The organism is Acinetobacter sp. Marseille-Q1623 (genome assembly GCF_902809895.1).
GTDB lineage: Bacteria > Pseudomonadota > Gammaproteobacteria > Pseudomonadales > Moraxellaceae > Acinetobacter > Acinetobacter piscicola_A.
In genome coordinates, this window is the sequence record NZ_CADDWG010000001.1 from 634,387 (window position 1) to 692,057 (window position 57,671).

The window sequence follows — 57,671 nt, forward strand, 5'->3', positions numbered from 1 at the left end:
TGATTGAGGCTTTACTGGCTTGTTCTACACTAATACCTGTTTCAGTACTTTGTGACAGGAAATCCAGTTCATCAAGATATTCAGCGGCTTCATCGAGTAGTAAAATGGCAGCATCCAATAACACATTTAACTTGCCAACTTCTTGTAAGGTATAGGCTTCAAAACTGGCTTTTTCGACATTAGCATCAACAATTGGGCGTGCTTTATGAATAGTAGAAATAGTTTCAGCAAATGCGGCTTCTGCGATCCCGACATCAATTGCGACTTGGATGAGCTGTGAATAGGCCCCACGGTATTTTGTTGCATCTGCTAATACGTGTTCATTCATGATCAATTCAGGATTGACCACAACATTTTTAAGGCGAACTGTGCCACTCGCTGTAGTGCGCTGACCAAAACCATCCCAGTCATCGACAATTTCAACTCCTTGAGATTTGGCATCAATAATAATTAATACAATATGCCCTTCAGGATGGAGGGCGCGAATGGCTAAATAATCAGCAAAATATGAACCCGTGGAATAGAACTTTTCACCATTTAAAAAGTACTGACCATTTTCAAAACTTAAACGCGTTTCGATGGTTTTTGTGTCTTTGCTATAACGTTCAGGCCCACCGTTAGCAATGCGTTTACCTTTTAAAATTTCGCTGTATATAAACTGTTTTTGCGTTTCACTTGCAATACTTTCAATGGCATTGAGTAAACCAAATTGATTCTGAGGAATCTGTCCAACATTTGCATCAGCTTTGCTTAAAATACGAAAAACATGCGCCAAAGTTTTATTAGACACTTCAGCACCGCCATATTTTTTTGCAATGCGAATTCCACCTAGCCCTTTTCGACTAAATTGCTCAATAACATCAACGGGTAAAATACGTTGTTGATCACGAATATTTCTTTCAACCAATGCAAAATCAGCCACTTGAAAAGCAGAGTTAATCGCTTGTTGATCATTTTCAATGTGATGTGCAAGTTGTGCTGAATTAATATGAGTCATATCGATACCTTTCAATAGATATCAAAACGCTAAGCACAAAAGCATGAAAAATTAAACGAACTATTATGCTATTCTTATATGAATAAAGTTTTAAAATTAAAATTGCATAAAAAATATTTTTTAATTATAAGTTAAGTATTTGTTTAGTATGGTGAAAATTAATTTCAAGCGATTAAAGTGGGTCGCGTTGAGAAACTCATATTCAATTTAAGAATAAAGATTGATTAAACTCATATAAATTGATGATGACAATTTGAATAATTGCCCATTTTTTTGAACAAAAAGTACATTGTAATTTTTTAAGTGAAAAGTTAAAGTAGATGTAATCGCTTGGTATTATTCTAAAGCTTTGATTAAAAAAATAATTTGGAGATTATATGCGCACCCTTTACCAATTTCCTTTGTCGCATTACTGTGAAAAAGCACGTTGGTTACTTGATCATAAAGAAATCGATTTTGTAGCACAAAATATGATGCCTGGGGTGCATCGAGCATTTGCTCAATTGAAAACAGGGCAAAATAAACTACCGATTTTAAAAGATGGTGAGCGCTGGATTGCCGACTCTACCCAAATTGCATTGTATTTAGATGATCAGTATCCAGAACATACTTTGCTTCGTTTAGATACGCAACTTCGTCAACACGCATTAGAAATCAATGCGATTGCCAATGAATTGGGATTACATGTACGCCGTTGGGGTTTAGCACAGGCTTTATCGACCAGTGATGAACCTTTAGAGATTATGTTGGGTGAAAAAGGTTATTTACGCCAATTCGAAAAATTTTCCAAACCTATTTTAAAAACGTTGGTTTCAAAAAGCTATCAATTGGATGTGGAAAAAGTTGCTGAATCTAAACGTAAAATCGATGAAATTACGCAACAACTCAATAGCAAACTTGTTGAAAATCAATGTCGCTATTTGGTGGGCGATCGCTTAGGTTTGGCAGACATTGCCGTCTGTTCTATGCTTGCACCCTTGTTATTTTTAAATGGAACACCGTGGGAAGTTGAGTCTGAGCAAAGTGTATCGGAAGAGGTTAAAAATTATAAAAATGAGTTGCTGAATTTGCCAATAGGGCAATATGTACAGCGTATTTATATGACTGAGCGGAACGCACGAGTCGATTGGCGCGGGATCTAATCGTTACATCATCATGTCAGTCAGTGAATAATATGAGGGTGAATTTCGTAGAATCGAGTTATGCGTTTTTGCTTACAGGACTAGATTATTTGAAAAAATGATCATGCATTAAATTTAGAAAATGATCATTTTATTTTGAGTATGATGTGATTGAATTAAGATGTGATTGAATTAAGATGATTTTGATCTACCACAAATATTCATGATTGATTTTTTCATATACATATTGTGTTCTATAACGATGGTATTTGAGATATAAATATTAAAATTTGGAAAAAATTATCTTAAAAAGACCATAATAAGAAAAAATTTTTCAGAAACATTGCGATATACTGAAGATCAGAATGAATTTTAAATCAATCCAAAAAGACGATTAGATTCAAAAATACAGATGATTAAATACGGGCTAAGCTGGAGTCAATAATGGAACTGGATCGTTACGATAAGCAAATTTTAGAAATTTTGACGCATGAAGATATTAATCTAAATGAGCTATCTGAGCGGATCAATTTATCGGTCAGTTCTGTACATCGTCGTATTAAGCATTTAATCGAAACAGATATTATGACCAATTTAAAACGTGATATTAATTACGAGAAATTAGGTTTTAAATTACATGTGATTTTACAAGTTTCACTCAGTAAACATGACACCGATACTTTTGCAAAATTTTTAGAAGAATTAGAAAATATTCCCGAAGTCATTAATGCATTTTTAGTAACAGGTCAGTCGGCGGACTTTTTAGTCGAAGTCGTTGCAAAAGATATGGAAAACTATAGTGAAATTTTACTGAAAAGGATTGGTAAAATTGAGTTTGTCGTGGCACTGCACTCGAGTTTTGTGATTAAAGAATATAATGTTTTTAACTGTAGCGGCTTATTAAGTCGTGTTTAACACCTTAACATGATAAGAAAAATAAGATGAAAATGACGTTGAGATTTTTTGGGGTTGCAAGCCTGATTTTGCTGATTTGGTTTGCGGTTGATTTTATGACTGTATATGAAATCATTCCTCATTTTTCAGGTATTTTTAATCTCATTTTTAACGTCATTTTCTTTGTGGTGATGTATTTAATATGGCTATGTGCGACATTAGACTTGTTTCAAAAATACGATAAAATTGAGCGTATTTTTTATAGAATATTACTCGCATTATGTTTATGGATTTGCTCAACTGTTGTGGGCGGTATTTTAGTTGTATGGTTGCATGTAAAAATGGGATGGCAACTATAATGAAGCAGAACATGCGCTTGAATTTTGCGTGATTAGCCAATGTTGTAGCGATTGAATATGCTCATTTTTTATTGATTTTTTTAGGTAGCATAAAGAAAATAATAAACCACATTCGACAAAGCCAAATGGAGCAATCAACCGTCCGCTTAAAAGTTCTTTTTCCACTAAACTCTGCGGTGCGATGGCAATGCCAAGATCGGATGCCGCCGCTTCAATCATCAAATTGAGATGTTCAAAATAGCGTTGTTGTTTGGCTTGCGAAATATCGAGTTTATGTTGTGTCGCCCACAGTTGCCAAGCCTGTTGGTTGGATTGGGTGTGTAATAGCGTATGCTGAAAAATATCGGAAATGTGATGTAATTTTCGTGCACGTTGTGGTGTACATACAGGTCCGATCCGGTCTTGAAATAAAGTAATATTTTGAATATGTTCTGGGAGTTTATCCAGTTGGCTATGGCTAAGAATTAACGCATCAATTTGATTTTTTTCGAATAATTTTAGATTATTACTACTCATCAGTTTGATGCAAATTTCAGGATATTGCGCTTCAAAATTTTCTAATTTAGGAATTAGCCAATGTGCCATAAAGCTTGTGGGCGCAGCTAAAACTAATTCATGTGGTGTGGGTTGTTGACGGATTTGTTCAAGGCACTGATCTAATCCGCTAAAAAGTTGTACACAGCTACTAAATAATGCCTGCCCATCTACAGTTAAGGTTGCACCATGTGCATGACGAATCAGTAATTTTTTTCCAACCCAAGCCTCAAGTTGTTTGATTTGATGACTCACTGCGCTATGTGTGACACATAATTCATCTGCTGCCATGCTAAAACTACTATGACGTGCTACAGCTTCAAACATGCGTAGTGCGTTGAGTGGTGGAAGTTGATATTTAGGCATGATGTTAGTTTTTTTCACATAATGATCTGAGTTTATATCAATTTTAATATTCTACAAAATCCATAAAATAACCATCATAAAGTTATAGGATCGTGGTAATGACAGATTTATATACAGGCGATGGACCAGATGAACTTGGGCGTTTTGGGCAGTTTGGTGGTAAATATATGCCTGAAAGCTTGATGTTAGCAATTAATCAACTTGAAACTGCATTTAATGAAATCAAACATGATCCTCAATTTTGGGCTGAATATCAGCAATTATTAAATGATTTTGTCGGGCGTCCAAGTCCATTATTTTATGCAAAAAATCTAACAGCTTTGTGTGGTGGTGCAAAAATTTATTTAAAGCGTGAAGATTTAAATCATACAGGTGCACATAAAATCAATAATTGTATTGGACAGATTTTATTGGCACGCAAAATGGGGAAAAGCCGCATCATTGCTGAAACAGGTGCAGGGCAGCATGGCGTAGCAACGGCGACAGTATGTGCCTTATTTAACATGAAATGTGTCATTTTTATGGGGGAGACAGATGTACAGCGTCAACAGATGAATGTTGAGCGGATGAAATTGTTAGGTGCAGAAGTCCACAGTGTGAAAAAAGGCAATGCAACCTTAAAAGATGCCATGAATGAAGCCTTACAGGATTGGATTCGTCATGTAGACAGTACGTATTATCTGCTCGGGACAGGCGCGGGGCCACATCCCTATCCGATGATGGTACGTGAATTTCAAAAAATTATTGGAAAAGAAGCCCGTGAGCAAATTTTACTAAAAGAACAAAAACTTCCGGATGCTTTAGTGGCATGTATTGGTGGGGGGTCAAATGCAATTGGTTTAATGCATGCCTTTTTAAAAGATAAACAGGTGCAATGTTTTGGTGTTGAAGCTGGCGGTAAAGGTTTAGATACTGCTTATCATGCAGCTTCATTGTCAGGGGGCAAGCCCGGTGTTTTACATGGAAATTTGACCTATTTATTACAAGATGAGGATGGTCAAATTATTGAGGCACACTCTATTTCAGCTGGTTTAGATTATCCCGGTGTAGGTCCTGAACATGCTTTATTAAAGGAAACAGGACGAGTTAATTATGTCAGTGCAACCGATGACGAAGCCATTGCTGCCTTTAAATTACTCACGCAAAAAGAAGGTATTATTCCTGCATTAGAAAGTTCACATGCCATTGCTTTTGCATGTAAATTGGCGAAAAGCATGCATTCCGAACAGGTCATTATTGTCAATTTGAGTGGTCGTGGTGATAAAGACATGCATAGCGTGAAAAATTACGACAATAACAATAAGGAAGTATAAGATGAATCGTTTAGATGTTCGTTTAGCGCAATTAAAGCAGCAACAACGTAGTGGTTTGGTGTGTTATTTCACGGCAGGGGCGCCTGACTATTCAAGTGATGTCGCATTACTAACCCAAATTGGGCAAGCAGGCGCAGATATTATTGAATTAGGTATGCCATTTTCAGATCCTGTTGCTGATGGTGAAGTGATTGAAGCGGCACATCATCAGGCGATTGCACAAGGACATACATTGGCAAAAACCTTACAATTGGTCAAAGAAATTCGTCTGAAAGATGAGCAAACACCGATTGTGCTCATGGGCTATGTCAACTCAATTTTGCAATATGGCTTTCAACAATTTTTACAAGATGCCAAAGGCTTGATTGATGGGCTGTTGATTGTAGATTTACCTTATGAATATCAAAGTGAATATTTACATGATGTAGAACAGAATCAAATCCACTTTATTTGTTTAACTGCACCTTCAACCCCCAAAGAACGTTTGGCACTGATTGCTCAAAATGCACAAGGATTTTTGTATCACGTGGCAGAAAATGGGGTCACAGGTATGCAGCGGCAGCAGCAAAACTTGGATGAAAAAATTGCTCAGTTAAAGCAATATTTTACGATTCCAATTGGTATTGGTTTTGGTATTAAAACCGAACAGGATATTACAGCATTAAAAAATAAGGCAGATTTGGTGATTGTAGGAACAACGCTTGTAGAGTGTTTGGCACAATCAGGTGTAGCTGCAACTTTGCAAAAAGTCCAGAATTTTGCAAAAGTTTTAAGGGATTAGACCGAGCCCCCTACCATTGCCAAAAGATCTAAAGCATATAAACAATAAACGCCTTCTTAAAAAATGAAGAAGGCGTTTATACGATATAGATCAAAAATGATCTGTCTCAGGCTTTGGACTTTTTAAAGCCTTTGATAATGCGGTAAAGATCATCAATAAAGGTATAAATCACAGGGATGACCAAGAGAGACAAGAATGTACTAGTAATGAGTCCACCAATGACAGAAATTGCCATGGGTGCACGAAAACTTGGATCTGTGCCGATACCAAGCGCAATCGGTAACATACCTGCACCCATTGCCAAGGTTGTCATGATGATAGGACGTGCACGTTTATGACACGCATCCAATAAGGCATTAAAACGAGAGTAATTTTTTTCACTTCTCGCAATAATAGCGTAATCGACCAATAAAATTGAGTTTTTACTGGCAATGCCCATCAGCATAATCAGACCAATAAGACTCGGCATGGATAAACTACTTTTAGTTAAAATCAACAACACAAATGCACCACCTAAAGAGAGTGGTAATGCCACCAAAATGGTGATGGGCTGTAAAAAGTCTTTAAATAAAAGAACCAAGACAACATAGATACATAAAATACCTGTGAGCATGGCTAAGCCAAAACTAGAGAATAACTCCTGCATGACTTCAGCATCACCAATGTCTGTACGTTTCACTGTCGGTGGTAAATTTTGCATGGTCGGGAGTTGATCAACTTTAGTCGTGATGTCGCCCAAAGGTTGATTATTCAATTCAATATTAAAATTAATATTGCGCATACGGTTAAATCGATCAATTTGTGATGGACCACTTTCAATATTAATGTCAGCAATCGTGCCGAGCATGACAGGGCCATGACTGCCTTTAACCATAAGCCGTTTAATTAGGTCTTGGTCTTGGCGTGCTTCGAGGCTGAGTTTGATGACCACAGGAATTTGTCGTTGTGATAAATTCATTTTGGCAAGGTTTTGATCAAAATCTCCTGCTGTTGCAATACGCAAAGTTTCTGCAATATCTTGTGTGGTTACACCTAAATCTGCTGCTTTGGCAAAATCAGGGCGAATCACCAGTTCGGGGCGCACTAAGGCTGCACTCGAAGTAATACTGCCGATATTGGGAATAGTGCGTAATTCACGTTCTAGTTTTAATGCCGTTGCCATGAGGCTTTCTGAATCATCACCTGAAAGCGCCAACTGATATTGACTATTATTTCCTGCTAAGCCGACTTGAATACGTGCACCGGGAATGGGTGCAAGACGTTGCCGAATTTGATCTTCAATGCTTTGTAAACTTGTAGAACGATCACTACGTGGTGTGATTTGAATCGTTAAGGTTGCTTTGCGTGGCTCAGAGGATGCACCACCTGAAAAGGGATCTGTACCCGCAGCACCGCCACCAATAGTGGTATAAATACTTTTGATTTCGGGATGATCCTGAATTAACTGTCGTGCATATTCTGCTGTTTTTAAAGTTTCATTAAACTGAGAACCCGGTGTTAACTCCAAACGGACTTGGGTTTGTCCTGTATCTGGCGGTGGCATAAAACCCGTCGGTAATAGACCAATTAAGGAAAGAGAACCAATAAAAAATAAAATAGCAGCCGATAACGTTAACCACCGATGATGTAGACACCATGTCACCATCTGCATATAGCCTTGCATGACACGACCATCTTTTTTTCGGTCTTTTGCAAGCGCAGCTTGACCTTGATCGATTGAAGAATCTTTAGTGGCTATTTGTGCATCTTCGACTTTATGTACCCACGGTTTTAAAATATAAGCTGACATCATGGGGGTGAGTAAACGGGCAACCAATAATGAGGCAAAGATGGCTAGAGCGGCTGTCCAACCAAACTGAACAAAGAAACGACCTGCGATTCCACTCATAAAGGCTGTTGGCAAAAAGACAGCAATCAGGGTAAATGTTGTCGCAATCACAGCTAAGCCAATTTCATCCGCCGCTTCCATGGCTGCTTCATAGGGCGTTTTGCCCATTCGTAGATGCCGTATGATATTTTCAATTTCAACAATCGCATCGTCGACCAAGATTCCGACGACCAAAGACATTGCCAATAATGTGACAACATTTAAAGTAAAACCCAAATAATACATGCCAATCAAAGCAGGTAAAATCGACAAGGGGAGTGCAGTTGCGGCAATAATGGTTGCTCGCCAATCGCGTAAAAATAACCACACCACCAAAATCGCTAAAATTGCACCTTCATACAGTAAGGACATTGAGCCTTTATAATTGTCAGCAACAGGTGTGACAAAGTTAAATGCTTCAGTGATTTTAATGTCCGGATGCGCAGCTTTTAACTTGTCTAAGGCTGCTATAACGCCTTTTTCAACATCAACTTCACTTGCGCCTTTGCTTCGGGTAATTTCAAAACCAATCACAGGTTGACCATTGAGCAAAGCGGCTGAACGCCGTTCGGCAAAGCTGTCTTTTACTGTGGCAACTTGGTCTAAACGAATATGTCGTCCATCATTGAGTGCAATGTCCATCGCTGCAATTTCATCTGCAGTCTTGACGGTGGCAATGGTGCGAATCGATTGTTCACTACCGCCAATTTTCGTTTGACCACCAGAGGCATCCTGTTGGGTTAGGCGTAGCTGTCGAGTAATTTCGGTGGCTGTAGCATTGAGTGCCAATAATTTTTCAGGTTGAATTTCGACGTCAACTTGACGTGTTACACCACCGACACGTGCCACAGCACCGACACCTTTGACTTGCAGCATCGCACGTGTAACGTCGTAATCGACAAACCATGACAGTGCCTCTTCATCCATACGGGGTGACTGAATGGTGTAGGTTAAGATTGGTGACCCTGATAGATTGATTTTACTGACAATTGGATCACGTACATCTGTCGGTAAGTCAGAACGTATTTGTGAAACGGCATTACGTACGTCATCGACAGCTTCTTGTAAGGGTTTTTCAAGCTGAAACTCTGCGGTGATGACCACGACACCATCTTGAATATTGGCATATTGGTTCTTTAAACCTTGAATGGTGGCAATCGAGTTTTCAATTTTACGCGCCACTTCTGTTTCAAGTTGTGGTGGAGCTGCACCTGGTAAACTCGCAGTCACTGTGACCATGGGGAGTTCAATGTCGGGGAATTGTTGTATTTTCATCCAATGAAAACACATCAATCCCGCTAGTCCCAACATGATAAACAGTAAAATCGCAGGAATTGGATTTCGGATTGACCATGCAGAAAAATTCATGTTAATTCTCCTGCTGAGTCATCAGTTGTTTGCTGAGAGGTGTTTCAGGAATATTGGCAGCCACTTTGACTAAGTCACCATCGCTAAGAAAGCCTGTACCTGAAGACACCAATTTGACATTTTCAGGCAAATCTAGAATTTCAACCAAATCATTTTGACGACGTCCAACGGTCACTTTTTGCTGTTTCACACGGTTGTTTTGCTGCACGACGAATACATAAGAAAAACCATCACGCAGTAACAAAGCCGACTGTGGAATGGTCAGTGCAGATTGTTCACCGAGTTCAAATTCGCCTTTAACAAACATACCCATACGTACCGCTTGCGTGAGGGGTAAATCCACATAAACTAAACCATAACGTGTTTGTGGGTCGATCACAGGAGCGATCATTCGGACTGTTCCTGTAACCGCATTTTGGTTGGGATCAGGAGAAATGATTTTCGCCTTCATGCCTTGTTTAAGTTTATACAAATCTGTTGTGGTAATTTCTGCACGCCATTCGAGACGATGATCACGGATAAGACGAAAAAGTTCTTGTCCAGTTTGTGCCAATGAACCTACCGTTGCTGAGCGTGCTGAAATCACACCATTGTCAGGCGCGATGACACGAGTTTGAGCTAAGCGCAGTTCATTACTTTTAATTTGTGCATCTGAAGCTTCTAAGCGTGCTTGCGCGGTGGCTTGAGAAGTTTGGTATTGGGTTGACTCTTGGGCTGAAATCGCACCTGTATTACGCAGTTGTTGAATACGTTTATTGTTAATCACTGCATCATTCAGTACAGCTTGTGCTTCTTTATAATTGGCTTTGGCTGTGGCTAATTCTGCACGAATCGTATCACTATTGATTTCAGCAAGCACTTGACCACGTTTTACTTGATCACCTACATTGACATACACTTTGGTAATACGTTGTCCAGACAGCTCACTGCCGATGACAACTTCTTGCCAAGCGGCAATATTGCCATTGGCTGTGAGTGTTTGTTGCCAATTTTGACGTTCAGGTTGAATGACGGTAACGGTTAAAGCTGCTTTAGGTTGACTTTTTTCAGCAGGTTGCGTGACAAGCGTTTGTTCTGATTTTTTAGCTTGAGATTGCCACCACCAAATTGTCACTAAAATGACAAGAATAAGAACAGCTAAAATAAGCCAATGTTTACGACTAAAACCTTGATGAGAAGAAGGTTCTGAATGATTCATTGTGTTTTTTCAGAGTTATTTACATTTAAGCAGTATAGACAAATTTATGAAAAATGTTGATGTATCGTGTAATCGTTTTGGAAATAAAAAAATCCCCGACAGGTCGAAGATTTTTTAACGCTTGATCTACTGAAATTTAAAGATGTAAGGTGTTTCTAAAATGACACGCTTACAAAATGGCTTTTAAGCGCTGAATGACTTGTTCACACTGTGCAATGTCAGCAACTAATGCCATACGGACATGATTTTCACCTGGATTCCCCTGTGCTGTATCACGAGATAAATAACGTCCCGGCAGCACTTTGATATGCGCTTTTTCCATCAACATTTGGGCAAAATGTTCATCATTGTCGACTTTTAGCCAATAATAAAAGCCTGCATCAGGTTTTTGTAAAGGTAAAAGGTGACCTAATTCATTTTGAAATAATTCAAATTTGGCACGGTACAATTGACGGTTTTCTTCGACGTGTTGCTCGTCATCCCAAGCAGCGATGGATGCTAACTGATGTTGTACAGGCAATGCCGCACCGTGATAAGTACGGAATTTTAAATAAGGTTGCAGTAATGTGGCATCACCTGCCACAAAGCCTGAGCGCATCCCAGGTAAATTTGAGCGTTTAGACAAAGAGTGGAACACGATACAATTTTTGTAATTATCACGTCCTATTTCAGCACAGACTTCAAGTAACCCTACAGGAGGTTCATCGAACCATAATTCTGAATAACATTCATCCGATGCAATCACAAAATTATATTGATCAGACAATGCAATGAGTTTTTTAAATTGTTCTTTTGACAGTACTGCACCTGTTGGATTGCCCGGCGTACAGACAAATAACAGCGCTGTTTTTTGCCAAACTTCGGCAGGTACAGCATCAAAGTCACCTAAATAACCATTTTCTTCAGTACAATTAATGAAATAAGGGGTTGCACCTGCAAGTAGTGTTGCGCCTTCATAAATTTGATAAAACGGATTGGGCATCACCACATATGGGTTTTCATCTCGGTTAATCAAGGCTTGTACAAAAGAGAAAATCCCTTCACGTGTGCCTGAAACAGGCAAAATTTGAGATTCTGCACTGATTGTATTGAGTTTAAAACGGCACGTTAACCAATGCGCAATGCTTTGGCGTAATTCAGGCAAACCTTTACTATTTGGATAAGTGGAAAGATGCTTAAAATTATCAATAATCGCTTGTTTCACAAACTCAGGTGCAGGATGCTTTGGTTCACCGATGGAAAGAGGAATCAAAGGCATTGCTGCGGGTTGTACATCCTGAAATAACTGATTAAGTTTTTCAAATGGATAAGGATGTAATAAAGACAAACTTGAGTTCATGAAACAATTACCATGATGTGAAAATAAAATTAAATGATCACACTAAACATTAGTGTGGGTGTGAAACTTGATGAGAAGCTTCATCTAAAGCTGCCTTTAACTGTGAGGCAAACAATTCAGCTTCCTCCTCATTTAAAGGTGAGCCATCTTTTTTGGTGACAAAGAAAATATCTTCTGCACGTTCACCTAAGGTTGCAATTCTAGCAGAGTGAATGTCCAAACCTTGCATCATAAATAGACCACCTACTTTGGCAAGTAAACCTGGGTGGTCTAAGGTTGCAATTTCAACCATATTTTGCTGTAAGGCTTCATTCAAGCTGACATCCACAGTATTTTCAATGTCAAAGTGACGCAGTTGGCGTGGAATACGGCGTTGCATTACCCCAGGATATTTATCTGACTGACTTAAGGCTTTCACCAGCGCTTCTTTGACTGTTTCTTCACGATCAGGATCTGTTAATAAAGTTCCGAAACGGTCTAGAACCACATAAGTATCTAAACTAAATGCTTTGGTCGCAGTGATAATCCGCGCATCTTGTACATCTAAATTCATACGATCAAGTACAGCCACTGTGGTTGCAAATAAATTTGGTTGATCACGTGTATAAATAAACAACTGCACAGCATCTTGTGCTGCTTTTCGGTGCGCACGTAAGAGCACTAATGGTGCAGGATTATCACCATGCTGCAAAATGGCGCGTGTGTGCCATGCAATTTCATCGGCTGATTCTTTAAGAAAATACTCATCGCCCAGTTCTTGCCATACTTTTTCAACTTCATCTAAGGCAAATTCATCGACTAAAATTTCACTGGCTGCGAATTTACTGTCTTCGATTAGCATTTGATAATCTACAGGACGCCCTAAACCTGAGCGAATCACATCGCGCGCATGTGTGTAGAGTTGACGCATTAATGATGAACGCCAAGTATTCCAAAGCTTTGGATTGGTTGCGTTAATATCGGCAACAGTTAAGGTATATAAATAATCCAGATGTTCCATGTCGCCAATTTTTTCAGCGAATTCTTTTACCACATCAGGGTCTGAAATATCTTTTTTCTGTGCTGTGATGGACATCAATAAATGATTTTGAATCAGGTAAGCCACAAGGTTACATTCACGTTCAGTAAAACCATGTGCACGACAGAACTCAATTGCATCGACTGCACCCAATTCACTATGATCACCACCACGACCTTTGGCAATGTCATGGAATAAGGCTGCAAGAAACACAATATCTCGGCGGTTTAAACGTTGGAACACCGAGCTGACCACAGGATAATCTTTAGCGAATTCAGGTTCTTTAAAACGATTTAAATTACGGAGCAACAATAATGTATGCGCATCAACGGTATAAATATGGAATAAATCATATTGCATCAAGCCCATGATTTGTCCAAATGCTGGAATATAATTTCCTAAAACACCATAGCGTTTCATCGCGACCATCGTGTCATACAAACGATAAGGTGAACGAATAATTGCCATAAATAAGGCTTGATGAGTAGGATTACTACGATAATTTTGGTCGATACGTTTAGCCGCCAAAGTCAATAAACGTAAGGTTCTTGCACGAATCCCTTGAATCTCAGGGCGATTTGCCAACAGATAGAAAATTTCTAAAATGGCACTCGGATTTTCAGAAAATATCTTGTGATGTTGTACGGCAAGTTTGCCATCGACCAATTTAAAATGTTCATTGATGATTTCAATATTACGTTCATAATTGGGCAAACGTGGTGTAATGACTGACTCATTAAAATAGGCAAGTAGCATTTCATTTAAGGTAGACACTTGCTGTGCAGTCCGATAATAACGTTTCATAAACTGTTCAATCGGATAATTGATATGTTTACCTTCTTCTTTTTTATAGCCGAAAATACCTGCAATTTCACGTTGATAATCAAACAATAAACGATTTTCATCACGTTTGGTTAAACGATGTAAATGGTGGCGAATTTCCCAAAGGAAATTTTCAGATTCTTCTAAAACACCAAGTTCAAACTCTGAAATAAACCCTAAATGGACGAGGTCATAAATGCGATTGACACGGAAATGACGTTTTGCAATCCAACCAATTTGGTTGATGTCGCGAATGCCGCCTGGTGCATTTTTAATATCGGGTTCTAAATTACTTTCAGTATTATTATGTTGCGCATAACGGCGAGCTTGTTCATCCATCTTTGCATCAAAGAAGGTTTTATCTGTCCATGTCTGTGAAACCACACGGCGTGGCCATTTGATCAAGTGCTGATTGCCTGTAATCAAACGCGCTTCGATTAATGCTGTCGCGACTGTGAGATCATTGGCAGCTTGTTCAAAACAAGTTTGAATGCTACGAACGCTAACTCCTGGTTTAAAGTTACCAACGTCCCATAAAGAGGAAATAAAACTCGAAACAATGTGTTCTTGTTCAGCGGTTAAATCATTTTCTGACAAGATCATAATGTCTACGTCAGAGTAGGGTAACATCTCACGGCGACCATAGCCACCGACCGCAAAAAGACTCAGATCTGTTTGATCGAGTCCTGCATGTTGCCATAAAAAAATCAGCGCTTCATCAATAAAATTAGAACGGGTATGGATCACCTCACGAATGGGCTGTCCTTGTTCAAACGCCTCCTGCAGTTGTTGTTCTACATCGGTACGCCATTGGTTAATGGCTTGAATATCATGATTACTACTGACGTAATTCAACAGAGGAGACGTGTTGATCATAAAATTATTGTCCGTAAATTTTTCTAAAACATTAGTTCTGTTGCACTGTGACTTTTGAAGCCGTTTCAAATGCTAACTCACGTGCTTGTTCTGTTGTTTCAGCACGTGCTGTTGCCACACCCATGCGGCGACGTTTAAAACCTTCAGGTTTACCAAACAGTCTTAAATCTGTATTTGGATTTTCTAAAGCAAGATTTAAGCCAGAAAATTCTAAATTTTTCGCATCGACACCTGCATAAATCACAGCACTTGCTGCAACGCTATGACGTGCTGTATTGACAGGTAAGCCCAAAATTGCGCGTGCATGAAGTTCAAACTCACTTTGGAATTGTGAAGCAAGCGTGACTAAACCAGTATCATGCGGGCGTGGTGATACTTCACTAAACCATACTTTGTCACCTTTGACAAATAGTTCTACCCCAAAAATACCACAACCACCGAGTGCAACAGTCACTTTATCGGCAATACGCTTGGCTTCAGTTAAGGCAGCATCCGTCATGGGTTGCGGTTGCCAACTTTCTACATAGTCACCTGCATCTTGGCGGTGTCCAATTGCATCGCAAAAATGGGTTTCAACTTCGCCTGTTTCTGGATTTTTAGCACGTACAGTCAGTAGGGTGATTTCAAAGTCAAAATCAATCTGTGATTCAACAATGACGGTACCTTGGTTAACACGACCACCAGTTTGTGCATATTCCCAAGCAGCATCAACTTCAGCAAATGCTTTAACGCGTGATTGACCTTTACCTGATGAAGACATGACAGGTTTAACGAAGTTTGGATAGCCAATATCATCACATGCTGCACGGAAACTTTCTAAACTATTTGCAAAACGATAAGCAGACGTCGGTAAACCGAGTTCTTCAGCAGCCAAACGACGGATTCCTTCACGGTTCATAGTGAGATTGACCGCTTTGGCAGAAGGAATGACGGTTGCAATATTTTGTTCTTCGATTTCAATGAGGACTTGTGTCGCAATGGCTTCAATTTCTGGCACGATCAAGTTTGGTTTTACTTTTTCGATGAGTTTTTTTAATTGTTCAGGGTCTGCCATATTTAAGGCATAAGCAAAATGTGCAACTTGCATTGCGGGCGCATTTTCATAACGATCTGCTGCATGTACTTCGACACCTAGGCGTTGTAATGAAATCACGACTTCTTTGCCCAATTCTCCTGAACCCAAAAGGAGTACTTTAAAAGCAGAAGATTGGAGTGGAGTACCAATAGTTACGCTCATGCGATTCATCCATGCTTAAGAATAAGTTGTGTTTAGCATAGCAGAACTGAGCGCAGTGTTAAGACTTGATTATAAGAAATCGAGAAGATTGTTGGACAATGGTGTCAGAGTGCAACATGAAGGAAGGGGTGATTAGACAGGGACTATTTGTTAAAGCTGTTGTGTGAAGATCATAAAATTAGGCTATCATTTTTAGAAAATGAAAAGCTAACTTGAACAATGACAATGGCAAAAATCCTTTTAAAATACCGTTTAGCAATAAACACTGATATTGCTCAATTGGTGAAGCTCATCAATGCAGCCTATCGTCAAAAAAGTGAAAATACATGGACGACTGAAGCCGAAATCGTGATGGGGGAAAGAATTTCACGTGATCAGCTTGAGCAGTTATTCAAAAATCATAATTTTCATTTGCTTGTTGCTGAACAAAACAACCAAGTTGTAGCGTGTATTGGGTTAACTTTTGAAGAGTTATCAGTGGAAATAGGCACTTTTGCCATTTCACCTGATTGGCAAAATCAGGGGCTGGGAAAATTGGTTTTAGACAATGCTGAAAAATATGCTAAAGATATTCAGTTTGATTTAAAAACATATGTGATGTGGGTACTTAGTGTGCGTACAGAATTAATCGCATTTTATGAAAGACGAGGGTATATAAAAACGGGAGTCGTGGAGGATTACCCATTGGATGCGGATGTAGGCATTCCACAAGTGGATTTACATTTGGTTGAGATGATGAAGGTCATTTAGATTTCTAATGTTTTATCATTGAGAAAAATGAGAAGAAGGTAAAATGGGAACAGATATTCATGGTTTTTTTCAAAAATATGAACCGAACTTAAATTTATGGGTTGATATCGCATCAGAATACGATGAGAAAAGAGATTATTACTTATTTTCAATACTGGCTAATATACGAAATTCCAATGATTTTAGTTATATTGATTTACCTAGAGGATTACCCAAAGAAATTAATTTAAATGAAGAAAATCTGTATAAAACTCACTCTCTAAGCTTATGGAATAGTCGCATTCAAAATGAAACTTCCTATCCAGAAGATAACTATGAAATATGGCTAGGGGATCATTCTTATTCTTGGTTAAGTGATCATGAAATGATTGAATGGAATTCATCAGCAAAAATAAGCAGGTTGGATGGATTGATCTTTTATAGTGAATATTCAAAATGGAATAAAAAGTCCGATCCAAATTTTGATTATTCTCAGTATAAACCTAGCACCACTATTGTGACCGAGGAAGAATATTTAAAAGGAAAAATCGGTGATTGTGTAGAGGTTAATTGGCAACAGGATATTCGTGAATACCTAGCATATTTTTTTGATGAAGTCATTCGATTAAAAAAATTGCATGGCAAAATACGTTTTATATTTGGATTTGATAACTAGATATAAAAAACCCTGAATAAATCAGGGTTTTCTTTTAAAGGATCAGGTCAAGAACCACGTGTAATAGCCCCAAAGCATGAGTGGCCATGCAACATAAGGGCTAAATAACCATTTCCATAACCAAAACCGTGGCAGAAATCCTACGCCATGAATAAATCCACCTGAGATCCCGATCATCACCAATATTAAAACCGTATGGTTATAGTGACCATTGGCATCGAGCATCATTGCAGGATGGAGTAATAAAACCGCAGCTAAAGGCAATGCCATTAAAAATGAAACTGCCATAGCAAATTTGTTAGGCTTACTTTCTTCTGTTGTCATTGCGATTTCTGTCATGTTGTTATTCCTCATCTAAATCTTGATGATGTTCAATGTAGAGCGCACTGAGCACACCTGCAAAACATGCCATCAAAATCCCAAGAATCCAAGCAAAATACCACATATTTGTTCTCCTTCGACTTTAACTTAGTAAAGACTGTGTGAATTTTCTTGTACATGTTTGTTGGTGATCACACCCCACATTTTGTAATAACACCAAGTGGTATAACACAAAATGATCGGTACAAAGATACATGCAGCAACAGTCATGACAGTTAAAGTATTTTTACTTGAAACAGCATCCCACATGGTCAAGCTTGCAACTGGGTTGATGCTTGATGGCATAAGGAATGGGAACAATGCAAAACCAGCAGTGAGGATTGCACCCACAATCATGAGTGAAGTACCTGTGAAACTCAAGCCTGCTTTGCCTTTAGCCGCTGAAGCAATCACGATTAAGCTACCCAAAATTGCCATAATCGGTGCGATCATGGTAATTGGATAAGTTGAATAGTTATTCATCCAACCGTGGTTGTTGTTGGTAATGACTTCTTTAGCCAAAGGATTAGCAACGCCATTGGTATCAAAAGGTTGAGCAAGTGTATAACCTTCGATATTACCAAAGTATAACCATGCCCCCGCACCTAAGAAACATACGAGGAATACGATACCCATTAATTGTGTTGCTTTCGCAGAACGTTGACGTAATGCACCATCTGTACGGAGCATGAGCCACGCACCGCCGTGGGCATTCAGCATAGAAAGGCTGACTAAACCACAAATTAATGCAAATGGGTTTAACAAGGCAAAGAAGCTGCCTGTATAAGTCGAACGTACAGTTTCATCTAGTGTGAAAGGTACGCCTAAGAACATATTACCAAATGCAACACCAAAGACCAGCGCAGGTACAGCACCACCGATGGCTAAGCCCCAGTCCCATGATGTACGCCATTGGGTATTTTCAAGTTTAGAACGATAGTCAAAGCCCACAGGTCGTAAGAATAGGGCAAAGAGAACCAGTAACAGTGCCCAATACATACCTGAAAAGGCAGTTGCATAAACCATCGGCCATGCAGCGAATAAGGCACCACCTGCGGTAATGAACCAGACTTGGTTGCCGTCCCAGTGTGGGGCAATCGTATTGATTGCCGCACGACGTTCGTCATCTGTTTTGCCTACAAATGGCATGATGGCCATAGAACCCATGTCGAAGCCATCGGTGAGGGCAAAGCCAATCAGTAGAACACCAACAAGCACCCACCAAATGATTTTCAGTAATTCATATTCGATCATGATTGAGCCTCCCCAACAGCTTGGTTTTGAGCTTCTAATTTTTCAAAATGATATTTACCTGTATGCAAAGAACTTGGTCCTAAGCGCGCAAATTTGATCATTAAGTACATTTCGATGATGAGAAGAACAGTATAGAACGCTGCAAGTGCAATGATTGAACCCCACACATCACCTGTACTTAAGCTAGATGCTGATAAATGTGTTGGTAATACTTCACCAATGGTCCATGGTTGACGACCACCTTCAGCCACATACCAACCTGTTTGAGTTGCGATCCATGGTAAAGGTAATGCATACAATGCAAATTTCAGTAACCATGGTTTGTTTTCTGCATTACGTTTTGCCACTGCATATGTTGCAAGAATGAACAGTAATAACATTAAGAAACCAGAAGCGACCATCGCACGGAATGAGAAGAACAATGCAGTGACGTTTGGAATCGTATCTTTTGTTGCTGCTTTAATATGATCTTCAGACGCATCTACAACAGTGGGTGTGTATTTTTTAAGAAGTAAGCCGTAACCTAAGTCTTTTTGATTTTGTTCAAATGATGCCAACAACTCAGGAGAGCGATCACCCGCACGTAATTTTTCAAGTTCACTATATGCCACCATACCATTACGGATACGTGCTTCATGTTGAACCATCAAATCTTTAATACCAGTGACTTCTTTGTCTAAAGAGCGTGTCGCAATGATCCCCATCACGTATGGAATACGGATAGCATAGTCGGTACGTTGTTCTTCTTGGTTTGGAATACCAAACAAAGTAAATGGTGCAGGTGCAGGATGGGTATCCCATTCCGCTTCAATGGCTGCAAGTTTAGTTTTTTGAACATCACCCAACTCATAACCAGACTCGTCACCCAGTAAGATCACAGACAATGTCGATGCTAAACCGAAGATGGCAGCAATGGCAAAAGAACGGCGTGCAAAAGGCATGTCACGTTTTTTCAGCAAGTAAAAACTTGAAATAGCTAAAACGAAAATCGCACCAGTCACATAACCCGAAGAAACCGTGTGAACAAATTTGACTTGGGCAACAGGGTTGAAAATCAACGCACCGAAGTCTACAAGTTCCATACGCATAGTTTCATAGTTAAATGCAGCCCCGACAGGGTTTTGCATCCATCCATTAGCGACTAAAATCCACAATGCCGACATGTTGGAGCCTAGGGCGACGAGCCATGTTACGGCTAAATGTTGAACTTTAGAGAGGCGATCCCAGCCAAAAAAGAACAAACCAATAAAAGTTGATTCCAAAAAGAATGCCATTAATCCTTCAATAGCAAGCGGTGCACCGAAAATATCGCCCACATAATGTGAGTAATACGCCCAGTTGGTACCGAATTGAAACTCCATGGTTAAACCTGTAGTTACACCTAAGGCAAAGTTAATACCAAAGAGTTTTCCCCAGAATTTAGTCATGTCTTTATAAATTTCTTTACCAGAAATCACGTATGTGGTTTCCATAATGGCAAGAATAAAAGCTAAACCTAGAGTTAAAGGCACAAAAATAAAGTGATACAACGCGGTCATTGCAAATTGGAACCGCGAAAGATCGACCACGCTTTCAGAAATCATCAACGTGTCTCCTTAGTTTGGGAAGGACTGCCAGCAATACGCTCAGCAACTTGGTTATCAAAATCTTTAGGAATCGTCGGAGCATCAAACCAAATATGTTTGATGATAAGTAAAAGAATGACCTTAATTATTAAAATGATCGTAATTTCTCTGACTAGACGACGATTTATATCAGTGCGTTTAAAGCTCATAACAAAGCCTATTTTTAAACTCTTTTTATATTATTAAACAAAACACAACAGAAAATAAATAGATAAAATAATTAAAATAAAAATATATTATTATTTGTAATATAAACAATGGTTTGTATTTTGATTAATTAAAAAATAAACTAAAATTAAAGTTGATTAAAATACTTTGAATTAATAATTTAAACCTGACTAAAACACTTGTAATTAATATTTATTAAAGCTAATTAAAATGGTTGGATTAAAAATTAAAACCAACTAATTTACTCTGAATAATCGTAATTAGAATGAATAATGATAATTAATCTTAGAAAAGATATGTTGTTGAGAATTATTTTAAGAAAAGATGAAAATCAGTTATGTTATGCATACGCTATTTAAATTTTTATCAATCGTAAATTAAAATGCAGAAAAAAACTGGAATTGTGATTGTTGTATTGACGATCGTGACATTGCTCGTTTGGCGTTGTAAATACTATATTGATTGTGAATTTCAGCTTTCGAGTGGTACTGGAACATCACAACCTAAATATTGTTCATCTTCAGAAAACTTAGTACAACAACAACTTGAAGTTGAAAGAATACAACAGAAAAAGAATGATCTAATTGAGTTTAATCAAAATTTTAAGCGAAATGAGAAATTTATTTGTCCGCTTGAACCTGCACAAAAACTTCTTTCGGATCATCCTGCACAAGCATTATATGACTATGCAATTTGGCTACAATGGCATACCTCAAAAGAAGAAAAAAATGGATATTGGTCTTTACAAATAGAACGTTATCAACGGATTGCAGCTGCATACGGAATATTTAAACCTCATGGGGTAGTACTGCGTGATACAGATTTGTATTTTCAACAAGAGGGACTTCAGTTTGTAAAAGCTTCGGCATGGATGGGCAGTGGTAAAGCACAGTTTAAGTTAGCTGAAAAGATCGCCATGATACAAGACGCGGACTCTAAACAATATCATGATGAATTATATAAGGATTTAATTGATTGTGCTGCAAAAAATCATGTGGCAGAGGCTAATTTTATACAAGGAGAATATTGGGAGGCACAGCAACAGCCTGAACAGGCTATAAAAAGTTATCGTGAAGCGGTTAAATTGGGTCATATAAACGCAGCTCGAAAATTATATTTATTAGTTAATGCTCAGCTTGAGCAGGGCAAGTACACAAGTATGCATCAAGAGCGCGCGAAGCGTTATGAATATATTTTTGATTATCTTGAGTCAAATCGAGAGCTTCCTGTGACCGTGAAAGAACTAGATGAAATCATTCCATTAACATCTGCACAATTACCAACATGGGATGGTAAAATAGCATTTCAGCGTTGGTATGAAAGTCCATCTCCTGCACAGCCTAATCCAGAGTTAGTGGAAGAATTAGCTAAATCAAAAGGATTGAACCCTCGAACAGGTTTGCCAGAGACAGGATTTAAATTTTTTTGGGAAAATTAAAATTTAATTTAAGATTTTTTAGATAAATAGGCACTGATGCGCTGTGTTGATTGAAAATTATTCTAAGCTAAATAAATCATTAGAGACTGAGATTTTTTTGGCAATGTAATGTGATTTACGAAAACGAATTAAAATAATTTGCGACTGAAACTCTAATTCACCAAACTCAGGTTCAACTTGTACATAGTGTAGTTGACCAAATTCGTCACGGACACGGGCTTGTGCTGAAAAACCGGGGCGGGCATTACCACTCGATACCGTTGCCAAACGTCCTAATAAATTTACTGTTGTTGGACTAAATTTGGGCTTGATCACCTGATCTAAACAGTGAATCATAAATACCGTAAAGAAAATAGCGATGACTGAAGCGGGTAAAATGACATAGTACCAAGGGAAAAACTGTTGCTGACTGGCAAAAATACACAGTTGTAAAAAATAGCCTGCAAAGCTGAAATTAATCAATAAAAATACAAAAATCAGAACTTTAGCAAACTTTACCTGTAGTAGTGGGGCACGGGACAGCCAATGTGGCAAAATACGTTTCAGAAAAGTGCTGGGTCTTAAGCCCACATAATAACCAATCGTTTCCGCCATGCTTAGCAAAATTAAAGCGAGTACACTTAAATGAAAAGGCATTAAGTCATATTCTAAAAAAAATGCAAACATGGCGGTCCCTGCGAATCAATTATTCTTCTACAATGTAAATGCCACCATCAGAATGTACTTTGATATTCACTTTTTCAAGCGTATCGCCCAAACAAGGGCCAGAAATACATTCGCCTGTTTCAACATTAAATAAAGCACCGTGAGTTGAACATTGGATATATTCACCATCTTGGTCTAAAAACTGATTTTCTAAAAATTCAAGTTCAGTTTGTAGGTGAGGGCAAACATTTTGATAGGCATAGAATGCACCATCACGCTGAGTAATGAAAATCGTATCACCTGTCATGGTGTCAAATGCACGTGCTTCACGTTCTGGAATTTCTTCCATCATGGCAATTTTTTCAGACATTTTATGCACATTCCTTTTTAAAGCTTGCAAGCAAGTTTGCATAATCTGCAACTGCTAAACGAGGACCAAACTGAGAAACCACTTCACTTGAGATTAAAATTGCCAATTGTGCAGCTGTTTGTAAAGATTCACCCGCATTCAGTGCATATAAGAATGCACCTGCGAAAGCATCACCTGCACCGTTCGCATCTATTGCCACCACTTTACGTCCTTGAATATGGAAATGTTGTTCTTGATTAGCAACAAGCGCACCTTTTTCACTGAGTGTAATGACAACGTCATGGCTAAGTAATTTCAATTTTGCCAAGGCTGCTTCAACTGAATCAGTTTCGGTATACATCATGGCTTCTTGTTCATTACAGAAAATGAGGTCGACACCATCATCAATTAATTCGTCTAAGCCTGTACGTGCATATTGCACCATTGCAGGGTCAGATAATGTGAGTGCGATTTTAACACCATTTTCACGCGCAATTTGTCGAGCAATTTTGACTGCTGCACGTGCAGAGTCACTTGTTGATAAATAACCTTCAATATACAGCCATTTTGCTGTTTTTAAGGGTTCAAAATCCATTTGTACATCTGACAATTCAGCTGTAATACCCAAATACGTATGCATGGTGCGTTCAGAGTCTTCGCTCACTAAAACCATACAGGTTCCTGTTATGCCTTCGCTGATAGACTTTTCTGAGGTTTGAATACCTGCTTCATTTAAACCATTTAAATAAATTGCACCGAGTTCATCATTTCCTACACGGCATGCATAAAATGCAGAAGCACCTAAGGCACTAAATGCCACAGTCGTATTGGCAGCAGAACCACCTGAAGCTTGGCCTTTATAAACTTGACTGGCTTTTAAATTATTATAAAGTTGAGTTTGGGTTTCACCATCGGTGAGTTGCATGGTGCCTTTTTGCAAATTTTGTTCAGCTAAAAATGTATCAGATACTGTAAATTCTTGGTCAATGAGTGCATTACCAATTGCAAAAAGATCAACTGTAGCCATGTTATTCATCACATCTAGGGTTTTAAAAAGCTAAAGTTTACACGAATGCTCAGTTTTACCATAGTTTGTTGAAGAAAATTCAGCTCAATCAGCATTGTTCAGATGGTTTATTCATTTGTGAAGTAAGCAGTTAAATCTAAAAACTTAAATTTTGCATTTAAACTACAACTCAAAAAATAAATCAAAGTTCACAATTAAAGCCAATGCGTATTTTACCAACACAATGGTTTGAGCATGAAATCATGCAATTAGATGTTGCTGTAAATCGTGATCAAGTGCAAATGATCGATATTTTATGTGTAGAAAATTGACAACAAGCATGATACGGCTCAGGGAGAGGGGGGGGATTGAGGGCGATTTTTAATGGATAAAGTCTTGATGAGTGTATTAGGTTAAAAATAAAAAAATATTTGTACTTTGAAAATCTTAAGCTCAGATTAAGTTGTTCAGCGAATGATTAGACTTTCTTCGATATTTAGCATACTGTCATGGAAAATCTCAAATCCGAACTTATTTCAAAAGTTCCTCAAGTTACTTTGCTGTTTTGGATCACTAAAATATTTGCCACAACATTTGGTGAAACAGCAGGTGATGCTGTGTCGATGTCCATGAATTTGGGCTACTTGGTCAGTACTTTTATTTTTGCATTTATTTTCATTGCTTTTGTATTTTTTCAAGTCAAGGCTAAAACTTATCAGCCATATTTGTATTGGTTTACCATTATTGCCAGTACGACAGTGGGGACGACTTTAGCGGACTTTGTTGACCGTTCATTGGACATTGGTTATTTGGGAGGAAGTACATTATTACTAAGTTTGGTGCTAATTTCATTATATAGTTGGTACAAAGTTGAAGGGACAATTTCTCCGCATTTGATTGATCATCCTCGTACAGAATTGTTTTATTGGTTGACCATTACCTTTTCACAGACTTTAGGTACAGCCTTGGGTGATTGGTCATCAGATACAGCAGGATTAGGATATACAGGTGGTATTTTCCTATACGTGGCTTTATTGGCCGTGATCGTGGCTTTATATTTTTGCACGAAAGTCTCTCGAACTTTATTGTTTTGGGCAGCCTTTGTACTTACACGTCCTTTAGGTGCAGTTGTTGGCGATTTCTTAGATAAACCTTTAGATCATGGTGGTTTGGACTTAAGTCGTTTCGCTGCATCTGCGGTGTTGTTAGTTGCGATTTTAGTTTGTATTTTCTTATCAAAAAAATTCAATCAGGCTCAAATACAGCAATCCTAATCTGATTTTTAAAAGTACATAATGACGTTTATTTAGCCTAAGTAATTAGGCTTTACGTTTGTGGTTTAAAACATTTATATGAGGTATTTGTATATTCGGTTCAATTTAAAGCCATAAGACTTTGTAAATGTGCTGATCTGACCTGTTAGTTTGCTAAAAGCAGTCATTTTAAAAGTGTGATCAATAACCTGAAAAATAATTACATTTACAATTCCGAGCATAGAACTAGGGATTTTTGTAATGGCATCATCTTTAATAGATGAATTAGATTGAATTCTGAATGTATAATGCCATATTAAATGTAATATTTTTTTAAATTTTAGGAGATCACATGACTGTAGATGTCACTGAAACCTTAGCCCAACCTGTTCATCCTGCGTTTCAGTTGGTACGTCAACACCATGTTGAAGCTTTAGATATTTTAGTTTCAGAATATAAGCATAAAGTGACAGGTGCGGTACATTTTCATCTGGCAACTGAACATGATGAGAATGTATTCTTAGTTGCCTTCCGTACACAGCCAATGGACTCTAAAGGCGAAGCGCATATTTTAGAGCATACTGCATTATGTGGGTCTGAAAAATTCCCTGTACGTGATCCATTTTTCTTGATGATTCGCCGTTCACTGAATACGTTCATGAATGCGTTTACCGCAGCGGATTGGACAGCTTATCCATTTGCAACACAAAATAAAAAGGACTTCCAAAACCTTTTAGAAGTGTATATGGATGCAGCATTTGCAGCGAATTTGAATCCATTAGATTTCGCACAGGAAGGCATTCGCATTGAGCTGGAAAATGGCGAACCTGTGTATAAAGGCGTGGTTTTTAATGAAATGAAAGGGGCTATGAGTTCTCCTTCAGATCAGCTTTATCACCAATTGGCTCATCATTTATTTCCCAAAACGACTTATCACTACAACTCAGGCGGTGACCCAAAAGATATTCCTGACCTAACTTATGATGAATTGGTGAGTTTCTATAAATCTCACTATCATCCAAGTAATGCGGTCTTTATGACCTTTGGTAATCAAACTGCTTATGATTTACAAGCGCAATTTGAAACTTTAGCCTTATCAAAATTTGAAAAAGGTGAGACTTTATATTCAAAACCTGAACAACGTTTGACTGCACCGATTGCCGTACAAGAGACTTATGCACTTGATGGTGATGATTTAAAAGATAAAACCTATCATGTTTTGTCTTGGTTATTGCCTGAGGCAAGCAATATCAAAGTGCGTTTAGGTATGCGTTTAGTTGAAGGAGTTTTGCTAGAAAATTCGGCTTCACCACTACGTCATTATTTAGAAACGTGTGGTTATGCACAGTCTACAGGTCCGTTTATGGGGGTGGATGATTCTAATTTTGAAATGACATTCTACTGTGCTGTACAAGGTTCAAACCCTGAACATGCGGAAGAATTTAAAAATGGTGTGTTGAATATTTTACAACAGGCTGCGTCTAAACCTGCCGATCCTGAGATTGTTGAAGCAATTTTACATCAAATCGAATTGCATCAACGTGAAATCAATGGCGATGGTACACCGTATGGTTTGTCTTTGATTTTAAATGGTTTAGGCAGTGCGATTCACCATAATGACCCCGTGCATGTTTGGGATGTCGATACCGCCATTGCTGAAGTAAAAGAAGAACTTAAAGACCCAATGTGGTTGTCAAACTTGATTCAAACTTATCTTTTGGACAACCCACATCGTGTACAACTGACTTTAGTGCCTGATGCACATAAATCAGCACAAGAAGCAGCAGATGAAAAGGCACGTTTAGCGAAAATCGGTGCAGCATTAACAGAAGCTGAAAAAGCAGAAATTATTGCACAAACTGAAGCGTTAAAAATCCGTCAAGAAACACCTGATGATTTAAATTTATTGCCAAAAGTCGGGTTAGAAGATATTCCTGCAGACTTGACCATCGTACAAGGTCAATTGCGTGAAATCATTTCAAATCAGGTGGATACACCTTTAAATCTGTACCATGCAGGAACTAATGGTATTTACTATCAACAAGTGTTGATTCAAATTCCTGATCAAATTGTGAAGTCACCATATTTTAATTTACTGTCGATTTTGATGGGTGAAGTGGGTGCAGGCCAATATGATTATCTTGAGTTACAACAACTGCAAACAGCAGTTAGTGGCGGCTTAGGTATGGGGGCATCTTTACGTTCAAAAACTGATGATAAAGGCAAAATTACGGCTTGGTTGACATTAACCACTAAGTCTTTATCCGACAAACTTGATGCAATTGGCTTATTAAAGTTGGCATTTGAGCAATTACGTTTCGATGAAAAAGACCGTATTTTAGAGCTATTGCAGCAACGTAAAACCCGTTGGGCATCTCGTTTGTCAGGTTCAGGTCATAGTTATGCGATGCAAATTGCCTCTCGTAACAGCAGTGCTTTGGCACAGCGTGATTACCAAAATACAGGTTTAGGGGCATTAAATTGGTTAGCTGAACTTGTGACTAAAATCGAAAATGATGCAGCTGAGTTTGATGCTTTAATTGATGAGTTAAAAGCAATTCATCGCGGTTTAATGTTGGCGCCAAAACAATTTTTGTTGGTGTGTGAAGAACATCATTCTGAACGTTTACTTGAAGAAATTCAAAATGTTTGGGATAAATTAGATGTAGATCAGACCCCTGTTTTATTGACAGAAGTTGAGCGTTCATCCAGTGATGCAGATGAAGCTTGGCTGATTCAAGCCAATGTACAATTCTGCGCCTCGGCTTATCAAGCAGTAGAAGTGTCACATCCTGATGCTGCGCCACTCATGATTTTGGCAGCATACTTACGCAATGGTTTCTTGCATAGTGCGATTCGTGAGAAAGGCGGTGCCTATGGTGGTGGAGCAAGCTATGATGGCAATGCCTGTGCATTCCGTTTCTATAGCTATCGTGACCCTCGCTTAGCAGAAACATTTGCCGACTTTGAAGCAAGTTTAAACTGGTTGATGAATGAAGAACAAAAACCACATCAGCTGGAAGAGGCCATTTTAGGTTTAGTTTCAAGTATGGATAAACCAGGTTCACCTGCGGGTGAAGCAATTACGGCTTGTTATGCGTTATTGCATGGACGTACACCTGCATTTAGACGTCAAATGCGTGAACGTTTACTGAAAGTGAGCTTGGAAGATTTAAAACGTGTTGCACAAACTTACTTAATCGGTCAAAAGCCAACAAAAGCAGTGGTTGCACCATTCGCCAAAAAAGAGGCTTTAGAACAGTTAGGTTTTGAAATCAAAAAAGTCAATTAAAACCCTTTTTGGAGAAGACTATGTCGTTCAAAAATTTTGAACGCACACCATTGAATCTGAGCATCTTAATGATGCTCAGTTTTGGTTGGGTGACAGCGACACATGCTGAGGATACAGCATCTGTTAATCCTGCAAGCACACAAGCCTGTGTGGCTTTAGAATCAAATGCAGATCGTTTGGCATGTTATGATGCACTTTTTAAAGTGGGGACATCTGAGCCAGTTCCTGTCATTGTTTCGGAACAACGCGCTGCAAAAGAATTAGAAGCGCCAAAAGCTGAGCCACAAGGCATCAAAGCTAAAATTGAAGATAAAGTAGAAAGTTTATTCTCAGTACATGGGGCAAAGATTGATCCGAATACCTCACTTTTAGATAAGCGTTGGGAACTTTCGCCAGACAGTAAACTCGGAACATGGAATATTCGTGCACACCAACCTGTGTATTTATTACCTGCTTATTGGACAAGTAATAAAAATGAATTTCCACACAGTCCAAATCCACAGAATACCGTGCAAGAAGCACAAGATTTAAAATCAACCGAAGCGAAATTCCAAATCTCGTTAAAAACCAAAGCGGTTGAAAATATAATCGGTGATAATGGTGATTTATGGGTAGGCTATACTCAGTCATCACGTTGGCAAGTCTATAATGAAGATGAGTCGCGTCCATTTCGTGAAACCAATTATGAGCCTGAAGCGAGCTTAATTTTTAGAACCAATTATGAAGTGTTGGGACTCAATGGACGTTTATTGGGACTGACATTAAATCACCAATCTAACGGACGCTCAGATCCATTGTCGCGTAGTTGGAACCGAGTGATCATGAATCTTGGTTTTGAAAAAGATAACTTTGCTTTGATGATTCGTCCTTGGTATCGTTTAGATGAAGATGCCAAAGATGATAATAATGCTGATATTGAAGACTATGTTGGACGTGGTGATGTCACTGCATTTTATCGCTGGAAAGACAATGAGTTTTCTTTGATGTTGCGTCATTCGCTCAAAGGTGGTGATGATTCACATGGTGCAGCACAGTTTGATTGGGCATTTCCAATTAAAGGCAAATTACGTGGACATTTCCAACTGTTTGATGGTTATGGTGAAAGCTTGATTGATTATAATCATCGTGCAACTTATGTTGGTTTAGGTGTTTCATTGATGAATGCGTATTAAAAGATACAGCATAAAGAAAACCGCTCAAAATTGAGCGGTTTTTTATTGATTAAGAACAAAAGTTGATATTTTAACCCACCTGAATTTCAGCATTAGGATGGCTAACACGGCTTTTATTGGGTGTTGCAATTAAATATGCCAAGGTTAAAGGCCCTAATCGCCCTGCAAACATCAGTAGCATTAATGTAATTAAACTACCTGCATGTAAGTCTTCTGTGATACCACGAGATAAACCGACAGTACATGCCGCAGATACGGCTTCAAATAATAAATCTAAGAACTTTTTATTCGGTTCAAGCAGCAAAAGGGTAAAGAAACCGATCAGAATCAATAAGGAATTGATGGCAATTACGGCAAGTGCTTTAAATGTCGCTTGATGTGAAATGGAATGTCCAAACACCCTAATTTCATCTGAACGCTTTAAGAAAGTCACCACGCTTAAAATCATAATAATAAATGTACCTACCTTGATACCACCTGCGGTACTTAAAGAGCCTCCACCAATAAACATGAGTACCATGGTCACTAAGGTGGATGCATTACTCATGTTGCCAACTTCGAGACTGTTAAAGCCTGAAGAACGAGGTACAGTTGCGTGGAACCATGCATTTAAGGCTTGATCTCCTATCGACATAGGGGCAAGCGTTAGAGGGTTGGATGCTTCAATTAACCAAATCGTTACAAAAGCAAATAAGTTTAATCCTGCAATGGTGGAGAGCACTAGCTTACTGTTAGCAGAGAGTTTTTTCCATTTTTGAGCACGCCGAATATCCATTAATACGACAAAACCAATCCCACCAATCATATACAACATACTAATGGTGAACGTGACCATATATTGATCAGAGAAACTCATTAAACTATTGGGAAATAAGGAAAATCCACCATTATTAAAGGCGGAAATACTATAAAACAGGGCGTAGAAAAAGGCATGTTCAATATCGTAGTGATTTGACCATGCAATGGTTAAAATAATCGTTCCAATGGCTTCAAAAAACAAAGAATAAATCAGTACGCCTTTGATGGTCGTTGTGGCTTTAGATAGGCTGGTTTGCCCAATGATTTCTTGTGCCATCACTTGTTGTTTAAGACCAACACGTGAGGACAAACTGAGTGCAGCCAAAATAGCAAAGGTCATAAAGCCTAAACCACCACATTGGATCAGCAACATAACCACCACTTTGCCAAAAGTCGTGAAGGACTCACCAATATTGACCACTGACAAACCTGTAATCGTGACGGCTGACGTTGCAGTAAATAAGGCATTAATCCAAGAAAGTTCCCCGTGATGCGCAAAAGGAAGCTTCAGCAACAAAGTACCAATGATAATGAAACTTAAAAAACCTAAGGCTAATAAACTCGGCGGACTGAGATTAATGCGATTATGCTTTTTATTGATCAATTCTTTTTTAGATAAACGCATAATTCATTCTATAAGAAGCGATTAGAAAGTTGTCGTAATTGTTCCACAGGACCTTCAACAATCAAAATATCTTTTTCTTGTAAAATGGTACCTGGTGCAATCTGATAGAGTACATGCGAGCCACGTTGCAATAACAAGGTATGAATTTCATTATTGCTATCATCCATTAATGTTTGGAATTGTGCACCTTGTAAATTGGATGCAATTTCAATTTTGACAATATAACGCTCATTATTAAGTGCCATATAACGGCGTACCATCGGATAACTTAATGACTGTGCAACACGGATTCCCATGTCTTCTTCAGGATGAATAATTTGATCTACACCCAAATGCGATAAAATCATGTGGTGTGCTTTGGATTTGGCTTTGACCAAGATTTGGTGAATGCCTAAATTTTTTAAATGAAGAACACATAAAATACTGGCTTCAATATCATCACCAATGGCAACGACAACAGCATCACAATTTTGAATATTGAGTTCTTCGAGGACATGTTCATCGGTCGCATCAGCAATCACGGCGTGACTGATTTGATCTGCGATATTTTCGACATTCTTTTTCAGGGTATCAATCCCAATCACATCGTGATTTAAGTGGGTCAATTCTAGCGCTACTGTGCCGCCAAAACTCCCTAAACCAATGACTGCAAATAGTGCCATAATGAATTTATCCTTACGCTTGTAGATCAATCAATTTGCATACTTAAAAGTGTTGATCTGGTATTTTCTCGGGCTATTTTATCGTTAAAGCGAGATTGAGCCAATGAACTCAGGATTTAAACTTTAAAAAACAGTAATTTAATTGTTTTTTAAATAAAAAAGATGATTAAATTCAATATTATATTTTTATTTGTATTTTTTAAATAGCATTCATGTGGCTACAGAAAAACAACGCTTTGCGGCTTAAAATCGACATCATGTCATCAGAGTTAAATGCATTTGTCATAAAATTCAAGCACGAAAAAGACTAGAGTTTTTGCCATGGATGATAAAAAAATTTATAAAATTCTGCAACATTGGTTTCCATTACTTAAAAATGCTGAGATTCCCAAGAAAAAATATCGGAAAAATTTTTCTGATTTTCTACAATGGATCAAAGAGGAAAATTTTGCCACGCTATTGTATATGATGAAAATGCAGCCTGATTGTTTGTTTGAAAATGAAATGGAACAATCTGCTGTTTTACAAGATTTTCAGATCGATTTAACTGTATTAAAAGACAACATTGCAGCCAAAGCAGATCCAATTTTAGCGTATTTTGAACAGCATAAAGCGGTGATTGGGCGCTATTATGATGTAAATGAACAAATTTTAGATATTGTGTTAGAGGAAGTTCTCACGGTCGCAGAACAGATTGATTACCAACTTTTATTGGTGTATGCCGAAGCTTATTATTGGTTATTGGTACCGAATGATGAAGCTAAAATAGAAAAATTTTGTAAGTCATTCAATCAGCAATTTAAAGATCACAATATTCTGATTGAACATTACGAGCGTTATGTCTGTAGCCGTTCAACCTAATATAAACTGTATTAAAATGAGTATTTTACAAAAAATAATGGTATTTAAGAAATAATTTTGTTTAATTCATCTTTCATTTTTATAACAAACTGAAGCTTAAAAATATGACTCAAAATATTTATGAAATTTTTCAAGAGGTTTTTCCTGAATTAAAACAGCAAGATTTACCCGATGATCTAACTGAATTTACTACGTTTAGAGATTGGCTCAATCAAGATCATTCGTTTATTCAATATGTTGAAATCAAAGAATATGAGGACAATGGTATTAATGAAAGTACTGTATTTCAACAAAAACAAGTGGATGCAGAAGCTTTAAATCAAGCGATTGAAAATGAGATTGATATCTTTTTTGAGTCATTTGAATATGAAGACGAAGATGAAGATGCAGGTGATATTGAAGTACAGCAACAAAAAGTTGAAGCAATCTTATTTGATCAAATCAAGCTTTTTGCTGAGCAAAAACAATTGTCATTATTGGTTATTTTTCGAGAAAATCCGCATTGGTTGGTGGTGCCAACGCAAGATGAATTGCAACTACAACGGATTGTAGATGTATTTAATCAAAGTTTTAAACGTGATGATCTCACGATGGGGATGTATTAATTTTTATATTCACTATAGCCTTAAAATCTAAAATAAATATTTTGAGAATTTCATCGCTTGGACATGATATTTGAGTATATTAGAAGAAATTTTCAAAAAATAAATGTTTATGTCTGTTCGTGAAAACACTGCTGCACGTATTCCTAAGTACATTGCCATTCGAGATGCGATTGCCCATGAAATTGAGTCTGGGCAATTAACTGCTAATACTAAACTCACTTCTGAACGTGTGCTTTCTGAACAGTTTGTAACGACACGTGTTGCAGTTCGGGAAGCACTTTTAGCCTTAGAAATGGATGGTTTAATTTATCGTTTAGACCGCCGTGGTTGGTTTGTACGTGCACCACGAATTATTTATCGTCCACAATCAACTAAAAGTTTTAACCAATATGTGACAGAGCAAGGCGGCATACCGAGCACTGAATTGATTTCAGCAGAGTTACTATCAGCAACACAGTGGGATGCAACTCATTTAAATATCGCAGTTGGTGATGAGATCTATTCCATTTGGCGTCGACGTAGTATTAATGGTCGTCCTGTTGTTGTTGAGCATTTGCGTATAAATGCGCGTTTATTTCCTGATTTTTTAACACAATCATTAGAAGATTCAATCACCATCTTGATGGCTGAACATTATCAGCGTCAATTAACACGTGCGCATATTAACCTATATCCAACCGCATTTTCAGAGCAGCAAGCAAAAGCTTTGCATGTCAATGTCGGCAGTATGGGCTTATATATTTGCCGTACCAATTGTGATCAAAATGGTGTAATTACGGATGTCGATCAAGAATATTGGTTACATGATGTGCTTGATTTGCATTTTGAAGCATCAGAATAATATATAAAATAATTAATCTGGTTTAAACCAGATTAATTAAAATGTCATAAACTTTTGTTGAAATACGTATTATCAAGAAGCAGCATTCGTTAGGAATGTCACATGATTCAGTATTTCAAACAGCATCAAAAAAAGTTTTTTAGCTTAACGATGAGTCTTACAGCAGCGTGTTTGTCGGTTGCTTGTACTACCTCATCAAGCTCAAATGAGGTTGAGCAAATTACCGTTTATACCGCAGTGGAAGCGGATCAGCTTAAGCGTTATCAATGGGAATTACGCAAGGCACATCCCGAATTAAAAGTAAAATGGGTGCGCGATTCTACAGGTGTTATTACGGCTAAATTATTAGCCGAGCAGAAAAATCCGCAAGCTGATGTGGTCATGGGTTTGGCATTGACCAGTTTATTGGTTATGGAAAAAAATGACTTATTACAGCCTTATCGCCCTAAAAATGTCGAACAATTAAAAACAGATTTTTATAGTCAAAAAGAGATTCCAACATGGACAGGAATGACCGCTTGGGAGTCGGCAGTATGTGTTAATACTGTTGAGCTTGCCAAGAAAAAATTACCAATTCCATATACATGGCAAGATTTAACCAAACCGATCTATAAAGGTTTAATCGTCATGCCAAATCCTGCATCAAGTGGGACAGGTTATTTAGATGTAACTGCATGGATGCAAATTTTCGGTGAAAAACAAGCGTGGCACTATATGCAAGCGCTCGATAAAAATATTTCCCAATATGTACATTCAGGCTCTAAGCCTTGCAAAATGGCTGCACAAGGTGAAGCGGTCATCGGAATTTCATTTGGTTATCCAGGCTTTAAGCTGAAATCACGCGGCGCACCTTTAGCAATTATTTATCCTACAGAAGGTTTAGGTTGGGAAATGGAAGCTTCAGCGATTGTGAAAGGGACGAAAAACCGCAGCAGTGCAGAAAAATTTATGGATTGGACAGTGAGCCAAGCCGCAAATGAAGCCTATGCACAAAATTTCTCCATGGTTGCGCATAAAAATGTGCAAAGTCAAAACCAAGATTTCCCTAAAAATCTTGCTCAGCAGTTGGTGAAAAATGATTTTTATTGGGCAGCCGAGCAACGTGAATCCATTCTAAAACAATGGTCAGCACAATTTGAAAAGTAATTGAACCATTGATACAAAATAAGGTCTTCAGTCTTAGGTGCAATATGCAAATCCCATCGCATTTACAAAAGAGTCAAACAGGGCATGTTATGCCAAACACAGCAGGACATCTGCTTGCAACGCTTAGAACATTTAAAATGACAGAATCAAAAACAGTGCTTGAAGCGGTTGATATTCAGAAATCTTTTGGGAAAACCAGAGTTTTAGAACATATTAATTTAGATTTAAAAGCAGGTGAATTTGTTAGTTTTTTAGGACCTTCGGGCTGTGGGAAAACCACATTATTACGCATTATTGCGGGGCTAGAACAGCCTGATTATGGCAAAGTCATTAAGCAAGAGATTGATATTACTCATTTTAATACGGCAAAACGTAAATGTGGCATTGTATTTCAAAATTATGCGTTATTTCCAAACTTAACAGTCGCGGAAAATATTGCATTTGGTTTGCATAAAAAACAATGGTCTAAACCGCAAATTCAGGCACGGATCACTGAACTGCTCGATTTGATTGAGTTGCCAAACATCGCTGAGAAGTATCCCAATCAATTGTCAGGTGGGCAGCAACAGCGTGTTGCTTTAGCACGCGCGATTGCACCAAAACCTGATTTGTTATTGTTGGATGAGCCTTTGTCTGCTTTGGATGCCTTGGTACGTTTAAACTTACGTCAAAAAATTCGAAATATTCAACGGCGGTTGAATCTACCTGCCATTATGGTGACACATGATCAAGAGGAAGCTTTGAGTATTTCTGACCGTGTCGCAGTGATGAATAAAGGTGTGATTGAACAACTGGATACGCCACATAATATTTATTACAAACCACAAACGCGTTTCGTGGCGCAGTTTATTGGCAGTATGAATTTTATGCAGGCAGTAGCAGTAGATGTACATTGTTTAAAAATTGCAGCGCAAGATGTACTGGAGTTTCCACATTTAACATGTGCTCAAGGTGAACATTTTGAAATTGCATTTCGACCTGAAAATATAACGTTATTTACACAGCACGATCTTACTGATTTGCAGCAGCAAGCGACAGGTTTAAAATTGCCCATTCGTATATTAAATATGGAGTTTTTAGGGGCAAAGCGTCGTTTATTTTGTGAGTTAAAAAACCAAAATTTACAAGAAAAAGCGACTGTCATTCAGGTCGATATTGATCATCAGCACATGGCAGCGATCGCAGATGATATGTATTTATATGTGCCTATGCATGCTTTACATGTGTTTGATTCACGAGGGCATGCAAGATGTTAAATCAATCTGCGGCAGATGCTTTGTTAAAAAGTCAAACAGCACAGCGTTCTCGTTATTCCTTGCGTTCAAGTATGGTGCTTGCGGTTGCTGCTATTTTATTGACTTTAAGCTTAATTGCACCGTTATTCATGCTGATGCAAAGTGCATTTTTAAATGAACAACGACAATTTGTAGGCTTAGAAAATTTTATTCAATATTTTGCCAATCCTGCCTTAATGTCATCCATTTATAATTCAATATGGGTGTCCTTGACGGCGATGTTGATCACAGTCAGCTTGGCAAGTGTTTATGCTTTTGCATTGACCAATTGTAATATTCGCGGCAAAGCTTTTTTTAAAACCGTGGCATTTTTACCAATTCTTGCACCCTCTATTTTACCCTCCTTGGCATTGGTGTATTTATTTGGGCAACAAGGTGTTTTGAAAGGTATTTTAGGTGATGTCGAAATTTATGGTCCGCTTGGTATTTTAATCAGCTATTGCTTTTGGTTATTTCCTGCCATGGTCATGTTAATGATGGGCGCATTTCGCAATATTGATCAGCGTTTAATTGAGGCATCGCATTCTTTAGGCAAAAATACGTGGCAAACACATAGGGCGGTGACTTTACCTGCGATCCGTTATGGTTTGGTCAGTGCCTGTTTGGTGGCATTTACTTATGTCATTACCGATTTTGGTATTCCTAAAGTCATTGGTGGCTCATTTAATATGATGGCTTTGGATGTTTATAAACAGATCATTGGTCAACAAAATATGAATATGGGCGCAGTGATTTCAATTTTATTGTTATGTCCTGCGGTGTTGGCATTTATTTTTGATCGTTACCAAAGTCGCCGTCAAGAACGTTATCAAAATTTTCAAATCCAACCTTATCGTATGCACAGTCATCCTACACTTGAAAAAGCTTTAATGGTGTTTTGTAGTTTGATTTCTGGCGGCATTGTGCTGATTATTGTGACCGCAGTTTTGGCATCTTTTATTCGCTATTGGCCATATGATTTGTCTTTAACACTCAGCCATTACCGTTTTGATTATGTTGATGGCGGTGGTTGGGCGAGTTATTTTAATTCGATTAAATTGGCATTGTTAAGCACTGTAGTCGGGACGATTTTAATCTTCATCATTGCTCTGTTTACGGAGCGTTTTAAAAGTCATCCGATGTTAAAAAATTATGTACAAATATTGGTGCTATTGCCTTTGGCTGTACCTGGTTTGGTACTCGGAATTGCCTATATCTTATTTTTTAATACACCTGAAAACCCATTGTCATGGCTATATGGCAGCATGATGTTATTGGTGATTTCAACCATTATTCATTATTACACTGTGCCACATTTGACTTTGAGTAATGCCATTAAACAAATTCCGACACAGCTTGATCATGCTGCACAAAGCTTGGGGACTTCACATTGGAAAATGTTTCATAAAGTGTATTTACCACTGACTTTTCCTGCTTTATGTGATGTATCGGTGTATTTATTTGTCAATGCTATGACCACTGTTTCCGCAGCAATTTTTCTGTACTCGCCTGATACCAACTTGGCTTCAGTGGCGGTGCTGAATATGGATGATGCGGGTGATACCGTGGCAGCGGTTGCGATGAGTATTTTGATTTTACTTACATCATGTGCTGTTAAGTTGGTGCATTGGTTATTCACTCGAAAAATGATGGCGTCAACTCAGCGATGGCGTGAACAAAGCCACTGATCATAGACTGATCATTCAACATTAACTCTTAAATTTTTTAAACCATTTGCAATGAATTAAACGCTTGTTTTTAGGCGCTTGGGATTTTGCGTCCTGAAAAAAGTAAATAAGGTGAAAAGTAGCATGAATACAGCACAATTTGACTTAATTATTGTCGGTGCAGGCATTTTAGGATTATCAGCTGCAATTCAAGCAGCAGAGCAAGGACTAAAAGTACAAGTCTTTGAAAAAGATGCACAACCCGTTGGCGCAACACGGCGTAACTTTGGCATGGTGGGGACATCAACACTGAGCCGCCCAGATGCAAAATGGCGTGAATATGCTTTAGCAACTCGTGAATTTTATCAACGGATTCAGGCACAAACCGATATTTCATTTCAACAACGTGATGGTTTATATGTGGCAAATACGGAACTAGAATGGCAAGTTTTAAACGAGTTTGCACAGGCAGCACCAAATTATCAGATTCCTGTGACCTTATTATCTAAACAGCAACTGTTTGATCAATATCTTTATTTAAATCCTGAAACAACGCTACGTGGTGGCATGCTATTTCATGAGGATTATTCAGTTGAACCACATTTGGTCGGGCTATGTTTATTGCAATATGCAGAAAAGCTTGGGGTACACATTCAGTGCAATGCTTGTGTGCTACAGACCCAATCTTTACAAGGCACAGCACACATTCGTTTGGCAACAGGGCAAACATTCACAGCAAATAAAGTTTTAATCTGTCATGGTGAAGTGACTCAATTACTTTATCCCGATCTATTACAACAAAAAGGGTTATTGCGTTGTACTTTGCAAATGGCGATGACAAAACCCTTAAAAGTCACTTTGAATGCTTCAATTTATTCAGGTTTATCAATCTCTCGTTATCCTGCTTTTGAAATTTGCCCAAGTCATCAAGAGTTAAAAAATCAATCACAAACAGGCTTAGTCGAAAAATACGGTATTCATATTTTGATCAAGCAAAATCAATTTGGACAACTCATTTTGGGCGATAGCCATGAATATTACCCGCTTGATGAAACGCCACAATTTAATCAACGCGAAGAAATTAACCAATTTATTTTGCAATATTGTAAAGAAAATATTGGTTTAGAACTGCCTGAAATTGAGTCACGTTGGAATGGTTATTATCTCACGCATCCTACTGAATTGGCATGTGTGACAGAGGCTGAGCCAAATATTTTCTTGGTGAGTGCGATTGCAGGTAAGGGCATGACCACAGGTGCAGGATTTATGAAAGAAATGTTAGAAAATTATGTTTTGTAATCTGGTTTAAACCAGATTTTATTATGCTGTATTGAATTGAACAAAGGTTAAGCAAAATGAATGCACATATTGAGTTGGAAAATAAATATTTATTATTAACACCAGGACCATTGTCGACATCTGCAAGTGTCCGCCGTGTCATGCAGCGAGATTGGTGTACGTGGGACAAAGAATATAACGCATTGGTGCAAGACATTCGTCACCGTTTGGTGACGTTGGCAACACAACATACTGAAAAATATAGCGCAGTATTGATGCAAGGCAGTGGCAGTTTTTCAGTTGAAGCGGTTTTAGGTTCCGCTATTCCACACAATGGCAAAATTTTAATTATCAATAACGGTGCTTATGGCGCACGTATGGTGCAAATGGCGCGTTGTTTAAAAATTGATGTGGTGGAATTGGCATATACTGAAACACAAATTCCAAATTTAGCAGACATTGAAAAAGCACTCGAAGATGACAGCATCACACATGTGTCGTGTGTGCATTGTGAAACCACGACAGGTTTACTTAACCCGATTCAAGAAATTGGTAAAATTGTCAAAGCGAAAAATAAAGTGTGGATCGTAGATGCGATGAGTTCATTCGGAGGCGTGCCGATGGATATTGCAGATTTAGAGATCGACTTTTTAATTTCCAGTGCCAACAAGTGTATTCAAGGTGTACCAGGATTTGGTTTTATTATTGCAAAAAATGAACAATTACAATCATGTAAAGGCTTGGCGCGTTCAGTCAGTTTAGACTTATATGATCAATGGAACACCATGCAACAGCATGATGGAAAATGGCGCTTTACATCACCTACACATGTGGTACGTGCATTTTATCAAGCACTTTTAGAACTTGAACAAGAAGGTGGTGTGGCTGCACGTTATCAACGTTACACAAATAATCAACAGCGCTTGGCCGCAGGCATGCAGGCATTGGGCTTTGAATTGGTCTTAGATTCAAACCAACCTCAATCACCGATTATCACCACATTTTTATATCCAAATGAAGCAGATTTTAGCTTTCAAGCCTTGTATGAAAATCTGAAACAAGCAGGGTTTGTAATCTATCCAGGTAAAGTCACCGATTTAAACTGTTTCCGTATTGGCAATATTGGTGAGGTTTATCTAGATGATATTGAAAGACTTTTAAATGCAGTTGAGCAATATCGTCAGGCTTAATTTTATTTTTTACTTATTTATTGATCAATTTAAGACATAAACTTTTAGGACAAACTTATGAACACTTCAAATTCATTATTACAAGCCGTTGTTTTTGATTGGGCAGGTACAACGGTAGATTTCGGATCACGCGCACCAATTTTGGCATTTATGGCATTATTTGCAGACAATAAAGTTGAAATTTCAATTGAAGAAGCACGTGCGCCCATGGGTTTAGAAAAACGTGATCATATTGCTGCTGTGTTAAAAATGCCACGTGTTGCAGACGCATGGCAACAGGCACATGGCGCAGAAGTGACAGTGGCGGATATCGACCGCTTATATCAAGACTTTATTCCATACCAATTAAAAACCATTCCACAATGTTCACAATTGATTCCGGGTGCATTGGAAGCATTTGCAGATATTCGTGCACGTGGTGCAAAAATTGGCAGTAACACAGGTTATGCATCGATGATGATTGGTCAGTTAGTTCAAGATGCTGCTGATCAAGGTTATGTACCTGATTGTATTATTACCGCAAGTGATGTAAAGCATGGTCGTCCATATCCTGAAATGCTCTGGAAAAACCTTATTGAACTTGATGTTTCTGATATTAAAACAGTCGTGAAAGTTGATGATACTGTGGTGGGGATTGAAGAAGGTTTGAATGCTGGTTGCTGGACGGTGGGTTTGGCAGTCAGCGGCAATGAAGTCGGCTTAAGTTTTGATGAGTGGTCAGCGCTTTCTGCATCTGAACAAGCAAACTTAAAAGAAAAAGCCTATGCAAAAATGAATGCTTCAGGTGCACATTATGTCATTGATAGTATTGCTGATCTGCCTGCGGTATTAGATGCAATTGAGCAGCGCCTAGCAAATGGTGAAAAGCCTTAATGCAGTTTTTGTATAAAAAATACCAGTCTTGATGGCTGGTATTTTTTGTAAAGATTTAGATTGATAAAATATCTCTCATCATGAAGTCTTTGAATAGATGTAAAGTGTTCATTTGTATTTAAAGGTGAGCTAATTTCACATTTGTAATTTTATAACAAAGCAAATTTCGCTATGCTATAGCGGTTTATAGGTACATTGATCTAAAAATGTTGAAACGAAGTGGTTGGATTACATTGCTCTTTGCTTTGTTGACGTTCCAAAGTCTTTGGAATGTTGCGGCAGCATTTTGCGTGCATGAAGAAATGACATTCAGCCAGAGTTCAACGCAACATTTTGGTCATCATCAAATGACTCAGTTTTGTCAAAGTGAATTTAAAATCTCACATGCACCTAGTCATCTTTCAAGTGATTTTTCATTTTTAGAGGATGATCATCAAGATCATTTACCCTCATTTAATGCCCTGATTTTGGTCGAAGAACAAGACTATTTTATATTTTTAAATCGCCAAATCGTTGCATTAGTCAATGCATTGCCTTGGTATAATTTTTATCAATCGCCTGATCTGACATTAAATAACCCGCCTCCAATTTTAGCCCCACTACAGGTGGGGTAGTCGCAAACAGCCCACCACTTTTCTTTATTTTTAAAAGTGGGGCATGTTCATGTCAAAAAAATATTTTCAACAACAATCACATGTTGTTGCACAGCAATGCTTTAGGCTTAAATATATTGCTTGTAGTGTCGCTTTATTTACACTCGGCTCGTGGGTCAATGCGGCACCAATTTCATTGGAGCAAGCACTTGAAAAGACACAGGCGTATCAAGCATCACAGCATATTTGGACGATACAAAACAATATTGATACTGCCAATGTGAAGCAAAGTCAGTTATGGAAAAACCCTGAGCTGAGTATAGAACAAACAGGTTTTGATTCTCATCAAGAACAAGAGTTATCCATTGGTATTTCACAAGAACTGGATGTGTTTGGTGTCAGAAAAGCCAATCGTCAACTGGCGGTATTGGCACAAGATCAAAGTGCATTACAGCAGCAGATTTATCAGGCACAACTCGAACTCGCAGTAAAATATCTATGGTCACAATTGGCGATTGCTGAGTTAGAAAAGCAGATTACACAAGCTCAATTGAGTGTCAGTGAGGCAAATGTCAATGCGATTCAAAAAAGGTTTCAAGCAGGCAGTGTCGCAGAAGTTGATTTAAAGCGTGCAAAACTCAGCCATAGTGAAAATATACGTTTATTTAAACAAGCGGATTTACAAGTTCAATTGGCACAGCAACAACTGTCCAGTGTGTGGGGTGAGTCAGATAAAACATTAAGTGTAACAATGCGTCCATCATTGTTGTGGCCGAGTGCAAGTCATGACAATGTTCAGCGTTACTTGACAGAAAATTATATTGAAAAATCTCGTCAATTACAGCTAAAAATCTCCAATGCGCAAATAGCACAAAGTAAGGCAGTCAGTCGTCCAAATCCCACAGTCAGTTTTGGTGTGAATCGTAGTAAATCACCTGAAAATTCAAGTGAAAATCAAATGATGTTAGGGTTAAGTCTGCCACTTAATATTTTTGATCGTCAACAATATCGCGTGCAGGTTCAACAACAAAAACAAGAGGCCCTTACCCAACAACAGTCTTTTTATACACAGCAAAATGCCTTACGCATTGGGACTTTATTGACCGAATTACAAGGTTTAGAAGTGCAGTTTAAAGAGATTGAACACACTCAACTTGTGCTTGCCACTGAAGTACAGCAAAAAACTCTACTTGGATTTAGTGCAGGAAAATTTGCTTTAACAGATGTACAGCAAGCGACTTTGCAACTGCAAGAGATTCGTCAACGTAAAGTTGAATTGTTAAAACGCGCATGGCAAAACGCGATCACAGCTGAAAGCTTAAGTCTTGGTTTAGAACCCAGTGCTGTCATGTCAAATGATAGCTTAGCTGGAATCAATCAAAGTCTTTGGGACAATATTCAGTCATTGCCAACGGTAGGGGGAAACTAAAGTGATCAAACAAAAATTAGATTTAAATACACAATCAGGAAAAGTTTCTCAGTCTATTTTGATCCTCATTGCGGTCATCATTACTGCAATTTTAGCCGCGGCATTGATTTGGTGGACGAAAGATCAAGCCAAAACAGATGAACATGGGCATGGTGCAGATGAGTCACATGCAGACGAAAAAGAACATGCACATGAAGAAGGTGAGGAAGGGCATGCACATAAAGAGGGTGAACATGCAGAAGAAGGACATGCTGAAAGTATTACTTTAACTGCACAACAAGTGGTTGAACAAGGGATTCAATTAGCCAAAGTTGAACAAGGCAGTGTGACCAAGTCAGTCACTTATCCTGCAAAATTGACCGTGAATACCGACCAACAAGCCCATGTTTCACCTAATTTTAGTGGTCATGTTGAAGCAGTTTATGTGCAGTTAGGACAATCTGTTCAGAAAGGGCAAGTGTTGGCAACTTTACTTGTTCCCGATTTGGTCGACCAACAAGCTAACTTAAAATTAGAGCAAGCCAATTTACAATTAGCAAAACAAGATTATGAGCGTGAACGTCAACTTTGGCAGCAAGGTATTTCTGCTAAACAAGATTATCAACGTGCATATAACGCCTATCAACAAGCACAAATTCAAGTACAAGCAGCTCAATCTCGTTTAAGTGCTTTTGGTGCGGCGAGTTCCAGTCGTGGGCAATATCAGCTTAAAGCACCTATTTCAGGCGTGATTAGTAAAAAAGATTTGGTCGTGGGTGAAAATGTACAACTGGCAGATCAGCTTTTTGTGATTGATCAGTTGAATCAATTATGGCTCGAATTTATTGTACCGCATGCCGATGTACAACATTTTAGTCCAAACCGAAAAATTAACTTTAAATCATTACAGTCAGGCAATCATTTTCAAGCAGAAGTGCAAAGTTTAAATACTGAAGCAGATGCACAAACAGGACGTTTACAAGTCAGAGCTAAAGTTTTGTCACAGTCGGCAGAGTTGAAGCCAAATTTAATGGTCAATATTTTATTAGAACAAGGCACGACACAAGGCATTCGTATCCAAAAAAGTGCAATACAGCAAGTTGATGGACAAAGTGTTGTATTTATTGCGAAAAATCATGATCAAAAAATCGAGTTTAGCGCCCAGCCTGTACAATTAAATACTGAAATTGATGATCCTGAATGGGTCAGTGTAATTTCTGGCGTTAATGTCGGACAGCAATACGCAGCGCAAGGGAGTTTCTTACTAAAATCAGAATTAGAAAAAGGAGAGGCGACCCATGAACACTAACTCGCCTCAAAACGAACATCATTTACCCAAGCCCGAAGGCTGGTTTGACCGTATTATTCAGTTTTCTATTCAAAATGCGATTTGGGTCATGCTCTTTGTGGTGGCGTGGATGGGTGTAGGAATTTATAGCTATCAAAAATTACCCATCGATGCTGTTCCTGATATTACCAATACGCAAGTGCAAATTAATACCCAAGCCAATGGTTTTACGGCTTTAGAAACTGAGCAACGCATTACCTATCCGATTGAAAATGCGATGTCAGGTTTGCCAAAACTCGAACAAACACGTTCGATTTCACGTTATGGTTTATCGCAAGTCACCATTATTTTTGAAGATGGAACAGATATTTACTGGGCACGGCAGTTGATTAATCAACGTTTACAAGAAGCTGCAAGTGAAATTCCAGTCGGTATTCAGCCCACGATGTCCCCGATTTCTACAGGCTTAGGTGAAATTTATCAATGGGTGATTAAAGCTGAGCCAAATGCAAAAAAACCAGATGGAACGCCCTATAGCGCAATGGATTTACGCGAAATCCAAGACTGGGTAGTACGTCCACAGTTACAGCGAGTTGCTGGCGTTGCTGAGGTTAATAGTATTGGTGGCTTTAATAAAACCTTTGTTGTAACCCCTGATTTAACACGTTTGCAGCAATTACAAATTCCATTAAGTGATTTGCAAACAGCTTTAACTGAAAATAATGAAAACCGTGGTGCAGGTTATATTGAAAAAAATGGGCAACAACTCACTGTTCGTGTACCGGGAACACTTAATAGCCTAAGTGATATTGAGAATATCAGTATCGCCAATAAAAATGGCTACCCAATTCGTGTTGCAGATATTGCGACAGTTTTTGTTGGGCACGACTTACGCACAGGTGCGGCAACTTATAATGGCGAAGAAGCTGTACTCGGGATCGCCATGATGATGATGGGAGAAAATAGTCGAACTGTTGCCCAAGCGATTGATGCGAAAGTACAAAGTATTCAAAGCAGTTTACCCAAAGGTGTGATCATCGAAACCGTTTATGATCGTACTCATTTGGTTGATCGTGCCATTAAAACTGTACAAAAAAATTTGGTTGAAGGTGCAATCTTAGTCATCATCATTTTGTTCTTATTTTTGGGAAATATTCGTGCAGCTTTAATCACCGCATGTGTTATTCCGTTATCCATGTTGTTTACCTTGTCAGGCATGGCAGAACAAAAAATTAGTGCCAACTTAATGAGTTTAGGGGCATTGGATTTCGGGATTATTGTGGATGGTGCGGTGGTCATCGTCGAAAACTGTATTCGACGCCTTGCTGAAGCACAAAAACATCGAGGGCGTTTATTGACACGTTCCGAACGTTTTACTGAGGTTTTTTTAGCAGCGAAACAGGCACGACGTCCTTTAATTTTTGGTCAATTGATTATTCTCGTTGTGTATTTACCGATCTTTGCTTTGTCTGGGGTTGAGGCAAAACTCTTTCATCCGATGGCAATGACGGTGGTTTTAGCCTTACTTGGTGCAATGATCTTATCCGTCACTTTTGTTCCTGCGGCTGTGGCATTATTTGTTAATGGTGCTGTAAAAGAAACAGAAAGTCGTTGGATGCATGGTTTAAAAACACGCTATGAAAAAATGTTGGATTGGGCGTACGAATTTCGAGGTTTTGTTTTAACAGTTGCATTATGTATTTTAGTTTTAACGGGAGTTTTAGCCACAAAAATTGGAAGCGAGTTTGCACCTCAACTGAGTGAGGGAGATTTTGCAGTACAACAAATGCGCTCACCAAGTACAGGGCTAGAGCAGTCCTTACGGATGCAAGAAAATACAGAAAAATTATTGTTAAAAAAATTCCCTGAAATAAAAGCAATTTTTGCCCGAACAGGAACAGCAGAAGTTGCAACGGATGTCATGCCACCCAATATTTCCGATGCTGTTCTATTATTAAAGCCACGTGATCAATGGTCAAATCCAAAAGAAAGCATTGATGAATTACGTCAACGTATGATTGTATTTTTGGACACTTTACCTGGAAATAACAGTGAGTTTTCACAGCCAATTGAGCTACGTTTTAATGAGCTGATTTCAGGTGTACGTAGCGATGTCGGAATCAAAATTTTTGGTGATGATATAGAAGTTTTGAACCAAGAAGCCAATCGTATTGCACAAAAAGTTCGGGCTATTTCAGGGGCAACAGCCGTCAATGTTGAACAAACCAGTGGGCTGCCTTTATTAAATATTGATATCGATCATACCAAAGCTGCACAATATGGTTTATCTGTAAAATCTATTCAAGACTTAGTGGCGATGAGTATGGGTGGACAAAGTGTGGGCATGATTTTAGAAGGAGACAAACGCTTTGATTTTGTAGTGCGTTTAGATGAAGCACAACGCACACCTGAGCAATTGGCACAACTTCCAATTCAACTACCGAATGGTGGTTTGATTCAACTGCAAGATGTCGCAAAAGTTGAAAATATTTTAGGCATCAACCAAGTCAGTCGTGAAAATGCCAAACGTCGAGTGGTGGTGACTGCGAATGTAGAAGGGCGTGATTTAGGCTCCTTTGTCAAGGAACTACAGAGCACGTTAGCTAAAGATACTTTACCTAGTGGTTACTGGTTAGATTATGGCGGTCAATTTGAAAATCTGATGTCAGCAAAAGCACGTATGCAATGGGTTGTACCTTTGGCTTTGATCACGATTTTTATTTTATTAATGGCTGTATTCCACAGTATAAAAGAAAGTCTTTTAGTGTTTTCAGGTGTGCCATTTGCATTATGCGGTGGGCTTGTTGCACTTTGGCTCAGAGATATTCCATTATCAATGTCGGCAGGGATTGGTTTTATTGCTTTATCGGGTGTAGCTGTGTTAAATGGTTTGGTAATGTTGACGTTTATTAAAGAATTACGTCAACAGTTTGATATTCATCATGCCACATGGAAAGGTGCAGTGATGCGTTTACGCCCTGTATTGATGACGGCTTGTGTCGCAGCTTTAGGTTTTGTGCCGATGGCATTGGCAACGGGTACAGGTGCCGAAGTACAACGTCCATTGGCAACTGTCGTGATTGGTGGAATATTGTCATCTACCGCATTAACTTTAGTGCTTTTACCTGTGCTTTATCGTTGGATCAATGAAAGAAAAGTAATGAGATAAGGTTTTGAAATATTTGAAAAGAGCATAAACGAGGGTTTATGCTCTTTTTCTTTATACATTTAAATCTATTGATCATGAAATAAATACAAAAAATCATTTGATAAATCAAGTTTATTTTCGACATGAAAAATAAAAAATATGTTTATAATCAATCAAGCGATAAAAAATGATAATGAAATGAGGATGAGACAAATGATGCAAAATAAATTTTCTCTAGGTTTAAGTGCTTTATTATTTTCACATGTTGCATTGCTCAGCGCATGTAGTTCTACATCTTTTCAAACACAGCGAGATTTGCCACATACTTTATCAGACCAACCGCAAAATCATGATACAAGTTCATTACTTGTCTATGGTGGCTCTATTTTAACCATGCAGGGGGATCAGCCGCAGTATGTAGAAGCCATGTTGATTGAAGATGGAATCATTCGTTTTACTGGAAAATTAGTCGATGCTGAAAAAATAGCAGCCCAAGCGCAACGATTAGATTTAAAAAATAAAACTGTGATTCCCGGCATTATTGATGCACATAGTCATTTAAACTCTGTAGGTATGCAACAAACGGTCGCAAACTTATATTCACCTCCTGATGGTAATGTGGTTAATATTGCAACTTTAGTTCAGGCAATGAAAAACTGGGCAGCACAAAACCCTGATTTTATTCAAGCGACTTCAGGCTGGATCATTGGTAATGGTTATGATGATGCACAATTACAAGAAAATAAGCATCCTACAGCAAGCGATTTAGATCAAGTTTCAACCACACAACCTGTTTTGATTTTACATCAATCAGGTCATCTTGCTTCTGTGAATCATAAAGCTTTAGCATTGCTCAATATTACTTCTGCGACAAAAAATCCAGATGGGGGTGTTATTCGTCGTGTAAATGGTACAAATGAACCGAATGGTGTATTAGAGGAAAGTATTGTCATTCAGGCGATGATGCAGGCATTTAAAACTGTGCCTCCACAAATGATGGAAAAAATGGCATTAAAAGCAGTCAACACCTATGTAGAAAATGGTTATACCACTGTACAAGAAGGACGTGCAGATCATGGAACCACTGAGTTATGGCGTAGTCTAGCCAATCGAAATCAATTACCAATTGATGTGGTGTCATATCCAGATATCAGTTCTGAACAAAGTTATATGTTACAACACGGTAGCAGTAAAAATTACCAAAATCATTTTCGCATAGGTGGGGTGAAAATCAGTTTAGATGGTTCACCACAGGGTAAAACCGCATGGCTAACACAGCCTTATATAATTCCACCTGAAGGGCAAGATAAAAATTATCGGGGTTATCCTGCATTTGCACAACAACAAGATGTACAGAAAATGATTGATTTAGCATTTCAACATGATTGGCAAATTTTAGCACATGCCAATGGTGACGCAGCGATTGATCAATATCTCAGTGTGATTACAAATTCACAGAAACATTTTCCAACAGCACAACGCCGTGATGTGATTATTCATGCACAAACGATGCGTGAAGACCAGTTAGACCAAGCTAAAAAATTAAAGCTTATTCCTTCATTTTTTTCACTGCATACTTATTATTGGGGCGATTGGCATGTCGCACAAACCTTAGGTGAGCAACGTGCTTCACGTATTTCGCCTACAGGTTCAGCACTTAAACGTGGCATGATCTTTACTCAACATCATGACGCACCTGTGATTCCGCCAAAAAGTATGATGGTGTTAGATGCGACGGTCAATCGCACGACACGCAGTGGTAAATTGTTAGGTGCAGAGCAGCGAGTCAGTCCTTATATTGCCTTAAAAAGTGTGACAGATTGGGCGGCATATCAATATTTTGAGGAAAAGAAAAAAGGTACATTAGAGCAAGGGAAATATGGTGATTTTGTGATTTTAAGTGATGATCCATTGAAAATAGACAGTCAAAAAATTAAAGACATTCAAATTTTGGCAACGTATAAAGAAGGTCAACTGATTTATCAGCGCTAACTTTATATTGAACGAGTTAGCGTAGGTTATAAAATTTGCAGCGATATTGACTAAAATGGATGGCATGATGTCGGTGGTTTTACCCAAAGATTTAATTGATTTTTTAGCGATGCCGTTTGAAATGGAAATGATGTGTCTACCTTGTCATTATCCAGATATCGCTTCATTTTTGGACTTTCAAGAGGGCTATCGATTTTGTGGAAACTCAGCAACTGATTTAACTGGACATCAAGCAGGGGATTGGCATCCAGATGCTTATGTTATTGCAATGAATTATTTTGCTGATCCCTTTGTGATTTATTTGACAGCGTCTGCACAAGGTTTCCCTGTGTATTATGCTCAACATGGCGCAGGGCGTTGGGATCTTGAGAAAATTGCTGAAAATTTAGATCAGTTTCAGCAAGATTTAAAATATTTTCAAACTTTAGAACAAGATAAACTAAAATTTGCAGCATATATTCAACAACATAAAGATTTAAAAATAGAACTATGGAATGAGTTATATTGCTCATTGCAAAATACTCAAATTTCACAGTTAAATGAAAATACTGTCGTTGAAGAATATACACCTTTGATTTATGGAAAATTAATATTAACTGAAATAGGTCAGCATAAATTAAAAGTCGTGAGTTTTATCAAACAGCATTTGAAGCTAACAGGTGCTGAAGCTTTACATTGTATTCAGCAACTTCCTTTAGAGATCGACACAGGTTCACAGCAACATTGTCAATGTATACAAATACAACTCGAAAATATCGGTGCGACGACTGAATTTTTAGTCAATGAAAATCAATTTTAAATACATGTTTTATTATATGATAATGAAATATAAAGTTTTTATTTTTAATATTCGCTTTTTTGAAAACAAATAGTTAGTATGTTTATGCTGAATTTAAATTTGGATTGTAGTATGAATTTTTTAAAAAAGAAAAATAAAGCCAGTTTTGTTTTTTTCATTATTACGCTTTATTCATTTCTTGGTTTTGCTTTGGGGTATATCATTTGGGAATTTATCTTAAAGTAAAATAATATTTGAAGTTTGAGTTTCTCTCCCGACCATCAAACTCAATGAAAATGAGTGTATTTCAATATGCTCATTTTTTTATTGTATAAATTTAATGACGATACATAAAAGCAATCAATAAAAAAGCCAGTCTATGATCTATAAACTGGCTTTAATATTTAAAACAATATTTAGATCAATATTATTTTAAGAAACGTTGATAACCTAAGTTATTGGTAATTTCTACATATGGGTAGCTAATACTTTCTAAAGTTTCAACTAAGCCATCTGGGTTTTGCTGCGCATCTTCAGCTTCTAAGCCGACTAAAACACGTCCTTCTGCAGCACCGTGATTACGATAGTGGAACAGAGTAATGTTATGGGTCGGACCTAGACGCTCTAAGAAAGTCAACAACGCACCCGGGCGTTCAGGGAACTCAACACGGAATAAACGTTCATTTTCAATGTCGGCATGACCACCGATCAAGTAGCGAATATGCAGTTTTGCCACTTCATCATCAGATAAATCATCTACGTCATAATGAAGTTTTAAAGCTTCATAGATATCGTGACGCTCTTTTTCCCCTGATTTTAAGCTGATGCCGACAAAGACTTGTGCAGCGCTCGCATCACTTGCACGGTAGTTAAACTCAGTGATATTACGCCCTTGTAAGGCACGGCAGAAATTCAGGAACGAACCTTTTTCTTCAGGAATAGTCACTGCAAAAATGGCTTCTTTACGTTCACCCAATTCTGTGCGTTCTGCGATATAGCGTAAACGGTCGAAGTTCATGTTTGCGCCACAAACAATCGACACCATGTTTTTATTTTCTAAGCCATGTGCTTCAACGTATTTTTTAATACCTGCCAAAGCCATTGCACCTGATGGTTCAACGATACTACGACATTCATCATAAGTGTCTTTGATCGCTGCACAGATTTCATCGGTATTGACCAATACAACTTCACGTTCAACGATTGGACCTGAGTTATCTGATTTTTGTAATTGAATGACTTCAAAAGGTTTTTCACCAATTTGTGCGACTGCTGTACCATCCGCAAATAAACCGACAGAAGGTAAAATCACGCGTTCATTGGCTTCAAACGCTGCTTTTAAACATGCTGACTCATCATATTCCACAGGGATTACTTTAACATGTGGCGCAACATCGCCTAAATAAGCTGCAACACCTGCGATGAGGCCGCCACCGCCGACAGCAACGAAGACATAATCGACATCACGCCATTGACGTAAAATCTCATTGGCAATGGTGCCTTGTCCAGCCATTACCAATTCATCATCATAAGGTGGAATGAACGCCATATCTTCATCTTTGGCACGTTGGATGGCATATTTATTGGCAACATCAAATGAGTCACCATGTAAAACCACTTCACCGCCTAAGCGTTTTACAGCTTGGACTTTAATGTCAGGTGTGGTTTTTGGCATCACAATAATGGCGCGAATACCCAACTTTTGTCCAGATAATGCCACGCCCTGAGCATGGTTACCCGCAGAAGCAGTAATAACGCCACGTTCCAACTGAGATTTCGGTAATTGACTGATACGGTTATAAGCACCGCGCAGTTTGAAGGAAAAGACAGGTTGCAAGTCTTCGCGTTTAAAGCGAATGTTGTTGTTTAGTTTTTCACTAATTCGTGGCGCTGCTTCGAGTGGGGTTTCGATTGCAACGTCATAGACCGTTGCCTGTAATATTTGTCGAACCAAACGAGACAGCATGTTAATTTTCCATATAACAGTTTAAAATGAGCTTTGATTGTAACAAACCCCCTGCACATTTGCGTTTTTAAATTATGCAAAAAGTGCAGAAATTTGAAAATTTATTGAGAGAAGTCATGAGCCTTTATGCATCCCAAGATGAGAAAAAACAAGCAGCAGCCAAAGCAGCTTTAAAACACTTGCCAAAAGGGGGCATTTTAGGAGTCGGTACAGGCAGTACTGTAAATTTTTTAATTGAACTTTTACCTGAGCTGCAACTTGAAGCTGCTGTGGCGAGTTCAGAAGCAACGGCTCAACGTTTGAAAAAACTCGGCATTGAAGTTGTCGATATGAACCATGTCGGTGGTTTAGATGCCTATGTCGATGGTGCAGATGAAATTGATCGTCATATGCATATGATCAAAGGGGGTGGTGCTGCGCTTACTCGTGAAAAAATTGTAGCATCCATTGCCAAGAAATTCGTGTGTATTGTGGATGATTCTAAATGGGTAGAGCAGTTAGGACGTGAATTCCCGCTACCAATTGAAGTGATTCCAATGGCGCGTTCTGCTGTGGCACGTAAAATTGTCTCTTTAGGTGGCGACCCTGTCTATCGTGAAGGCGTTGTGACTGACAATGGTAATGTGATTTTAGATGTGCATAACCTGAATATTTTGAATGCTTTAGAGCTTGAAAAAACCATCAATGATATTCCGGGTGTGGTGTGTAATGGTATTTTCGCCATTAACAAAGCAGATATTGCGGTTGTTGCAACTGACAATGGTATTGAAGAGCGTACAGCGGTTTAACATGCCGTTAGTTCCCTCTCCTTTATAAAGGAGAGGGATAGGGAGAGGATTTATATGAATAATCCCCTCATCCTAACCTTCTCCCTGAGGGAGAAGGGACTCAAAATCAAATGATAAAATTTTAGAATAAATGACCCCAAACCTCCCCGAAATCCAAATCACCCATCATGCACGTGCTACTCGATTACGCTTACGTGTCGAACCGACACAGATTCGTTTAACAGTGCCTCGGTTTTGTACAAAACGTCAAATTACAGATTTTTTAAAACAATCCGAGCAATGGATGATTGAAACATGGCAGAAACAACAGGAAAAAGTCGGGAAAGTTGAGAAAGTATTGCCGACTGAACTAAAACTTTTTAATTTAAATCGTCCTTTACACATTATTTACCAAGATCAGAAAAATTCTTATATTTTTGATGATAAAAATCATCAACTTTTGATCAGTGATCGTGATTCTGCACGTTATTTAAAAGCTTTTGTGATCGCTTATGCCAAGCATTATTTACCGATTTATTTAACACAAGTTAGTGATGAAATTGGTTTAAAGTTTGCTGATTGCTCGATTCGCCAACCTAAAACCCGTTGGGGAAGCTGCACAGCTCAGCACGATATTATGTTGAATAGTGCTTTGGTTTTAGTCGATCAACATATTACTCGTTATGTTTGTGTGCATGAGTTAGCGCATACACGGCATTTTGATCATAGCCCTGCATTTTGGGCAGAAGTTGAAAAACATGATGTGCATTATAAGAATCATCGTAAAATTTTAAAAAGTGGTGTGATGCCATGGTGGTGGGTGGTTTGAATAATTACATTCAATACATAGTTTTCATATTACATAATTTTAGATAGATTTATTGAGTGTATGAAAAATATTCAGATTTACTTTGATTTAGAATAATAGGGTAAAATGGATATTAAAAAATAAACTATTAAATTCAGTTGTTTTTATAGATTGTAAATAAGCAGTTTCAAGTCTATTTTCTGAAAACAGATAGTAGGGAAAATAGACTTGAATAATAACTTTAATTATTTATGTTGAGTGTAAATAATATCATTTAATTCATAGCCTAGAGTTTTTGCATAATTAAGATATTCATCAAGAATAGATTGATCGAGTTGTGGTGTACGACTTAATACCCAAAGGTATTTTTTATTTGGTGTTCCCACTAAAGCAGTTTGGTAGTTTTCATCAAGTTTTAAAATCCAGTAGTCTCCACGTGCGATAGGCAACCAACGGATAATACTGGGTAAAAAACTCACTTTTAATTTTGAGTTTTTAGGTGTATTTTGAACAAAGGCTTCACCAATAGATTGATTTAATTTTCCATTTTTATCGAAGCATTTATTATCAACTTGGACATTACCATTGCTGTTTAATGAATAATTGGCTGTTACATTATAGTCACACATTTTCTGAAAATATAAGGGCTTGCGTGCGATTTCATGCCATTCACCTAAATATTTATTTAAATCGACTTGTTGAACAGTTGGAATGTCATCATTTCCAGCATGTACCAAAGCAGCACTTGCTAATACGATCACACCACCGATAAGTAATAATCTTCTAAAATTTGATTTTAACATGAATAATACCTATGTAAATTTTATATAGATTTAATTTAGCTGAATAAACTCAATTTTAAATTGATTTTTTATAGAGTTAAGGTAAAAATTTGTGACTATATGATTTTTTATCTATATACATTGATGGATATTTAGATTTTTTAAATAAATTAAAATATTAACTACTAGCCTATGATGGTATAGGTGTTATAGATATTTTTCATTAAATTTTTTAATATATTTATGATGAATAAGTGGGGTAATAAATTTAAATAAATTGGTATGACTTGATTTTTTTATATTGTAATATAATGGTTTTATTTAAATGAATATTAATGCTTTGGGTTGTATTAAATATATGAATAAAGATTCTATTTCACTATATTTTTTTGTATAATTAATCATTAAAAATATATTTTACGTAATGCAAATAATGGTATGAAAACCCTCACCTAAGCAAGGGCGTTCTAGTGCATAATAATTTTTAATGCCAAAGTTTTTCTGTGGCCAAAGATAATGATTTCACAGAAAAACCCACATTATTGTCAGTTCAAAATTGACAAGAAGAATTCTTCAATTCAACAGAATATTGTTTGTCATCAGTCGATAATTTCATACGTACTTCATACGGATTTACACGTTGAAATTGATGTTCAAATAAATGAGCGCAATTTTTTGTGAGATTATCCGTAAATAGTTTTTTAATTTCTTGTGAACTCATATCTTGGCTAAATTGTTTAAAATCAGGTGAGGTAATAATGCCTTCAATTTCAATGTAATTTGGGTGTAAACGTAATTTTTCAATCAACGTGTTTTGATCAATTTGTAAAGGCAAAGTCCGAGAGTCTTCATCACTTAAATAACTGAGAACGTCTTTTAATCTTTGGTTGTTTTTGATTTTATAATTGGCATCCACGATTTTGTATTGAACTAAATAATCATCAAGTTCAGTCGCTTGGATAGCGGTGGAAAATGAGCCGATCAAAAGGCTAGAACTGAGCAAAATTGTTGTAAGTTTCATAATTAAGTCTTATTCAAAGTATGGTTTTATTATATGCAATATAGAGATGAATACTAGTGTGAAAAGTTAAGTTTCAAGTATTATTGTTTTTTGAGTCGTTGCAAAAAAAAAAGGCTTTGATTTAAAAAGCCTTTTTAAAGTATGTTAAATGCTTATACTTTTTTTAAATTTTCATTAATTAAAAATTCAACTAAAGCTTTCTGTGCATGTAAACGATTTTCTGCTTCGTCCCAAACCACAGCATTTTTATGGTCAAGCATATTTTCAGAAATTTCTTCACCACGATGTGCAGGGAGGCAATGCATAAATAAGCAATCAGGATGAGCTAAATCCATTAATTTCTCATTAACTTGATAGTCTGCAAAGGCTTTTTCACGGATTTTTTGCTCTTCTTCTTGCCCCATACTTGCCCAAACATCAGTGACAATTAGGTCAGCGTTTACAGCAGCATCTTCAGCAGAATCAACAAGTTCAACACAATGCCCAAATTCAGATAAAAACTCATCCTTAGGTTCATAGCCTTTTGGAGATGCAATCTTGAGTTTAAAGCCCCACATGTGCGCAGCTTCAATATAAGAATTACACATATTATTGCCATCGCCAATCCAAGCAACAGTTTTACCTTGGATTGAACCACGGTGTTCAACAAAAGTTTGAATATCAGCTAATAATTGGCACGGGTGATGGTCATCAGTTAAGGCATTAATGACAGGAACTTTTGAATATTCAGCAAAACGCTCTACGATGTCATGACCAAACGTACGGATCATCACGATATCTAACATACTTGAAATCACACGTGCCGAATCTTCGATTGGCTCACCGCGACCCAATTGTGTATCACGAGAAGATAAGAAAATCGCACTTCCACCAAATTGGCTCATACCTGCTTCAAAAGAAACACGTGTACGTGTACTCGACTTTTCAAAAATCATTCCCATGACTTTTCCAACAAAGGGTTGGAATGTTTCATTGTTATGTTGTTTTCGCTTCAGTTCTTGAGCACGCTCAATAATGCGGTTCAATTCAGCAGTAGATAGGTCACGTAGTGTTAGAAAATGTCGTAGAGCCATGGTTACTCCACAATAATTGTATAGCCAAAACCAATAAGGAGATTGACCAACAATTCATTGTTGGTTGATTAAAAACAAAGAAGAATTTTCTAATATACTATAAGAATGTTGAAATGCAAAAAAACTAGACTTTTTGATGACCTTTTAGAAAGTGATCAACGCAATATTCG

The 57,671-nt window shown here is 37.9% G+C and carries 51 protein-coding genes (2 of these 51 only partly in view); 29 read left to right on the forward strand and 22 right to left on the reverse strand.

Annotated elements, in window-relative coordinates:
• Positions 1-997: the 5' portion of an SfnB family sulfur acquisition oxidoreductase gene (locus HUV91_RS02955; protein WP_174492470.1), read on the reverse strand. The gene continues 224 nt to the left of window position 1, outside the view; 997 of the gene's 1,221 nt are visible here — the first part of the coding sequence; it begins with the start codon at positions 995-997; its stop codon lies off the left edge, out of view.
• Positions 998-1,374: 377 nt separating this feature from the next.
• Here HUV91_RS02955 and HUV91_RS02960 point away from each other — a divergent pair, with 377 nt between their 5' ends.
• The 3 genes from HUV91_RS02960 (at position 1,375) to HUV91_RS02970 (ending at position 3,371) form a co-directional block, all read left to right on the forward strand.
• The gene (locus tag HUV91_RS02960; RefSeq protein ID WP_130073293.1) at positions 1,375-2,139 is read left to right on the forward strand and encodes a glutathione S-transferase family protein; all 765 of its coding nucleotides are present in this window, start codon (positions 1,375-1,377) and stop codon (positions 2,137-2,139) included.
• Between the two features lie 423 nt (positions 2,140-2,562).
• Complete coding sequence (locus HUV91_RS02965) at positions 2,563-3,033, forward strand: Lrp/AsnC family transcriptional regulator (protein WP_065993943.1); 471 nt, start codon at positions 2,563-2,565, stop codon at positions 3,031-3,033.
• 26 nt (positions 3,034-3,059) lie between these two features.
• Entirely contained in the window at positions 3,060-3,371 is a 312-nt protein-coding gene (locus tag HUV91_RS02970) for a hypothetical protein (protein ID WP_130073294.1), read from the forward strand.
• Here the strand turns inward: HUV91_RS02970 and HUV91_RS02975 are convergent.
• On the reverse strand, positions 3,366-4,271 hold the full coding sequence (locus tag HUV91_RS02975; RefSeq protein ID WP_174493579.1) for a LysR substrate-binding domain-containing protein: 906 nt from the start codon (positions 4,269-4,271) through the stop codon (positions 3,366-3,368). The genes HUV91_RS02970 and HUV91_RS02975 overlap by 6 nt on opposite strands.
• Positions 4,272-4,369: 98 nt before the next feature.
• Here HUV91_RS02975 and trpB point away from each other — a divergent pair, with 98 nt between their 5' ends.
• The gene (trpB, locus tag HUV91_RS02980) at positions 4,370-5,584 is read left to right on the forward strand and encodes a tryptophan synthase subunit beta (RefSeq protein WP_174492471.1); all 1,215 of its coding nucleotides are present in this window, start codon (positions 4,370-4,372) and stop codon (positions 5,582-5,584) included.
• Between the two features lies 1 nt (position 5,585).
• The gene (gene trpA, locus HUV91_RS02985) at positions 5,586-6,365 is read left to right on the forward strand and encodes a tryptophan synthase subunit alpha (protein ID WP_174492472.1); all 780 of its coding nucleotides are present in this window, start codon (positions 5,586-5,588) and stop codon (positions 6,363-6,365) included.
• A gap of 106 nt (positions 6,366-6,471) precedes the next feature.
• On the opposite strand, the gene HUV91_RS02990 is transcribed toward trpA, so the two are convergent.
• The 5 genes from HUV91_RS02990 to purT form a co-directional block, all read right to left on the reverse strand.
• On the reverse strand, positions 6,472-9,600 hold the full coding sequence (locus HUV91_RS02990) for an efflux RND transporter permease subunit (RefSeq protein ID WP_174492473.1): 3,129 nt from the start codon (positions 9,598-9,600) through the stop codon (positions 6,472-6,474).
• Position 9,601: 1 nt separating this feature from the next.
• Entirely contained in the window at positions 9,602-10,798 is a 1,197-nt protein-coding gene (locus tag HUV91_RS02995) for an efflux RND transporter periplasmic adaptor subunit (RefSeq protein WP_130073298.1), read from the reverse strand.
• A gap of 169 nt (positions 10,799-10,967) precedes the next feature.
• Positions 10,968-12,137, reverse strand: a complete 1,170-nt coding sequence (gene dapC / locus HUV91_RS03000) for a succinyldiaminopimelate transaminase (protein WP_174492474.1) — start codon at positions 12,135-12,137, stop codon at positions 10,968-10,970.
• A gap of 49 nt (positions 12,138-12,186) precedes the next feature.
• Positions 12,187-14,853 carry a [protein-PII] uridylyltransferase gene (gene glnD / locus HUV91_RS03005; RefSeq protein WP_174492475.1) on the reverse strand — a complete coding sequence of 889 codons (2,667 nt, stop codon included), beginning with the start codon at positions 14,851-14,853 and terminating at the stop codon, positions 12,187-12,189.
• 31 nt (positions 14,854-14,884) lie between these two features.
• Complete coding sequence (gene purT / locus HUV91_RS03010; RefSeq protein WP_171457460.1) at positions 14,885-16,099, reverse strand: formate-dependent phosphoribosylglycinamide formyltransferase; 1,215 nt, start codon at positions 16,097-16,099, stop codon at positions 14,885-14,887.
• Positions 16,100-16,315: 216 nt separating this feature from the next.
• Between purT and HUV91_RS03015 the strand changes: the two genes are divergently transcribed.
• Both HUV91_RS03015 and HUV91_RS03020 read left to right on the forward strand, forming a co-directional pair.
• Positions 16,316-16,840: a GNAT family N-acetyltransferase gene (locus tag HUV91_RS03015; protein ID WP_174492476.1), complete on the forward strand. Its 525-nt coding sequence runs from the start codon at positions 16,316-16,318 to the stop codon at positions 16,838-16,840.
• Positions 16,841-16,883: 43 nt separating this feature from the next.
• The gene (locus tag HUV91_RS03020) at positions 16,884-17,495 is read left to right on the forward strand and encodes a hypothetical protein (protein ID WP_174492477.1); all 612 of its coding nucleotides are present in this window, start codon (positions 16,884-16,886) and stop codon (positions 17,493-17,495) included.
• A 42-nt stretch (positions 17,496-17,537) separates the two neighbouring features.
• Here the strand turns inward: HUV91_RS03020 and HUV91_RS03025 are convergent, their stop codons facing one another.
• From HUV91_RS03025 to cydP, 5 genes are read right to left on the reverse strand one after another with little or no spacing between them, the layout of a single operon-like run.
• Entirely contained in the window at positions 17,538-17,834 is a 297-nt protein-coding gene (locus tag HUV91_RS03025; RefSeq protein WP_174492478.1) for a cyd operon YbgE family protein, read from the reverse strand.
• Between the two features lie 4 nt (positions 17,835-17,838).
• On the reverse strand, positions 17,839-17,940 hold the full coding sequence (cydX, locus tag HUV91_RS03030; protein WP_002120988.1) for a cytochrome bd-I oxidase subunit CydX: 102 nt from the start codon (positions 17,938-17,940) through the stop codon (positions 17,839-17,841).
• Between the two features lie 23 nt (positions 17,941-17,963).
• Positions 17,964-19,109, reverse strand: coding sequence for a cytochrome d ubiquinol oxidase subunit II (cydB, locus tag HUV91_RS03035; protein ID WP_130073305.1), 1,146 nt, complete (start codon positions 19,107-19,109; stop codon positions 17,964-17,966).
• A complete protein-coding gene (locus tag HUV91_RS03040) occupies positions 19,106-20,692 on the reverse strand; it encodes a cytochrome ubiquinol oxidase subunit I (RefSeq protein ID WP_174492479.1) in 1,587 nt (528 codons plus the stop codon). Before HUV91_RS03040 ends, cydB begins: the two co-directional genes overlap by 4 nt.
• Positions 20,692-20,883, reverse strand: a complete 192-nt coding sequence (gene cydP, locus HUV91_RS03045; RefSeq protein ID WP_174492480.1) for a cytochrome oxidase putative small subunit CydP — start codon at positions 20,881-20,883, stop codon at positions 20,692-20,694. Before cydP ends, HUV91_RS03040 begins: the two co-directional genes overlap by 1 nt.
• A gap of 401 nt (positions 20,884-21,284) precedes the next feature.
• Between cydP and HUV91_RS03050 the strand changes: the two genes are divergently transcribed.
• Positions 21,285-22,340: a DUF6396 domain-containing protein gene (locus tag HUV91_RS03050; RefSeq protein ID WP_174492481.1), complete on the forward strand. Its 1,056-nt coding sequence runs from the start codon at positions 21,285-21,287 to the stop codon at positions 22,338-22,340.
• Between the two features lie 57 nt (positions 22,341-22,397).
• On the opposite strand, the gene HUV91_RS03055 is transcribed toward HUV91_RS03050, so the two are convergent.
• The 3 genes from HUV91_RS03055 to HUV91_RS03065 are packed head-to-tail and all read right to left on the reverse strand — an operon-like array spanning position 22,398 to position 24,361.
• Positions 22,398-23,006, reverse strand: coding sequence for an OB-fold-containig protein (locus tag HUV91_RS03055; protein WP_174492482.1), 609 nt, complete (start codon positions 23,004-23,006; stop codon positions 22,398-22,400).
• 19 nt (positions 23,007-23,025) lie between these two features.
• On the reverse strand, positions 23,026-23,337 hold the full coding sequence (locus HUV91_RS03060; RefSeq protein WP_174493580.1) for a Rieske (2Fe-2S) protein: 312 nt from the start codon (positions 23,335-23,337) through the stop codon (positions 23,026-23,028).
• Between the two features lie 19 nt (positions 23,338-23,356).
• Positions 23,357-24,361, reverse strand: coding sequence for an adenosine kinase (locus HUV91_RS03065; RefSeq protein ID WP_174492483.1), 1,005 nt, complete (start codon positions 24,359-24,361; stop codon positions 23,357-23,359).
• Between the two features lie 488 nt (positions 24,362-24,849).
• Here HUV91_RS03065 and HUV91_RS03070 point away from each other — a divergent pair, with 488 nt between their 5' ends.
• From HUV91_RS03070 to HUV91_RS03080, 3 genes are all read left to right on the forward strand, one after another.
• On the forward strand, positions 24,850-25,614 hold the full coding sequence (locus tag HUV91_RS03070; protein WP_174492484.1) for a hypothetical protein: 765 nt from the start codon (positions 24,850-24,852) through the stop codon (positions 25,612-25,614).
• Between the two features lie 331 nt (positions 25,615-25,945).
• Positions 25,946-28,885, forward strand: coding sequence for an insulinase family protein (locus tag HUV91_RS03075; protein ID WP_174492485.1), 2,940 nt, complete (start codon positions 25,946-25,948; stop codon positions 28,883-28,885).
• A 20-nt stretch (positions 28,886-28,905) separates the two neighbouring features.
• Positions 28,906-30,057 (forward strand): phospholipase A, encoded by a 1,152-nt coding sequence (locus HUV91_RS03080; RefSeq protein ID WP_174492486.1) that lies wholly within the window; start codon positions 28,906-28,908, stop codon positions 30,055-30,057.
• A gap of 70 nt (positions 30,058-30,127) precedes the next feature.
• On the opposite strand, the gene HUV91_RS03085 is transcribed toward HUV91_RS03080, so the two are convergent.
• Both HUV91_RS03085 and HUV91_RS03090 read right to left on the reverse strand, forming a co-directional pair.
• The gene (locus HUV91_RS03085; protein ID WP_130073313.1) at positions 30,128-31,480 is read right to left on the reverse strand and encodes a TrkH family potassium uptake protein; all 1,353 of its coding nucleotides are present in this window, start codon (positions 31,478-31,480) and stop codon (positions 30,128-30,130) included.
• Between the two features lie 8 nt (positions 31,481-31,488).
• Positions 31,489-32,142 (reverse strand): potassium channel family protein, encoded by a 654-nt coding sequence (locus HUV91_RS03090; protein ID WP_130073314.1) that lies wholly within the window; start codon positions 32,140-32,142, stop codon positions 31,489-31,491.
• Positions 32,143-32,463: 321 nt separating this feature from the next.
• Here HUV91_RS03090 and HUV91_RS03095 point away from each other — a divergent pair, with 321 nt between their 5' ends.
• From HUV91_RS03095 to HUV91_RS03170, 16 genes are all read left to right on the forward strand, one after another.
• On the forward strand, positions 32,464-33,003 hold the full coding sequence (locus tag HUV91_RS03095; RefSeq protein WP_130073315.1) for a hypothetical protein: 540 nt from the start codon (positions 32,464-32,466) through the stop codon (positions 33,001-33,003).
• Positions 33,004-33,107: 104 nt separating this feature from the next.
• Positions 33,108-33,608 (forward strand): hypothetical protein, encoded by a 501-nt coding sequence (locus HUV91_RS03100; protein WP_174492487.1) that lies wholly within the window; start codon positions 33,108-33,110, stop codon positions 33,606-33,608.
• A gap of 103 nt (positions 33,609-33,711) precedes the next feature.
• Positions 33,712-34,449, forward strand: a complete 738-nt coding sequence (locus tag HUV91_RS03105) for a UTRA domain-containing protein (RefSeq protein WP_416377004.1) — start codon at positions 33,712-33,714, stop codon at positions 34,447-34,449.
• 150 nt (positions 34,450-34,599) lie between these two features.
• On the forward strand, positions 34,600-35,595 hold the full coding sequence (locus tag HUV91_RS03110) for a putative 2-aminoethylphosphonate ABC transporter substrate-binding protein (RefSeq protein WP_416377015.1): 996 nt from the start codon (positions 34,600-34,602) through the stop codon (positions 35,593-35,595).
• 44 nt (positions 35,596-35,639) lie between these two features.
• Complete coding sequence (locus HUV91_RS03115) at positions 35,640-36,851, forward strand: ABC transporter ATP-binding protein (RefSeq protein WP_174492490.1); 1,212 nt, start codon at positions 35,640-35,642, stop codon at positions 36,849-36,851.
• The gene (locus HUV91_RS03120) at positions 36,845-38,557 is read left to right on the forward strand and encodes a putative 2-aminoethylphosphonate ABC transporter permease subunit (protein WP_174492491.1); all 1,713 of its coding nucleotides are present in this window, start codon (positions 36,845-36,847) and stop codon (positions 38,555-38,557) included. Before HUV91_RS03115 ends, HUV91_RS03120 begins: the two co-directional genes overlap by 7 nt.
• A gap of 123 nt (positions 38,558-38,680) precedes the next feature.
• Positions 38,681-39,835 (forward strand): TIGR03364 family FAD-dependent oxidoreductase, encoded by a 1,155-nt coding sequence (locus HUV91_RS03125; RefSeq protein ID WP_174492492.1) that lies wholly within the window; start codon positions 38,681-38,683, stop codon positions 39,833-39,835.
• A gap of 56 nt (positions 39,836-39,891) precedes the next feature.
• Positions 39,892-41,004 (forward strand): 2-aminoethylphosphonate--pyruvate transaminase, encoded by a 1,113-nt coding sequence (phnW, locus tag HUV91_RS03130; protein ID WP_174492493.1) that lies wholly within the window; start codon positions 39,892-39,894, stop codon positions 41,002-41,004.
• 57 nt (positions 41,005-41,061) lie between these two features.
• Positions 41,062-41,877: a phosphonoacetaldehyde hydrolase gene (gene phnX, locus HUV91_RS03135; RefSeq protein WP_174492494.1), complete on the forward strand. Its 816-nt coding sequence runs from the start codon at positions 41,062-41,064 to the stop codon at positions 41,875-41,877.
• A 206-nt stretch (positions 41,878-42,083) separates the two neighbouring features.
• On the forward strand, positions 42,084-42,491 hold the full coding sequence (locus HUV91_RS03140) for a cation efflux protein, CzcI-like (RefSeq protein WP_174492495.1): 408 nt from the start codon (positions 42,084-42,086) through the stop codon (positions 42,489-42,491).
• Between the two features lie 49 nt (positions 42,492-42,540).
• Positions 42,541-43,899, forward strand: a complete 1,359-nt coding sequence (locus HUV91_RS03145; RefSeq protein WP_174492496.1) for a TolC family protein — start codon at positions 42,541-42,543, stop codon at positions 43,897-43,899.
• 1 nt (position 43,900) lies between these two features.
• On the forward strand, positions 43,901-45,187 hold the full coding sequence (locus tag HUV91_RS03150) for an efflux RND transporter periplasmic adaptor subunit (protein ID WP_174492497.1): 1,287 nt from the start codon (positions 43,901-43,903) through the stop codon (positions 45,185-45,187).
• The gene (locus HUV91_RS03155; protein ID WP_174492498.1) at positions 45,177-48,335 is read left to right on the forward strand and encodes an efflux RND transporter permease subunit; all 3,159 of its coding nucleotides are present in this window, start codon (positions 45,177-45,179) and stop codon (positions 48,333-48,335) included. The genes HUV91_RS03150 and HUV91_RS03155 overlap by 11 nt, the downstream gene beginning before the upstream one ends.
• Before the next feature lie 192 nt (positions 48,336-48,527).
• Positions 48,528-50,306: an amidohydrolase gene (locus tag HUV91_RS03160; RefSeq protein ID WP_174492499.1), complete on the forward strand. Its 1,779-nt coding sequence runs from the start codon at positions 48,528-48,530 to the stop codon at positions 50,304-50,306.
• Positions 50,307-50,352: 46 nt separating this feature from the next.
• Positions 50,353-51,105 (forward strand): SMI1/KNR4 family protein, encoded by a 753-nt coding sequence (locus HUV91_RS03165; RefSeq protein ID WP_217431187.1) that lies wholly within the window; start codon positions 50,353-50,355, stop codon positions 51,103-51,105.
• Between the two features lie 111 nt (positions 51,106-51,216).
• Positions 51,217-51,330, forward strand: coding sequence for a hypothetical protein (locus HUV91_RS03170; RefSeq protein ID WP_130073328.1), 114 nt, complete (start codon positions 51,217-51,219; stop codon positions 51,328-51,330).
• A 181-nt stretch (positions 51,331-51,511) separates the two neighbouring features.
• Here the strand turns inward: HUV91_RS03170 and ilvA are convergent, their stop codons facing one another.
• Entirely contained in the window at positions 51,512-53,050 is a 1,539-nt protein-coding gene (gene ilvA / locus HUV91_RS03175) for a threonine ammonia-lyase, biosynthetic (RefSeq protein WP_174492501.1), read from the reverse strand.
• A 116-nt stretch (positions 53,051-53,166) separates the two neighbouring features.
• Here ilvA and rpiA point away from each other — a divergent pair, with 116 nt between their 5' ends.
• Together rpiA and HUV91_RS03185 are read left to right on the forward strand one after the other, a co-directional pair.
• Positions 53,167-53,838 carry a ribose-5-phosphate isomerase RpiA gene (gene rpiA / locus HUV91_RS03180; protein ID WP_107008774.1) on the forward strand — a complete coding sequence of 224 codons (672 nt, stop codon included), beginning with the start codon at positions 53,167-53,169 and terminating at the stop codon, positions 53,836-53,838.
• A 130-nt stretch (positions 53,839-53,968) separates the two neighbouring features.
• Positions 53,969-54,646 (forward strand): SprT family zinc-dependent metalloprotease, encoded by a 678-nt coding sequence (locus HUV91_RS03185; protein ID WP_174492502.1) that lies wholly within the window; start codon positions 53,969-53,971, stop codon positions 54,644-54,646.
• A gap of 224 nt (positions 54,647-54,870) precedes the next feature.
• On the opposite strand, the gene HUV91_RS03190 is transcribed toward HUV91_RS03185, so the two are convergent.
• From HUV91_RS03190 to HUV91_RS03205, 4 genes are all read right to left on the reverse strand, one after another.
• Entirely contained in the window at positions 54,871-55,428 is a 558-nt protein-coding gene (locus HUV91_RS03190; RefSeq protein WP_174492503.1) for a lipocalin family protein, read from the reverse strand.
• 529 nt (positions 55,429-55,957) lie between these two features.
• A complete protein-coding gene (locus HUV91_RS03195; RefSeq protein WP_174492504.1) occupies positions 55,958-56,428 on the reverse strand; it encodes a hypothetical protein in 471 nt (156 codons plus the stop codon).
• 152 nt (positions 56,429-56,580) lie between these two features.
• On the reverse strand, positions 56,581-57,501 hold the full coding sequence (argF, locus tag HUV91_RS03200; protein ID WP_174492505.1) for an ornithine carbamoyltransferase: 921 nt from the start codon (positions 57,499-57,501) through the stop codon (positions 56,581-56,583).
• A 124-nt stretch (positions 57,502-57,625) separates the two neighbouring features.
• Positions 57,626-57,671 carry the end of a TetR/AcrR family transcriptional regulator gene (locus HUV91_RS03205; protein WP_130073334.1) on the reverse strand. The gene runs 611 nt beyond the window's last position, so 46 of the gene's 657 nt are visible here — the last part of the coding sequence; its start codon lies off the right edge, out of view; it ends in the stop codon at positions 57,626-57,628.

Bases quoted from the DNA above. Each gene is read 5' to 3' on its own strand.
- HUV91_RS02960 (WP_130073293.1), top strand. From the start codon at position 1,375: ATGCGCACCCTTTACCAATTTCCTTTGTCGCATTACTGTGAAAAAGCA.
- HUV91_RS02965 (WP_065993943.1), top strand. From the start codon at position 2,563: ATGGAACTGGATCGTTACGATAAGCAAATTTTAGAAATTTTGACGCAT.
- HUV91_RS02970 (WP_130073294.1), top strand. From the start codon at position 3,060: ATGAAAATGACGTTGAGATTTTTTGGGGTTGCAAGCCTGATTTTGCTG.
- HUV91_RS02975 (WP_174493579.1), bottom strand. From the start codon at position 4,271: ATGCCTAAATATCAACTTCCACCACTCAACGCACTACGCATGTTTGAA.
- trpB (WP_174492471.1), top strand. From the start codon at position 4,370: ATGACAGATTTATATACAGGCGATGGACCAGATGAACTTGGGCGTTTT.
- trpA (WP_174492472.1), top strand. From the start codon at position 5,586: ATGAATCGTTTAGATGTTCGTTTAGCGCAATTAAAGCAGCAACAACGT.
- HUV91_RS02990 (WP_174492473.1), bottom strand. From the start codon at position 9,600: ATGAATTTTTCTGCATGGTCAATCCGAAATCCAATTCCTGCGATTTTA.
- HUV91_RS02995 (WP_130073298.1), bottom strand. From the start codon at position 10,798: ATGAATCATTCAGAACCTTCTTCTCATCAAGGTTTTAGTCGTAAACAT.
- dapC (WP_174492474.1), bottom strand. From the start codon at position 12,137: ATGAACTCAAGTTTGTCTTTATTACATCCTTATCCATTTGAAAAACTT.
- glnD (WP_174492475.1), bottom strand. From the start codon at position 14,853: ATGATCAACACGTCTCCTCTGTTGAATTACGTCAGTAGTAATCATGAT.
- purT (WP_171457460.1), bottom strand. From the start codon at position 16,099: ATGAATCGCATGAGCGTAACTATTGGTACTCCACTCCAATCTTCTGCT.
- HUV91_RS03015 (WP_174492476.1), top strand. From the start codon at position 16,316: ATGGCAAAAATCCTTTTAAAATACCGTTTAGCAATAAACACTGATATT.
- HUV91_RS03020 (WP_174492477.1), top strand. From the start codon at position 16,884: ATGGGAACAGATATTCATGGTTTTTTTCAAAAATATGAACCGAACTTA.
- HUV91_RS03025 (WP_174492478.1), bottom strand. From the start codon at position 17,834: ATGACAGAAATCGCAATGACAACAGAAGAAAGTAAGCCTAACAAATTT.
- cydX (WP_002120988.1), bottom strand. From the start codon at position 17,940: ATGTGGTATTTTGCTTGGATTCTTGGGATTTTGATGGCATGTTTTGCA.
- cydB (WP_130073305.1), bottom strand. From the start codon at position 19,109: ATGATCGAATATGAATTACTGAAAATCATTTGGTGGGTGCTTGTTGGT.
- HUV91_RS03040 (WP_174492479.1), bottom strand. From the start codon at position 20,692: ATGATTTCTGAAAGCGTGGTCGATCTTTCGCGGTTCCAATTTGCAATG.
- cydP (WP_174492480.1), bottom strand. From the start codon at position 20,883: ATGAGCTTTAAACGCACTGATATAAATCGTCGTCTAGTCAGAGAAATT.
- HUV91_RS03050 (WP_174492481.1), top strand. From the start codon at position 21,285: ATGCAGAAAAAAACTGGAATTGTGATTGTTGTATTGACGATCGTGACA.
- HUV91_RS03055 (WP_174492482.1), bottom strand. From the start codon at position 23,006: ATGTTTGCATTTTTTTTAGAATATGACTTAATGCCTTTTCATTTAAGT.
- HUV91_RS03060 (WP_174493580.1), bottom strand. From the start codon at position 23,337: ATGATGGAAGAAATTCCAGAACGTGAAGCACGTGCATTTGACACCATG.
- HUV91_RS03065 (WP_174492483.1), bottom strand. From the start codon at position 24,361: ATGGCTACAGTTGATCTTTTTGCAATTGGTAATGCACTCATTGACCAA.
- HUV91_RS03070 (WP_174492484.1), top strand. From the start codon at position 24,850: ATGGAAAATCTCAAATCCGAACTTATTTCAAAAGTTCCTCAAGTTACT.
- HUV91_RS03075 (WP_174492485.1), top strand. From the start codon at position 25,946: ATGACTGTAGATGTCACTGAAACCTTAGCCCAACCTGTTCATCCTGCG.
- HUV91_RS03080 (WP_174492486.1), top strand. From the start codon at position 28,906: ATGTCGTTCAAAAATTTTGAACGCACACCATTGAATCTGAGCATCTTA.
- HUV91_RS03085 (WP_130073313.1), bottom strand. From the start codon at position 31,480: ATGCGTTTATCTAAAAAAGAATTGATCAATAAAAAGCATAATCGCATT.
- HUV91_RS03090 (WP_130073314.1), bottom strand. From the start codon at position 32,142: ATGGCACTATTTGCAGTCATTGGTTTAGGGAGTTTTGGCGGCACAGTA.
- HUV91_RS03095 (WP_130073315.1), top strand. From the start codon at position 32,464: ATGGATGATAAAAAAATTTATAAAATTCTGCAACATTGGTTTCCATTA.
- HUV91_RS03100 (WP_174492487.1), top strand. From the start codon at position 33,108: ATGACTCAAAATATTTATGAAATTTTTCAAGAGGTTTTTCCTGAATTA.
- HUV91_RS03105 (WP_416377004.1), top strand. From the start codon at position 33,712: ATGTTTATGTCTGTTCGTGAAAACACTGCTGCACGTATTCCTAAGTAC.
- HUV91_RS03110 (WP_416377015.1), top strand. From the start codon at position 34,600: ATGAGTCTTACAGCAGCGTGTTTGTCGGTTGCTTGTACTACCTCATCA.
- HUV91_RS03115 (WP_174492490.1), top strand. From the start codon at position 35,640: ATGCAAATCCCATCGCATTTACAAAAGAGTCAAACAGGGCATGTTATG.
- HUV91_RS03120 (WP_174492491.1), top strand. From the start codon at position 36,845: ATGTTAAATCAATCTGCGGCAGATGCTTTGTTAAAAAGTCAAACAGCA.
- HUV91_RS03125 (WP_174492492.1), top strand. From the start codon at position 38,681: ATGAATACAGCACAATTTGACTTAATTATTGTCGGTGCAGGCATTTTA.
- phnW (WP_174492493.1), top strand. From the start codon at position 39,892: ATGAATGCACATATTGAGTTGGAAAATAAATATTTATTATTAACACCA.
- phnX (WP_174492494.1), top strand. From the start codon at position 41,062: ATGAACACTTCAAATTCATTATTACAAGCCGTTGTTTTTGATTGGGCA.
- HUV91_RS03140 (WP_174492495.1), top strand. From the start codon at position 42,084: ATGTTGAAACGAAGTGGTTGGATTACATTGCTCTTTGCTTTGTTGACG.
- HUV91_RS03145 (WP_174492496.1), top strand. From the start codon at position 42,541: ATGTCAAAAAAATATTTTCAACAACAATCACATGTTGTTGCACAGCAA.
- HUV91_RS03155 (WP_174492498.1), top strand. From the start codon at position 45,177: ATGAACACTAACTCGCCTCAAAACGAACATCATTTACCCAAGCCCGAA.
- HUV91_RS03160 (WP_174492499.1), top strand. From the start codon at position 48,528: ATGATGCAAAATAAATTTTCTCTAGGTTTAAGTGCTTTATTATTTTCA.
- HUV91_RS03170 (WP_130073328.1), top strand. From the start codon at position 51,217: ATGAATTTTTTAAAAAAGAAAAATAAAGCCAGTTTTGTTTTTTTCATT.
- ilvA (WP_174492501.1), bottom strand. From the start codon at position 53,050: ATGCTGTCTCGTTTGGTTCGACAAATATTACAGGCAACGGTCTATGAC.
- rpiA (WP_107008774.1), top strand. From the start codon at position 53,167: ATGAGCCTTTATGCATCCCAAGATGAGAAAAAACAAGCAGCAGCCAAA.
- HUV91_RS03185 (WP_174492502.1), top strand. From the start codon at position 53,969: ATGACCCCAAACCTCCCCGAAATCCAAATCACCCATCATGCACGTGCT.
- HUV91_RS03190 (WP_174492503.1), bottom strand. From the start codon at position 55,428: ATGTTAAAATCAAATTTTAGAAGATTATTACTTATCGGTGGTGTGATC.
- HUV91_RS03195 (WP_174492504.1), bottom strand. From the start codon at position 56,428: ATGAAACTTACAACAATTTTGCTCAGTTCTAGCCTTTTGATCGGCTCA.
- argF (WP_174492505.1), bottom strand. From the start codon at position 57,501: ATGGCTCTACGACATTTTCTAACACTACGTGACCTATCTACTGCTGAA.